The sequence below is a fragment of the Rhizobium binae genome, assembly GCF_017357225.1.
In the GTDB taxonomy this organism is placed as follows: domain Bacteria; phylum Pseudomonadota; class Alphaproteobacteria; order Rhizobiales; family Rhizobiaceae; genus Rhizobium; species Rhizobium binae.
Map to the genome: position 1 here is coordinate 1976208 of NZ_CP071604.1, position 54819 is coordinate 2031026.

At 60.6% G+C, this 54819-nt stretch carries 59 protein-coding genes, 5 tRNA genes and 3 pseudogenes (2 of these 67 running past the window's edge); 31 read left to right on the plus strand and 36 right to left on the minus strand.

The window, feature by feature from the left end:
• From J2J99_RS09575 to map, 6 genes and pseudogenes are all read right to left on the minus strand, one after another.
• Window positions 1–627: the 5' portion of an endonuclease/exonuclease/phosphatase family protein gene (locus J2J99_RS09575; RefSeq protein WP_168294852.1), read on the minus strand. 177 nt of this gene lie to the left of the window's left edge; only the first 627 of its 804 coding nucleotides appear in the window; the start codon lies at window positions 625–627; its stop codon lies off the left edge, out of view.
• Between the two features lie 56 nt (window positions 628–683).
• Complete coding sequence (gene sthA, locus J2J99_RS09580; protein WP_168294958.1) at window positions 684–2090, minus strand: Si-specific NAD(P)(+) transhydrogenase; 1407 nt, start codon at window positions 2088–2090, stop codon at window positions 684–686.
• A gap of 112 nt (window positions 2091–2202) precedes the next feature.
• Window positions 2203–2322, minus strand: a pseudogene (locus tag J2J99_RS34685) (RadC family protein); the annotation flags it as partial.
• A 4-nt stretch (window positions 2323–2326) separates the two neighbouring features.
• Window positions 2327–3514, minus strand: a complete 1188-nt coding sequence (locus J2J99_RS09585; RefSeq protein WP_168294851.1) for an alpha-hydroxy acid oxidase — start codon at window positions 3512–3514, stop codon at window positions 2327–2329.
• Window positions 3515–3619: 105 nt separating this feature from the next.
• Window positions 3620–4444, minus strand: a complete 825-nt coding sequence (radC, locus tag J2J99_RS09590; RefSeq protein WP_168294850.1) for a RadC family protein — start codon at window positions 4442–4444, stop codon at window positions 3620–3622.
• 7 nt (window positions 4445–4451) lie between these two features.
• Window positions 4452–5288: a type I methionyl aminopeptidase gene (gene map / locus J2J99_RS09595; RefSeq protein WP_004673840.1), complete on the minus strand. Its 837-nt coding sequence runs from the start codon at window positions 5286–5288 to the stop codon at window positions 4452–4454.
• Between the two features lie 236 nt (window positions 5289–5524).
• Here map and J2J99_RS09600 point away from each other — a divergent pair, with 236 nt between their 5' ends.
• The 3 genes from J2J99_RS09600 (at window position 5525) to J2J99_RS09610 (ending at window position 6815) form a co-directional block, all read left to right on the plus strand.
• Window positions 5525–6184: a TetR/AcrR family transcriptional regulator gene (locus J2J99_RS09600; RefSeq protein WP_168294849.1), complete on the plus strand. Its 660-nt coding sequence runs from the start codon at window positions 5525–5527 to the stop codon at window positions 6182–6184.
• A 128-nt stretch (window positions 6185–6312) separates the two neighbouring features.
• Window positions 6313–6486 (plus strand): hypothetical protein, encoded by a 174-nt coding sequence (locus tag J2J99_RS09605; protein ID WP_168294848.1) that lies wholly within the window; start codon window positions 6313–6315, stop codon window positions 6484–6486.
• The gene (locus J2J99_RS09610; RefSeq protein ID WP_168294847.1) at window positions 6483–6815 is read left to right on the plus strand and encodes a DUF6105 family protein; all 333 of its coding nucleotides are present in this window, start codon (window positions 6483–6485) and stop codon (window positions 6813–6815) included. Before J2J99_RS09605 ends, J2J99_RS09610 begins: the two co-directional genes overlap by 4 nt.
• Here J2J99_RS09610 and ruvX read toward each other — a convergent pair.
• On the minus strand, window positions 6752–7246 hold the full coding sequence (gene ruvX, locus J2J99_RS09615; protein WP_168294846.1) for a Holliday junction resolvase RuvX: 495 nt from the start codon (window positions 7244–7246) through the stop codon (window positions 6752–6754). The genes J2J99_RS09610 and ruvX overlap by 64 nt on opposite strands.
• A gap of 113 nt (window positions 7247–7359) precedes the next feature.
• Between ruvX and J2J99_RS09620 the strand changes: the two genes are divergently transcribed.
• From J2J99_RS09620 to J2J99_RS09640, 5 genes are all read left to right on the plus strand, one after another.
• Window positions 7360–8064, plus strand: a complete 705-nt coding sequence (locus J2J99_RS09620; protein ID WP_168294845.1) for a metal-dependent hydrolase — start codon at window positions 7360–7362, stop codon at window positions 8062–8064.
• Window positions 8065–8133: 69 nt separating this feature from the next.
• A complete protein-coding gene (gatC, locus tag J2J99_RS09625; protein ID WP_168294844.1) occupies window positions 8134–8421 on the plus strand; it encodes an Asp-tRNA(Asn)/Glu-tRNA(Gln) amidotransferase subunit GatC in 288 nt (95 codons plus the stop codon).
• Between the two features lie 59 nt (window positions 8422–8480).
• Entirely contained in the window at window positions 8481–9962 is a 1482-nt protein-coding gene (gatA, locus tag J2J99_RS09630; RefSeq protein WP_168294843.1) for an Asp-tRNA(Asn)/Glu-tRNA(Gln) amidotransferase subunit GatA, read from the plus strand.
• Window positions 9953–10456 (plus strand): GNAT family N-acetyltransferase, encoded by a 504-nt coding sequence (locus J2J99_RS09635; protein WP_207600964.1) that lies wholly within the window; start codon window positions 9953–9955, stop codon window positions 10454–10456. The genes gatA and J2J99_RS09635 overlap by 10 nt, the downstream gene beginning before the upstream one ends.
• A 22-nt stretch (window positions 10457–10478) precedes the next feature.
• Window positions 10479–10754: a hypothetical protein gene (locus J2J99_RS09640; RefSeq protein WP_168294842.1), complete on the plus strand. Its 276-nt coding sequence runs from the start codon at window positions 10479–10481 to the stop codon at window positions 10752–10754.
• Window positions 10755–10805: 51 nt separating this feature from the next.
• Here the strand turns inward: J2J99_RS09640 and J2J99_RS09645 are convergent, their stop codons facing one another.
• Window positions 10806–11063, minus strand: a complete 258-nt coding sequence (locus tag J2J99_RS09645) for a YjhX family toxin (RefSeq protein ID WP_168294841.1) — start codon at window positions 11061–11063, stop codon at window positions 10806–10808.
• Window positions 11064–11370: 307 nt separating this feature from the next.
• Here J2J99_RS09645 and J2J99_RS09650 point away from each other — a divergent pair, with 307 nt between their 5' ends.
• Complete coding sequence (locus tag J2J99_RS09650; RefSeq protein WP_168294840.1) at window positions 11371–11877, plus strand: GNAT family N-acetyltransferase; 507 nt, start codon at window positions 11371–11373, stop codon at window positions 11875–11877.
• A 4-nt stretch (window positions 11878–11881) separates the two neighbouring features.
• Here the strand turns inward: J2J99_RS09650 and J2J99_RS09655 are convergent, their stop codons facing one another.
• Window positions 11882–12193 carry a DUF1294 domain-containing protein gene (locus J2J99_RS09655; RefSeq protein ID WP_168294839.1) on the minus strand — a complete coding sequence of 104 codons (312 nt, stop codon included), beginning with the start codon at window positions 12191–12193 and terminating at the stop codon, window positions 11882–11884.
• A gap of 146 nt (window positions 12194–12339) precedes the next feature.
• Here J2J99_RS09655 and gatB point away from each other — a divergent pair, with 146 nt between their 5' ends.
• From gatB to J2J99_RS09680, 5 genes are all read left to right on the plus strand, one after another.
• The gene (gene gatB, locus J2J99_RS09660; protein WP_064825192.1) at window positions 12340–13842 is read left to right on the plus strand and encodes an Asp-tRNA(Asn)/Glu-tRNA(Gln) amidotransferase subunit GatB; all 1503 of its coding nucleotides are present in this window, start codon (window positions 12340–12342) and stop codon (window positions 13840–13842) included.
• A 3-nt stretch (window positions 13843–13845) separates the two neighbouring features.
• Entirely contained in the window at window positions 13846–14349 is a 504-nt protein-coding gene (locus tag J2J99_RS09665; RefSeq protein ID WP_168294838.1) for a GNAT family N-acetyltransferase, read from the plus strand.
• A 3-nt stretch (window positions 14350–14352) separates the two neighbouring features.
• Window positions 14353–14826: a GNAT family N-acetyltransferase gene (locus J2J99_RS09670; protein ID WP_168294837.1), complete on the plus strand. Its 474-nt coding sequence runs from the start codon at window positions 14353–14355 to the stop codon at window positions 14824–14826.
• 102 nt (window positions 14827–14928) lie between these two features.
• Entirely contained in the window at window positions 14929–15327 is a 399-nt protein-coding gene (locus J2J99_RS09675) for an NADH:ubiquinone oxidoreductase subunit NDUFA12 (RefSeq protein WP_004671258.1), read from the plus strand.
• 115 nt (window positions 15328–15442) lie between these two features.
• The gene (locus J2J99_RS09680; RefSeq protein WP_168294836.1) at window positions 15443–15883 is read left to right on the plus strand and encodes a DUF2155 domain-containing protein; all 441 of its coding nucleotides are present in this window, start codon (window positions 15443–15445) and stop codon (window positions 15881–15883) included.
• Between the two features lie 160 nt (window positions 15884–16043).
• Here the strand turns inward: J2J99_RS09680 and aat are convergent, their stop codons facing one another.
• The 5 genes from aat to J2J99_RS09705 all read right to left on the minus strand — a co-directional run bounded on the left by aat (window position 16044) and on the right by J2J99_RS09705 (window position 19869).
• Complete coding sequence (gene aat, locus J2J99_RS09685) at window positions 16044–16658, minus strand: leucyl/phenylalanyl-tRNA--protein transferase (protein WP_168294835.1); 615 nt, start codon at window positions 16656–16658, stop codon at window positions 16044–16046.
• Between the two features lie 7 nt (window positions 16659–16665).
• A complete protein-coding gene (gene accC / locus J2J99_RS09690; protein WP_205918627.1) occupies window positions 16666–18021 on the minus strand; it encodes an acetyl-CoA carboxylase biotin carboxylase subunit in 1356 nt (451 codons plus the stop codon).
• Between the two features lie 4 nt (window positions 18022–18025).
• Window positions 18026–18502 (minus strand): acetyl-CoA carboxylase biotin carboxyl carrier protein, encoded by a 477-nt coding sequence (gene accB / locus J2J99_RS09695; protein WP_168294834.1) that lies wholly within the window; start codon window positions 18500–18502, stop codon window positions 18026–18028.
• Between the two features lie 20 nt (window positions 18503–18522).
• Window positions 18523–18960, minus strand: coding sequence for a type II 3-dehydroquinate dehydratase (gene aroQ, locus J2J99_RS09700; RefSeq protein WP_168294833.1), 438 nt, complete (start codon window positions 18958–18960; stop codon window positions 18523–18525).
• 150 nt (window positions 18961–19110) lie between these two features.
• Window positions 19111–19869 carry a DsbA family protein gene (locus J2J99_RS09705; RefSeq protein WP_168294832.1) on the minus strand — a complete coding sequence of 253 codons (759 nt, stop codon included), beginning with the start codon at window positions 19867–19869 and terminating at the stop codon, window positions 19111–19113.
• A 211-nt stretch (window positions 19870–20080) separates the two neighbouring features.
• Between J2J99_RS09705 and J2J99_RS09710 the strand changes: the two genes are divergently transcribed.
• Complete coding sequence (locus J2J99_RS09710) at window positions 20081–21238, plus strand: pyridoxal phosphate-dependent aminotransferase (protein ID WP_168294831.1); 1158 nt, start codon at window positions 20081–20083, stop codon at window positions 21236–21238.
• Between the two features lie 25 nt (window positions 21239–21263).
• Here J2J99_RS09710 and J2J99_RS09715 read toward each other — a convergent pair whose 3' ends face one another.
• Window positions 21264–22601, minus strand: coding sequence for a DUF2778 domain-containing protein (locus tag J2J99_RS09715; RefSeq protein WP_168294830.1), 1338 nt, complete (start codon window positions 22599–22601; stop codon window positions 21264–21266).
• Between the two features lie 208 nt (window positions 22602–22809).
• Entirely contained in the window at window positions 22810–24675 is a 1866-nt protein-coding gene (locus J2J99_RS09720; RefSeq protein ID WP_221102377.1) for a PHA/PHB synthase family protein, read from the minus strand.
• Window positions 24676–24821: 146 nt separating this feature from the next.
• Between J2J99_RS09720 and J2J99_RS09725 the strand changes: the two genes are divergently transcribed.
• From J2J99_RS09725 to recJ, 5 genes are all read left to right on the plus strand, one after another.
• Window positions 24822–25235 carry an SHOCT domain-containing protein gene (locus J2J99_RS09725; protein ID WP_168294829.1) on the plus strand — a complete coding sequence of 138 codons (414 nt, stop codon included), beginning with the start codon at window positions 24822–24824 and terminating at the stop codon, window positions 25233–25235.
• A gap of 223 nt (window positions 25236–25458) precedes the next feature.
• Window positions 25459–26676, plus strand: a complete 1218-nt coding sequence (locus J2J99_RS09730; protein WP_168294828.1) for an LL-diaminopimelate aminotransferase — start codon at window positions 25459–25461, stop codon at window positions 26674–26676.
• 62 nt (window positions 26677–26738) lie between these two features.
• Window positions 26739–28064 (plus strand): homoserine dehydrogenase, encoded by a 1326-nt coding sequence (locus J2J99_RS09735; RefSeq protein ID WP_168294827.1) that lies wholly within the window; start codon window positions 26739–26741, stop codon window positions 28062–28064.
• 205 nt (window positions 28065–28269) lie between these two features.
• The gene (locus tag J2J99_RS09740) at window positions 28270–28515 is read left to right on the plus strand and encodes a hypothetical protein (RefSeq protein WP_168294826.1); all 246 of its coding nucleotides are present in this window, start codon (window positions 28270–28272) and stop codon (window positions 28513–28515) included.
• Window positions 28516–28595: 80 nt separating this feature from the next.
• A complete protein-coding gene (recJ, locus tag J2J99_RS09745) occupies window positions 28596–30398 on the plus strand; it encodes a single-stranded-DNA-specific exonuclease RecJ (RefSeq protein WP_168294825.1) in 1803 nt (600 codons plus the stop codon).
• 39 nt (window positions 30399–30437) lie between these two features.
• Here the strand turns inward: recJ and J2J99_RS09750 are convergent.
• From J2J99_RS09750 to gloA, 5 genes are all read right to left on the minus strand, one after another.
• A tRNA-Glu gene (locus J2J99_RS09750) sits at window positions 30438–30512 on the minus strand.
• Between the two features lie 513 nt (window positions 30513–31025).
• Window positions 31026–31100: transfer RNA gene (locus tag J2J99_RS09755), tRNA-Glu, on the minus strand.
• A 73-nt stretch (window positions 31101–31173) separates the two neighbouring features.
• Window positions 31174–31248: transfer RNA gene (locus J2J99_RS09760), tRNA-Glu, on the minus strand.
• A gap of 197 nt (window positions 31249–31445) precedes the next feature.
• A complete protein-coding gene (locus J2J99_RS09765; RefSeq protein WP_375337282.1) occupies window positions 31446–32501 on the minus strand; it encodes a YcbK family protein in 1056 nt (351 codons plus the stop codon).
• A 186-nt stretch (window positions 32502–32687) separates the two neighbouring features.
• A complete protein-coding gene (gene gloA / locus J2J99_RS09770; RefSeq protein WP_168294823.1) occupies window positions 32688–33128 on the minus strand; it encodes a lactoylglutathione lyase in 441 nt (146 codons plus the stop codon).
• Between the two features lie 195 nt (window positions 33129–33323).
• Here gloA and J2J99_RS09775 point away from each other — a divergent pair, with 195 nt between their 5' ends.
• On the plus strand, window positions 33324–33902 hold the full coding sequence (locus tag J2J99_RS09775; RefSeq protein ID WP_004675946.1) for a cold-shock protein: 579 nt from the start codon (window positions 33324–33326) through the stop codon (window positions 33900–33902).
• A 1-nt stretch (window position 33903) separates the two neighbouring features.
• On the plus strand, window positions 33904–34389 hold the full coding sequence (locus tag J2J99_RS09780) for a DUF192 domain-containing protein (protein WP_168294822.1): 486 nt from the start codon (window positions 33904–33906) through the stop codon (window positions 34387–34389).
• 57 nt (window positions 34390–34446) lie between these two features.
• Here J2J99_RS09780 and J2J99_RS09785 read toward each other — a convergent pair.
• Window positions 34447–34523 (minus strand) — tRNA-Pro (locus J2J99_RS09785).
• Between the two features lie 661 nt (window positions 34524–35184).
• On the opposite strand from J2J99_RS09785, the gene J2J99_RS09790 reads away from it, so the two are divergent.
• Both J2J99_RS09790 and J2J99_RS09795 read left to right on the plus strand, forming a co-directional pair.
• A complete protein-coding gene (locus J2J99_RS09790) occupies window positions 35185–35490 on the plus strand; it encodes an ETC complex I subunit (protein WP_010004800.1) in 306 nt (101 codons plus the stop codon).
• 57 nt (window positions 35491–35547) lie between these two features.
• A tRNA-Arg gene (locus J2J99_RS09795) sits at window positions 35548–35624 on the plus strand.
• 175 nt (window positions 35625–35799) lie between these two features.
• Here the strand turns inward: J2J99_RS09795 and J2J99_RS09800 are convergent.
• Entirely contained in the window at window positions 35800–36099 is a 300-nt protein-coding gene (locus J2J99_RS09800) for a hypothetical protein (RefSeq protein ID WP_246735330.1), read from the minus strand.
• 2 nt (window positions 36100–36101) lie between these two features.
• The gene (locus J2J99_RS09805) at window positions 36102–36374 is read right to left on the minus strand and encodes a hypothetical protein (protein WP_205918626.1); all 273 of its coding nucleotides are present in this window, start codon (window positions 36372–36374) and stop codon (window positions 36102–36104) included.
• A 578-nt stretch (window positions 36375–36952) separates the two neighbouring features.
• On the opposite strand from J2J99_RS09805, the pseudogene ligD reads away from it, so the two are divergent.
• Window positions 36953–38001 (plus strand): annotated as a pseudogene (gene ligD, locus J2J99_RS09810) (non-homologous end-joining DNA ligase).
• Between the two features lie 456 nt (window positions 38002–38457).
• Here the strand turns inward: ligD and J2J99_RS09815 are convergent.
• The 6 genes and pseudogenes from J2J99_RS09815 to J2J99_RS09840 all read right to left on the minus strand — a co-directional run bounded on the left by J2J99_RS09815 (window position 38458) and on the right by J2J99_RS09840 (window position 44491).
• Window positions 38458–38783 (minus strand): annotated as a pseudogene (locus J2J99_RS09815) (CopG family transcriptional regulator).
• Entirely contained in the window at window positions 38773–38991 is a 219-nt protein-coding gene (locus tag J2J99_RS09820) for a hypothetical protein (RefSeq protein WP_168294821.1), read from the minus strand. Before J2J99_RS09820 ends, J2J99_RS09815 begins: the two are co-directional and overlap by 11 nt.
• Before the next feature lie 244 nt (window positions 38992–39235).
• Complete coding sequence (locus J2J99_RS09825; protein WP_168294820.1) at window positions 39236–39577, minus strand: NIPSNAP family protein; 342 nt, start codon at window positions 39575–39577, stop codon at window positions 39236–39238.
• A 791-nt stretch (window positions 39578–40368) separates the two neighbouring features.
• On the minus strand, window positions 40369–42210 hold the full coding sequence (locus J2J99_RS09830; protein ID WP_168294819.1) for a M10 family metallopeptidase C-terminal domain-containing protein: 1842 nt from the start codon (window positions 42208–42210) through the stop codon (window positions 40369–40371).
• Between the two features lie 1381 nt (window positions 42211–43591).
• Window positions 43592–43903 (minus strand): hypothetical protein, encoded by a 312-nt coding sequence (locus J2J99_RS09835; RefSeq protein ID WP_168294818.1) that lies wholly within the window; start codon window positions 43901–43903, stop codon window positions 43592–43594.
• Between the two features lie 147 nt (window positions 43904–44050).
• On the minus strand, window positions 44051–44491 hold the full coding sequence (locus J2J99_RS09840; protein WP_168294817.1) for a DUF3597 domain-containing protein: 441 nt from the start codon (window positions 44489–44491) through the stop codon (window positions 44051–44053).
• 185 nt (window positions 44492–44676) lie between these two features.
• Between J2J99_RS09840 and J2J99_RS09845 the strand changes: the two genes are divergently transcribed.
• Window positions 44677–44895, plus strand: coding sequence for a hypothetical protein (locus J2J99_RS09845; protein WP_168294717.1), 219 nt, complete (start codon window positions 44677–44679; stop codon window positions 44893–44895).
• Between the two features lie 18 nt (window positions 44896–44913).
• Here J2J99_RS09845 and J2J99_RS09850 read toward each other — a convergent pair whose 3' ends face one another.
• From J2J99_RS09850 to J2J99_RS09865, 4 genes are all read right to left on the minus strand, one after another.
• Window positions 44914–45687 carry an amino acid ABC transporter ATP-binding protein gene (locus tag J2J99_RS09850; RefSeq protein ID WP_125844860.1) on the minus strand — a complete coding sequence of 258 codons (774 nt, stop codon included), beginning with the start codon at window positions 45685–45687 and terminating at the stop codon, window positions 44914–44916.
• Between the two features lie 24 nt (window positions 45688–45711).
• Complete coding sequence (locus tag J2J99_RS09855; protein ID WP_168294816.1) at window positions 45712–46857, minus strand: amino acid ABC transporter permease; 1146 nt, start codon at window positions 46855–46857, stop codon at window positions 45712–45714.
• 1 nt (window position 46858) lies between these two features.
• Window positions 46859–48061: an amino acid ABC transporter permease gene (locus J2J99_RS09860; RefSeq protein WP_168294815.1), complete on the minus strand. Its 1203-nt coding sequence runs from the start codon at window positions 48059–48061 to the stop codon at window positions 46859–46861.
• Between the two features lie 100 nt (window positions 48062–48161).
• Window positions 48162–49187, minus strand: coding sequence for an amino acid ABC transporter substrate-binding protein (locus J2J99_RS09865; protein WP_168294814.1), 1026 nt, complete (start codon window positions 49185–49187; stop codon window positions 48162–48164).
• 353 nt (window positions 49188–49540) lie between these two features.
• Between J2J99_RS09865 and J2J99_RS09870 the strand changes: the two genes are divergently transcribed.
• Window positions 49541–50731 (plus strand): cystathionine beta-lyase, encoded by a 1191-nt coding sequence (locus J2J99_RS09870; protein WP_168294813.1) that lies wholly within the window; start codon window positions 49541–49543, stop codon window positions 50729–50731.
• A gap of 36 nt (window positions 50732–50767) precedes the next feature.
• Here the strand turns inward: J2J99_RS09870 and J2J99_RS09875 are convergent, their stop codons facing one another.
• Both J2J99_RS09875 and J2J99_RS09880 read right to left on the minus strand, forming a co-directional pair.
• On the minus strand, window positions 50768–51913 hold the full coding sequence (locus J2J99_RS09875) for an FAD-dependent monooxygenase (protein WP_168294812.1): 1146 nt from the start codon (window positions 51911–51913) through the stop codon (window positions 50768–50770).
• Between the two features lie 24 nt (window positions 51914–51937).
• Entirely contained in the window at window positions 51938–52183 is a 246-nt protein-coding gene (locus J2J99_RS09880; protein ID WP_168294811.1) for a zinc-finger domain-containing protein, read from the minus strand.
• 158 nt (window positions 52184–52341) lie between these two features.
• Here J2J99_RS09880 and J2J99_RS09885 point away from each other — a divergent pair, with 158 nt between their 5' ends.
• The 4 genes from J2J99_RS09885 to J2J99_RS09900 all read left to right on the plus strand — a co-directional run.
• Complete coding sequence (locus tag J2J99_RS09885; RefSeq protein WP_168294810.1) at window positions 52342–53127, plus strand: alpha/beta fold hydrolase; 786 nt, start codon at window positions 52342–52344, stop codon at window positions 53125–53127.
• 128 nt (window positions 53128–53255) lie between these two features.
• Complete coding sequence (cysE, locus tag J2J99_RS09890; RefSeq protein WP_039619506.1) at window positions 53256–54089, plus strand: serine O-acetyltransferase; 834 nt, start codon at window positions 53256–53258, stop codon at window positions 54087–54089.
• 140 nt (window positions 54090–54229) lie between these two features.
• A complete protein-coding gene (locus tag J2J99_RS09895; protein WP_010021897.1) occupies window positions 54230–54433 on the plus strand; it encodes a DUF3126 family protein in 204 nt (67 codons plus the stop codon).
• A 272-nt stretch (window positions 54434–54705) separates the two neighbouring features.
• Window positions 54706–54819, plus strand: partial view of a phasin family protein gene (locus J2J99_RS09900; protein ID WP_168294809.1) — the 5' portion only. Its footprint extends 258 nt past the window's final position; the window shows 114 of its 372 coding nt (coding positions 1–114); the start codon lies at window positions 54706–54708; the stop codon falls past the right edge of the window.

Sequence of the window (54819 nt, forward strand, 5' to 3'; positions counted from 1 at the left end):
GCCCAATCGGGCGAGGATCTTGAAGGTCGCACTGTCGGGAAGCACGTTGAAATCTCCGCAGACCACGAGCCCTTCGTCCCCGGGCCAGACCCGTTCGATGAGTCCGACGAGCGCCAATGCCTGCTCTGTGCGCGCCGGCGTATCGCCCTTGCCGGCAGGATCCCGCAGGCCATGCATATGGGCGATGGTGATCGCGGAAGCGTTCCCATGGCTGAAGAGACGGATGCAATGCGCGTTTCGCGGACGGGGATGTTCGCCCCAGCCGCCGGCGGAAAAACTGCCGTGCACGAAATTCATCGCCTGGGCGATGACGGAATGCGATTTCCGCACGAAGGTCGCCAGCCCGAATTCAGCGACAATGGCGGTATCGCCGTCGAAGAGCGTGCCTCTCGATGTCGGGCAGAAGAAGCCGTCATGGCCGGGCAGGGCGGCGCTGATCTCAGCAAACAGATTGGTGCGCTGCGGCAGTTCCAGCCCCGCATCACGATAGATCGACCATCCGGACCTAGGATCCGGCCCCCGCAGCACCTCCTGCAGGCAGAGCACATCAGCATCGGCCTCCCTGACATAATCGATCAGGGCTTCATGCAGGCTGCCACCCCATGCGTTCAGCGAAATGATGCGCAATGTCTGCGGCTCCCTTCGGATGACGGGATTGAGATGGCTGCTCTGTTGCCGTGCGCCTACAATTCCGACTTGATGTCGCCCATCCGGTTCCAGGCGTCGAGGCCGGCGATCTTGTAGGCTTCGGCGAGCGTCGGATAGTTGAAGGTGTTTTCGACGAAATATTCGACCGTGCCTTTGAGATTGAGCACCGCCTGGCCGATATGCACCAGCTCGGTGGCGCCTTCGCCGACGATATGCACGCCGAGCAGGCGGCGCGTCTTCAGTGAGAAGATCAGTTTCAGCAGCCCGGTATCGAGGCCCATGATGTGGCCGCGCGAGGTCTCGCGAAAGCGGGCAATACCGCATTCATAGGCAATACCACGTTCCTTCATTTCCTCTTCGGTCAGGCCGCAGGTCGAAATCTCCGGCACGGCATAAATGCCGTAGGGAAAATATTTCTGCGGCTCCTTCGCGACGGCCCCGATCGCCACGCGCGCGGCGATGCGGCCCTGCTCCATCGAGGTCGAGGCAAGGCTCGGAAAGCCGACGACGTCGCCGGCGGCATAGACGTTCGCAACCGATGTCTGGAACGTCTCGGGATTGACTTTCAGGCGGCCCCGGCTGTCCGCCTCCAGTCCGATCGCCGGAAGGTTCAGCGTGTCGGTCGCCCCCATGCGGCCGGCGGCGAAGAGCACCATGTCGGTGGTCAGACGCCGGCCGCTGTCGAGCGTCAGCTCGACCTTGCCGTTGTCGAGCGTCTCGACTTTGTCGGCCTTCTGACCGAGCAGCAGCTTCATGTTGCGGTCGCGCAGCTGATAGGTGAAGTCCTCGACGATTTCCTTGTCGATGAAGTCGAGCATCGTCGCCTTCGGGTCGATGACGGTGACGGCGGTGTCGAGCGCGCTGAAGATCGTCGCGTATTCTATGCCGATGACGCCGGCGCCAATGACGATCATCGAGCGCGGCAGCTCTTCGATGTCGAGCAGTTCGTCGCTGTCGAGGACCGTCTTGCCGTCGAAGGGCATGTAATCGGGGCGAAACGGCTTGGTGCCGACAGCGAGCAGCACGCTGGCGGCGCTGACCTGGGTAATCTCGCCATCATCCTTGATCACCTGCAGCGTCGACGCATCGACGAAGCTCGCCCTGCCGCGCATGTGGTGCACACGATTGCGGGCGAACTGATGCTCGAGCACTTCCACTTCATGGTTGAGCGTAATCAGCAGGCGACGGCGCAGGTCTTCGGCGCTGATTTCCTGCTTGACACGATAGGATCGCCCATAAAAACCGCGTTCGCGCCAGCCGGAAAGATTGAGCGCCGTCTCGCGCAACGTCTTCGAGGGAATGGTGCCGGTATGGACGGATACGCCGCCGACGCGTTTACCCTGCTCGATGACAAGCACTTTCTTGCCGAGTTTGGCGGCCTGGATCGCGCCGCGGCGCCCCGCAGGACCGCTACCCACCACAACGAGATCGTACTGAAACATCATCAAGCCTCGGATTGGAATGGAATCATTTGCGACAAAAATGTCGCCTCTCATCGGTAGCCGGTCAATGTTACAGATTGTTTTACGACCGCCGATTCAGCGGGACCTGTGTTTAATCAGCGTCAGCCTTCCGGCCGACATGGCCGCTCTTGACGTCGTCGTGGGCGATGATAGCAAGTGCTTTCGCCGCGTCGATGATCACCTTCGTCAAATCGATGTCAGCGCGCGACGGCTTTTCATGCGCGGGTGATGTAGTCCGCCGAAATGTCACCCACCTCGGTCACGCCGAGCAACGCCATATTGCTATGCAGTTCCGTCTTCAGGATATCCGCCGCCTTGAGCACGCCCGGTAGGCCCGCGACGGCCGCAGCATAAAGGAACGGCCTGCCCACGAAGACGAAACAGGCGCCGAGGGCGAGGGCTTTCATAATGTCGGTTCCACGCCTGACGCCGCCATCGACCATGACGGCAATGCTGTCTCCGACACGTGCCGCAATCTCCGGAAGAACCTGAAGGGGAGATGCGGTGCCGTCGAGCTGGCGGCCGCCATGATTGGAGACGATCACTCCATCCGCGCCGGTATCGGCAGCCCGTGCCGCGTCTTCAGGATGCATGATTCCCTTGACGACGAGCTTGCCGGACCACCGCTCACGTATCCGCTCCAAATGGCTCCAGTTGAGATGGTCACGCTTGCCGAAGTCGCGCGTGACGTTCGAGGAAATGATCGGCGCGCCTCGTGTGGCATAGGAATTTTCAAAATGCGGAATGCCGTGCCGGGCGAGCGTGCGCAGAAATGTACCGGTGGTCCAGCGGGGGTGCGAGATGCCCTGCCATGCCAAGCGCAGACCGGGGCGCAAAGGCGTCGAAAACCCAGCCCTGACATTGTTTTCGCGGTTGGGCAGCGTGGCCGTGTCCACGGTCAGCAGAAGCGTGTCGATGCCGGCCGCCGCGACGCGATCGATGAGAGCATCGATACGGTCGGGTTCGCCGGGCAAATAGGCCTGAAACCATGCTTGTGGCGAGGCCGCAGCGATCTCTTCCAGGGCGATGAGTGACGAGCCGCTGATGATCATCGGGATTCGCGATTGATCCGCGCCTTGCGCGAGCACGATGTCCCCCCGATAGGCCATCAGCGCACTGATTCCCATCGGCGCGATGCCGAACGGGACGGAATACGTTTTGCCGAAGAGGCTCGTCTCGGTGCTACGCGTCGAAACGTCCCGAAGCACACGCGGCCGGAAGGCGTAGGCCTGGAAGGCCTCCGCGTTATGCCGCAGCGACGCATTGGTCTCGGTCGCGCCGGCGATGTAACCGAACAGTGGCTTCGGCAGATGTCGCCGCGCCTTGACTTCGAAGTCGTCGAGGCAGAGCACGTTGCGGCAGAGCCGGGTCGATCGATCAGTGATTCCGCTGCGGATCGTCATGAGCTTCGTCTTCTCGGTATTCCCAGCGGGCATTATTCGATGAGTGGCGGCGCAGATTTCATACAATCGCGCGCCACCGACTGCTGTCAACTCCAGCCTTGCTTTTCAGATCAGCCTCAGCCCCTTGAGGCTGACATGGCCGTCCTTGCCGATGATGATGTGGTCGTGGACGGTGATGTCGAGCGCCTTGGCCGCCTCTATGATCACCTTTGTCATGTCGATGTCGGCGCGTGAGGGCGTCGGGTCGCCCGACGGGTGGTTGTGGACGAGGATGATCGCCGTTGCCGAAAGCTCGAGCGCGCGCTTGACCACTTCGCGCGGATAGACCGGCGTATGGTCGACCGTGCCGCGGCCCTGCACCTCGTCGGCGATCAGAACATTGCGCTTGTCGAGGAAGAGAATGCGAAATTGTTCGCGGGTCTCGTGCGCCATGGCCGCGTGGCAGTATTGAATGACCGAGGACCAGGAGGAGAGCACCTGCTTGCTTCTGATCTCGCTTTTCAGCGTCCGGTGGGCCACGGTCGAGATCAGCTTCAGGTCGAGGGCTACATTCTCGCCGACCCCCTTTACCTCGGTTAGCAGCGCCGCCGGCGCGCCAAAAACGCCTGAAAGCGAGCCGAAGCGTTCGATCAGCGCCTTGGCGATCGGTTTGGTGTCGCGCCGCGGGATCAGGCGGAAAAGCAGAAGTTCGAGGATTTCGTAGTCGGCAAGCGCCGTGTCGCCCTGTTCGCGAAAGCGCTCACGCAGCCGCTCGCGATGACCGTGGTAATGCTCCGGTCCGGAGAGCGAGGCGGGCAGGGCGGTCCGGCCATTCGGCACGGTCGGGTTTTGCGGCCGGCCGCCGAAGAACGAACGCTCGTCGGCAACAGGCTCTTCAGTCGCGAAAGGCAGCTCGTCGTCGGGAGATGTCGCAGCAGGCCTCTTCGCCATCGGATCATCACCTGGCAAGCGACGGCAGTCCGGGCCGGTCGAGCCCGGCAGGTGACAGCGTGAAGATTTCGCAGCCGTCGGCGGTGACGCCGACCGTATGTTCGTATTGCGCCGAAAGCGAGCGGTCGCGGGTCACCGCGGTCCAGCCGTCGGCCAGCACCTTCACATGCGGCCGGCCGAGATTGATCATCGGCTCGATGGTGAAGATCATGCCCTCGCGCAGTTCCGGCCCCTCGTTGGCGCGGCCGTAATGCAGGATATTCGGCGAATCGTGGAACAGCCGGCCGACGCCGTGGCCGCAGAAATCGCGCACCACCGAGCAGCGCTCGGCCTCCGCATAGGTCTGGATCGCCTCGCCGATCGCGCCGGTGCGGGCGCCGGGCCTGACCGCGGCAATGCCGCGCATCAGTGATTCATAGGTCACTTCGAGCAGTCGCTCGGCGGCGCGCTTGACCGTGCCGACAGGATACATTCGGCTGGAATCGCCATGCCAGCCATCGAGCACGAAGGTGACGTCGATATTGACGATATCGCCTTCGCGCAACGGCTTGTCGTTGGGAATGCCGTGGCAGACCACATGATTGATCGAGGTGCAGGTCGACTTGGTGTAGCCGCGATAGTTCAGCGTCGCCGGATAGGCGCCGTGATCCATGCCGAAATCGAAGACGAACCGATCGATCTCGTCGGTCAGCAGGCCCGGCTTGACGATATCGGCCAGCGCATCGAGGCAGCGGGCGGTCAGCTGGCATGCCTTGCGCATGCCGTCGAATGCTTGCGTGTCGTAAAGCCGGATGGCGCCGGTGTTTTTCGGCGGCGCGGAAGAGGCTTCGATATAGTTCACCATTGCAGGGCCTTAGCGGAGAATATTAGCTTTGTTCATAATGCAGCTATGACGGGTTCGTCCATCGCGATCAACTGCCGGGGCGATATTTCTGAAGGCATTTGGCCGCCTCCCGCACCCATTCGAAGCGGAATTATTCGTGCCGAACGAAATATCCACAATCTTCCCAAGGGGATAGGATTGATTGGAAGAAACCTCCCCGCTACTCACCGATTGGTGACAGCGGGGAAGGGTCGGTCATGCTGAATGAAGCGATAAATCTTGATAGTTCGCCCGGAGCCGGTGGCGAGCCTGAACGACGCGTGCGCGACCGCGGCGCCACCGAGCGCGCCATCCTTGCCGCTGCCAAGAGCCTGCTGGCGGAGGAAGGCTTCCAGAATTTCGGCATCAATGCGGTCGCCCGCCGCGCCGGTTGCGACAAGCAGTTGATCTATCGCTATTATGGCGGCCTTGACGGTCTGGTCGAGGCGATCGGCGCCGATCTCGGCACATGGGTGAGGGATCGTATTCCGGAAGATGCCGGCGGGATGTTCCTGCTCACCTACGGTGATTTGATGGAGCGGCTGGCGCTGCTTCTGCTCGACGCCTTGAAAAATGACCCGCTCATGCGCCGCATCCTCGCCTGGGAGGTCTCGGAAAATACCGAGCAGGTGAGGCGGCTTTCTGAAGCACGCTCAAAGGCTCTCGCCCTCTGGTTGGATCGCATGCGCGGTTCGCTGGCACCGCCGAAGGGCGTGGATGCCACCGCCGTCAACGCGGTCGTCATCGCAAGTATCCAACACCTGGTGCTTGCCGGGGCGGCCGGCGGCCAGTGCGCCGGCCTTTCGCTGAAGACGTCAAAGGATTGGGAGAAGGCGGCGCTAGCGCTGAAGCGTCTCGTACGCGGCGTCTATGGCTGAGGTTCGCGTTATCCACAGGAGGCGGGTCCGGCGTTAACCTTAACGAATGGTTTACATTGCGTGGGGCGTGTTAAGCCGACACTGTGTCATCAGCAGAGATGGTACGAGTGAGAGTCCCGAGTTTGTCCATGGGAAGCAAGATCGCCAAGGCCGTGTTCCTGATGACGGCAATAATGTTCTTCGCAGTCCTGGCGCTGGATATCGCAGTTCCGACGCTGGTGCTCTGCACCATGGCATTGTCGAGCTGGGTGGTCTCGCTCGATCTGCCCGTCGTGCGCAAGCAGAGAGGAGAGACCGCATGAAGTGGTTTCTGATCTTCTGGGCCGGCCCCATCGTCTTTCTGGGCGGATGGTACTGGCTCTCCTATTACGACATCAATTTTGGCTTCCTGATGCTGACGCGCCAGGTCCATGACTTGACGTTCCAGATCTACGGCGAGGCGCTCGGCATGCCGCCGGAGGCTATCCCGCCGCTCGTTGCTCGGGCGATCGCCGTCGACAGTCTCGTCGTCTTCGCCATCCTTGGCTTCAGAAGGCGTAAGCCGATCATGGCTTGGTGGCAGGCGCGTCAGGCGCTGAATTCATCTCCATCAGACCTTGCCAGCAAGGAAAGCCTGTCGAGCGCGCCCTGAAGGATGAAGCTGGCCGCTGCCGAATCGATACGTTCGGCGCGTTTGGCCCGCGAGACGTCCATTTCGAGCAGCGTCCGTTCGGCTGCGACGGTCGAAAGCCGCTCATCCCAATAGACGAAGGGCAGCGCCGTCTTCTGCTCCATGTTGCGCACGAAGGCGCGCGTCGCCTGCACGCGTGGGCCTGCCGACCCGTCCATGTTCATCGGCAGGCCGATCACGAAACCCGCGACCTTTTCCGTTGCCGCGAAATCCAGCAGCGCCTGCGCATCGATGGTGAATTTGACACGGCGGATTACCGGCCGCGGCGTAGCGAAACGCCGTCCGAGATCGGACATCGAAAGCCCGATCGTCTTGGTGCCGAGATCAAGGCCGGCGATCGCCTGCCCGGGGGCAAGAATCCGGGCCATATCCTCGATCGTCAGCACCGTCATTACCGTTTCATCCTGTCAAAAGAAATTGAAGCCGCCGCCGCTTCCCTTCGCCGGCGCATGAGATATGTCCTTACCATCGAAATCAGATTTTGCATCACGTTAGGAGAGATTTCATGAAGATCACCTGGCTTGGCCATTCCGCCTTTCGCATCGAAACCGGCAAAGCGAAGATCCTGCTCGACCCGTTCCTCAATCATAATGCTTCCTTTGCCGGCCAGGACATCAAGGATGTTTCTTCAGGCATCACCCATATCCTGCTGACGCACGGTCATGGCGACCATGTCGGAGATACGATCGCCCTCGCCAAGGAAACCGGCGCCGTCGTTCTCGCCAATGCCGATCTCGCCGCCTGGCTGGGTTCCAAGGGCGTTGACAGGATCGAAATGGGAAATACCGGCGGCACGGTCACCTTCGGCGGCTTCTCGGCGACCTTCACCAATGCGCTGCATTCCTCTGCCCAGATCACCGAAGACGGCGTCTCGCACGCGCTCGGCAACGCCAACGGCCTGATGCTGCATTTCGACGACGAAGCCTCAATCTTCGCCATGGGCGACACCGACATCTTCTCCGACATGGGGCTGATCAACGAACTGCACCAGCCCGATATCGGTTTCGTGCCGGTTGGCGACCGCTTCACCATGGGCGGCGCGGTGGCGGCACTCGCCTGCCAGCGTTACTTCAGCTTCAAGACCGCCATCCCCTGCCATTTCGGCACCTTCCCGATCATCGATCAGACTGCCGATAAGTTCATTGACGGCATGGAGGGATCGAAGACGCGGGTGAAGGCGCTGAAGCCTGCCGAGAGCCTGTCGATCTGACGAAACCCCGTTGCACCGGGCGGACATGGCCTTTATAGCGAGTAGGAAAAATCCTATCCGGAGAATGCCATGTCCGTCGATCTTGCCACCGTGAAGCGCGTCGCCAAACTTGCCCGTATTGCCGTCTCCGAGGACGAGGCAAATCGTATGGTCGGCGAGCTGAACGGCATCCTGGGCTTCGTCGAGCAGCTCTCCGAAGTCAATGTCGACGGCGTCGAGGCGATGACGTCGGTCACCCCGATGGCGATGAAGAAGCGGGCCGATGTGGTGAGCGATGGCAACAAGGCCGCCGATATCGTCGCCAACGCGCCGGTCACCGACCATAATTTCTTCCTGGTGCCGAAAGTCGTCGAATAGGGCGTCGAAAGCCTCTTTCCGACCCTGTTGCCAATTTAAAGATCTGAAGCGAAAACACGATGAGCGAACTCACCAGCCTGACCATTGCCGAAGCCCGCCGGAAACTGCGCGCCAAGGAGATCACCGCAATCGAACTCACCGACGCTTATATCGCGGCGATCGATGCGGCCAATGAGCGGCTGAACGCCTATGTGAAGGTCACGCCGGACCTTGCCCGCGTCATGGCCAGGAAATCGGACGAGCGGATCGCCGCCGGCGCGGCGGGCGAGCTGGAAGGCATTCCGCTCGGCATCAAGGATCTCTTCGCCACCGTCGGTGTCCACACCCAGGCCTGCAGCCATATCCTCGACGGGTTCGAGCCGCGATATGAATCGACGGTCACGCAGAACCTTTGGGACGACGGCGCCGTCATGCTCGGCAAGCTGAACATGGACGAATTCGCCATGGGCTCGTCCAACGAGACCTCCTATTACGGCCCGGTGATCAATCCCTGGCGAGCTGAGGGCTCCAACCAGCAGCTCGTTCCGGGCGGCTCCTCCGGCGGCTCGGCCGCGGCCGTCGCCGCGCATCTTTGCGCCGGCGCCACCGCGACCGATACCGGCGGCTCGATCCGCCAGCCCGCCGCCTTCACCGGTACCGTCGGCATCAAGCCGACCTATGGCCGCTGCTCGCGCTGGGGCACCGTCGCTTTCGCCTCCTCGCTCGATCAGGCCGGTCCGATCGCCCGCGACGTGCGCGATGCCGCGATCCTCTTGAAGTCGATGGCAAGCGTCGACGCCAAGGACACGACCTCGGTGGATCTGCCCGTGCCGGATTACGAGGCCGTGCTCGGCCAGTCGCTGAAGGGCATGAAGATCGGCATCCCGAACGAATATCGCGTCGACGGCATGCCTGAGGAGATCGAGACCCTGTGGCGCCAGGGCATTGCCTGGCTGAAGGATGCCGGCGCCGAGATCGTCGATATTTCGCTGCCGCACACCAAATATGCGCTTCCGGCCTATTACATCGTCGCTCCTGCCGAGGCATCCTCGAATCTGGCGCGGTACGACGGCGTGCGCTACGGCCTGCGCGTCGACGGCAAGGATATCGTCGACATGTACGAGAAGACGCGCGCCGCCGGCTTCGGCCAGGAAGTCAAGCGCCGCATCATGATCGGCACCTATGTGCTGTCGGCCGGCTATTACGATGCCTATTACATCCGCGCCCAAAAGGTCCGCACGCTGATCAAGCGCGATTTCGAGCTTGCCTTCGACGCCGGCGTCGACGCCATCCTGACCCCGGCCACCCCATCCTCGGCCTTCGGCGTCGCCGACGAGAACCTCGCCGCCGATCCGGTGAAAATGTACCTGAACGACATCTTCACGGTGACGGTCAACATGGCCGGCCTGCCGGGCATCGCCGTGCCTGCCGGCCTCGACCAGAAGGGCCTGCCGCTCGGCCTGCAGCTGATCGGCAAGGCGTTCGACGAGGAAACCCTCTTCAAGACCGCTTACGTCATCGAACAGGCCGCCGGCAAGTTCACGCCGGCGAAGTGGTGGTAACGGACCTAACAATTCGAAAGATAACGGCTGCCGATCACGAAGCGGTCGGCGCCGTAGGCTTTGCCGCATGGGCTGCAAGCGACGCCTTCGAGGACAGCTATCTCGATCCCGATGTGATTGCCAAAGTAAAGCACGAGTTCACCATCTTTCCGGGAGAGACGAGCGGCGATATTTTCGTTGCCGAACTCGGCCAGGCGATCATCGGTTGGGGCGCGCGCGAAAACGAACCGGATTATGTGTCCGACCTATGGGGGGTGCATCCCGATCATCAGGGCAGGGGCATCGGCCGGGCGCTTCTGTTTCATCTGTGCGCGCTGATGGCGGCGGAAGGGTTGATGATCGCCCGGCTCGATACGCACGCCAAAAACAAGGGCGCGATCCGGCTTTACGAACGCTGCGGTTTCACCATCGTCTGGCGCGGCCGTGAATTTTCCAGAAGCATGGGCGTCGAGCTCGAAAAGGTACATCTGGAGAAGCGGCTGGCTCATCGATAGCTGGAACCAAGGAGGTGGTTTTATGGCGAACAATGATGTTGCGCAACTGATCGAGGCAATCGATCGTCTTGCGACTGGTAGTTTCGTCATGGGCGCGGATTGGCAGGCAGTTCATGATATCTGTCAGCGCCACGAAGGGGAACAGCCGTTCGACTGGGGCCATGCTCTTTGCCATCGCATCGAGGGCGACGACTGGAATGCCGATTACTGGTATCGCCGCGCCGGCAAGACGCGCGGCACGGGCACGATGGCCGACGAATGGGCGGCGATGCGAGCGGTATTGTCTCAGAAGCCCTGAGGCTGAACCCCTGACCTCGCCGATTTGAGGCGCGATCAGGTTGATTGCCGATTATCTATTGTTCAGCTGTGATCTGACCAACTTTAACCCTCTTTCGGTTATCCGGTAGGGCTGGCCGCCTGACGATTTAATCGCCTTCAGCCGCTTCAGCCTGCGGAAGAGATCGAGGTCGACGCCGGGATAGAGCCAGCCGTCGCGGGTGAAGCAACTGACTGCCTCGATCTTCCTGTCGTCGTCGCGGGTGATTTCGATGCGGCCGCCTTGGGCCATAAGATGCAGGATGCGCTGCTCCGTGCGAGAAATGTCCATGTATTTAGATCCGGTATCGCGCCCGGCAGGGCGCACAAAAACGGTCTGACGCTCGATCGAACATCAGGGCTTCGTTTTTTCAGGCCCATGCGCACAAGAAACTTGCGGGCAGGGCCTTTACCGGGTCTCAGACAGGTTCAACATAAACACCTCGATAGGGTTTTGTATTGAGGTCGCAAAAGGCGGTCAAGAGCGCCTTTGTCGTTCAAAACCCGTCGAAAATCATGGTTTCCACCCGTCATCCTTTGGGGGCACTGGTAAAATCCGCGACTCAATGGTCTAGTTGAGGGGTAACGCGGAGGTGTCTTTGATCCACATTCGCAATGCCCGCGACGGGGAAGCGGAACTGTTGAGTGAAATCGGGCTGAGGGCCTGGCAGAGGGCGATGGCGTCGATCGGCGAATCGGACGCGATGATCGACGCAGCGCGTAGCGCCTTTCGCAACTTTGTGGAAAACGACTGGCTGACCATCACCGTCGTCGAACAGAACGGCCAGGTCGCCGGCTGGGCGGCGCGCGAGGGCCTGGATGAAACCATCTCGGATTTCTGGATCGACCCCGTCTTCACCGGCCAGGGGCTGGGTTCGGCGCTTCTCGAGCGCATCGAAAAGGAGATCGCCGAACAGGGCTTCGACAAGGCAGCGATGCAGACCCATTCCGGCAACGGCGAGGCGATCGGCTTTTTCCGGAAACACGGCTACAGCATCCACTGGCTCTCGGTCGCCTATAATCCGAAGCTCGACCGCGACGTGCCCTCCGTCGGGCTGACGAAGCAGCTCGTCTCCGACGGCGGCGGATACGGAGAGGAATTCTGACGTTTCAAAGGCTCTGGAGAAGGTACAGGCTCCATTGCGGCGCGAAGATTAGCACCGCAGTCAAAGCGCCGTGCATAACCAGGATTCCCATGAGGACCGAACGGAACGGTTCCTTTCGCGTCTTGTGCCGCAGCAACTGCTGTGCCGCCACGGCGCCAATGCTGCCACCGACCAGCGCAAGCATCAGAAGTGTGCGTTCGCTTATGCGCCACCGGCCGTGGCGCGCCGCCTGCTTGTCCAGGAAATAGACCCAAAAGGCCAAGAGGTTCAGCGCCAGAAACAATGCGGCCAATTTGGTGATATCGGTCATCGTCATGCCGCAACTCTATCGTGACCCGGTTAACTCATGCCAAATGTCGCCAAGGCCGCCGAACCGCACTGCGCTCATGGCGAAAGCCTTGCACCGGCACGCCATTTCCTTTACCTCACCAGTGGAAAAGAACAGCCTGCAAAGAGTATCAGATGACCCTTGTCGACGTCCGCACGCCTGATCCGAAACGCTTCATCCCCGGCGCCACCGGCGACTGGGAAGTCATCGTCGGCATGGAAGTCCATGCCCAGGTGCTGTCGAATTCGAAGCTCTTCTCCGGCGCCTCGACGGAATTCGGCAAGCCGCAGAATTCGAACGTGTCGCTCGTCGATGCCGCCATGCCCGGCATGCTGCCTGTCATCAACGAGGAATGCGTGAAACAGGCGGTGCGCACCGGGCTTGGCCTCAAGGCTCAGATCAACAAGCGTTCGCTCTTCGACCGCAAGAACTATTTCTATCCCGACCTGCCGCAGGGCTATCAGATCTCGCAGTTCAAGGACCCGATCGTCGGCGAGGGCAAGATCGTCATTTCTCTCGGGCCGGACCGTCAGGGCCAGTTCGAGGACATCGAGATCGGCATCGAGCGCCTGCATCTGGAACAGGATGCCGGCAAGTCGATGCACGACCAGCATGCGACCATGTCCTATGTCGATCTGAACCGGTCCGGCGTGGCGTTGATGGAAATCGTCTCCAAGCCCGACATGCGTTCATCCGACGAAGCCAAGGCCTATATGACCAAGCTGCGTTCGATCGTGCGTTATCTCGGCACTTGCGACGGCAACATGGACGAGGGCTCGATGCGCGCCGACGTCAATGTCTCCGTCCGCCGCCCGGGCGAGGCTTTCGGCACCCGCTGCGAGATCAAGAACGTCAACTCCATCCGCTTCATCGGCCAGGCGATCGAATATGAAGCCCGCCGCCAGATTGGAATCCTGGAGGATGGCGGCACGATCGAGCAGGAGACGCGCCTCTTCGATCCGAATAAGGGCGAGACGCGCTCCATGCGCTCCAAGGAGGATGCGCACGACTATCGTTACTTCCCCGATCCGGACCTGCTGCCGCTCGAGTTCGACGATGCCTTTGTCACGGCGCTGGCAGCCGATCTGCCGGAACTGCCGGATGACAAGAAGGAGCGCTTCGTGCGCGAACTCGGCCTGTCGGTCTACGACGCCTCCGTACTCGTCTCCGAAAAGGCGATCGCCGACTATTTCGAGGCCGTGGCTGCGGGCCGCGACGGCAAGACGGCGGCAAACTGGGTGATCAACGACCTGCTCGGCGCGCTGAACCGCACCGGCAAGGATATCGAGCAGACGCCGGTCTCGCCGGCCCAGCTCGGCGCCATCATTGACCTCATCAAGGCCGGGACCATATCAGGCAAAATCGCCAAGGACCTCTTCGAGATCGTGCTGACCGAAGGCGGCGATCCCGCCGAGATCGTCGAAGCGCGCGGCATGAAGCAAGTTACGGATACCGGAGCGATCGAGAAGGCCGTCGACGAGATCATCGCTGCCAATCCCGATCAGGTGGAAAAGGTCAAGGCGAAGCCGACCATGGCCGCATGGTTCGTCGGCCAGGTGATGAAGGCGACCGGCGGCAAAGCCAATCCGCAAGCCGTCCAGGCGCTCGTCAAGGCAAAGCTCGGCATCGAGGAGTAAGCGGTGTACTTCGTCCGCACCGCCGGCGAGCGCGACCTGGAGAAGGTTCGCGCCTTGCTGCTGGAGAGCTTTCACGCCACCTATGACGATCTGCACGGCAAGACCAAGGTCGATGAACTGATCGCCCATCTATTCACGCCGGCGGCGCTGAAGGCGCGCCTGGTGCGCAAGGACGCCGAATTCCTTGTTGCCGACGACGGCCGCAAGATCGGCGGCATGGGTTATGCGGCAATGTCGCAGGCATTGACGAAAACCGTCATACTGCATCTCCTTTACGTCAGCCCGGCGCTGCAGCGCCAAGGCATCGGCCGCGACATCTTCTCTGAGCTCGAAACCTGCTTTCCCGATGCCGAAATCATGCGTCTCGAAGTCGAGCCGCAAAATGCGGCGGCCATCGCCTTCTACCAGGCGCATGGCTTCACCGAAGTCGGCCGCAACGAGTATAGCGCGCCCGGGCAATCCGGCATCCCGGCGCTGATTTTCGAAAAAACGCTCGAGGGGCATTGAGCTATGCTGGTGGAGATGCCCGATATTCTCGTTCGTCAGGCGCGGGCGGACGATCTGCCGGCTCTCGTGGCAATCTTTGCCGCCGATGCCCTCGGCGGTCACGGCGATACGACGGATCCTGAGGCCTTTGCCGATTATGTCAGGGCTTTCACAGCCATCGAGGCTTCGCCCAACCAGATGCTTTACGTTGCGGAGCGTGACGGCGAAGTGGTCGGCACGTTCCAGACGATGGTGACGACCTCGCTGACCGGCCGCGGCTCCTCGGCGATGATCATCGAGGCGGTGCAGACGCGCTCCGATGCGCGCGGGCAGGGGATCGGTGCTCGGATGATCGAATTTGCCATCGCCGAGGCAAAGGGCCGCGGCGTGCGCCTTGTGCAATTGACCTCGAACGCGATACGCAGGGACGCCCATCGTTTCTATGAAAGGCTTGGCTTCAAGCCTTCGCATCTGGGCTTCAAGATGGCCTTGAAATGAACCTTGGCTGTCGTGGAATCGCTGGACAATTCGGCTTGGCGACGGCATAAGCGAGAAAAGAAATTCTGGTTTGGTCCGCACTGGCGGGCACAAGGAAAAGACATGTGGAATCTTCTGGTTCAGACCTTCACCTGGTGGAACAGTCAGACGATGGGCACGCGTTTTGCGACCTGGCGTTTCGGCAAGCGCGTCGGCGAGGATGAATTCGGCAACGTCTATTATGAAGGCGGCATGTCCTCCTACGGTCTGCCGAAGCGTTGGGTGATCTACAAGGGTTATGCCGAAGCCTCTGCCATTCCGCCGGGCTGGCACGGCTGGATGCACCATCGCACCGATGTTCCTCCGTCCAAGGAAAACTACGTCGCCAAGGAATGGCAGAAGACGCACCGCCCCAACCTCACCGGATCGCCACAGGCTTACCGCCCGCCGGGCTCTCTCGCGGTTCCCGGCGAGCGTCCGCGCGTCACCGGCGATTACGACGCCTGGACGCCGGGCAACTGAGACGGCTGACCCCGGGCGATCCCCAAGCCCGGCTTTTGGCCACATTTGACCTTTACCCGCAGGTTGGCCGCGCTTCACCGCGGATGAAACTGAAAAATTATCTGGAGACGGGCACATGAAGCTCTTCACGCGGAACATGGTCCTGCGTGCCGCCGGATCGCTGCTGGCGCTCTCGGCTCTGCTTCCGCCAGTTGCGGCAAATGCCGCACGGATCGAAAATCCCGTTGCCGTCTTCTCCGGCCTCGACAAGATCACCGGCCGCATCACCACCTTCGATGTTTATGTCAACGAGACGGTCCAGTTCGGCGCACTCCAAGTGACCCCGAAGGCCTGCTACTCGCGCGACCAGGCGGAAGCGCAGAAGATCGACGGTTTTGTCGAGGTCGACGAGATCACTCTCGACCGCAAGATCCGCCGCATCTTCACCGGCTGGATGTTTGCCGCCAGCCCCGGCCTCAATGCCGTCGAGCACCCGATCTATGACGTCTGGCTGAAGGACTGCAAGATGAGCTCCGACGTCCCGGCGCCTGACGGCACCAAGGCGACGGCCCGCTGATAGTGTCGCGCGAAGCACCGCAGCGTCAGCGCGTGTGCTCGAGACGCGCAAGAAACGCCGCAACACGTTGATGCCCTCGCGCCCCTAGGCGGTCGGTGTTTTGTTCCTCTTGAAAAGGGCCTTGGCAAAGCGAAGCGCACCGCCGTCTAAACGATCGCGTTTAAAACTTCAGGTGTGGCGATTCCATCGCGGCGGCAAGCAGCAGGGCATAATCGGCCTTCGGAACGTCGATTGCGCCAAACGTCTTCAGATGCTCGGTGGTGAACTGGGTGTCGAGCAGGGTAAAGCCCTTGTTCCTGAGCCGGTCGACGAGGTGCACGAGGCAGATCTTCGAAGCGTCCGTGCGGCGTGAAAACATGCTTTCGCCGAAGAATGCCGAGCCGAGCGAAACGCCGTAGAGGCCACCGACCAGTTCATCGCCGTCCCAGGCTTCAACGGTATGGGCGTGGCCCATGTCGAAGAGCGTCGAATAGAGCGATCGGATTGTCTGGTTGATCCAGGTGCTCGGGCGACCCGACGTCTCCTCCGCGCAGGCCGCGATGACCGATTCGAAGGCGTGGTCGAAACGGATCTCGAAAGGATGGCGGCGCACCTTCTTGGCGAGACTCTTCGATACGTGGAAATGATCGAGCGGTAAGACGCCGCGCAATTCCGGTTCGACCCAGAAGATCTCCGGGTCGTCCGCGGATTCGGCCATCGGGAAGAGGCCGATGGAATAGGCGCGCAGGAGAATGTCAGGGGTGATGCCTGGTGACTTCCTGCGCGATCCTGCCATTCCTGTCCTATGCCGCCGGTGTGTTGGCGAGGTGGTGTTCTAGCCAGTGTATGTCGTAATCGCCGTTGGCGATATCCTGATTCGAGACGAGTTCCTGGAACAGCGGCAGCGTCGTCTTGATGCCGTCCACGACGAATTCATCGAGCGCGCGGCGCAACCGCATCATGCACTCGACGCGGGTGCGGCCGTGCACGATCAGCTTGCCGATCAGGCTGTCGTAATAGGGCGGGATCTTGTAGCCCTGATAGGCGCCGGAATCGATGCGCACGCCAAGGCCGCCCGGCGCATGGAAATGCGTGATCGTGCCGGGCGAGGGTACGAAGGTGCGCGGATCCTCGGCATTGATGCGGCACTCGATGGCGTGGCCGGAAAAATGCACGTCGTCCTGCGTCACCGACAGGCCGCCGCCGGAGGCGACGCGGATCTGCTCGTGCACCAGATCGATGCCGGTGATTGCTTCGGTGATCGGATGTTCCACCTGCAGGCGGGTGTTCATTTCGATGAAATAGAACTCGCCGTTCTCATAGAGGAATTCGATCGTGCCGGCGCCGCGATATTTCAGCTTCTTCATGGCGTCGGCGCAGATCTGGCCGATCTTCATGCGCTGCTCGACATTGAGCGCCGGCGAATTCGCCTCTTCCCAGACCTTCTGGTGGCGGCGCTGCAACGAGCAGTCGCGTTCGCCGAGATGGATGGCATTGCCTTCGCCGTCGCCGAATACCTGGATTTCGATGTGGCGCGGCTTGCCGAGATACTTTTCCATGTAAACGGCATCGTTGCCGAAAGCGGCTGCCGCTTCGGTGCGCGCCGTCGACCAGGCCTCGATCAGGTCGGCCTCGCTCCTGGCGACCTTCATGCCGCGCCCGCCGCCGCCGGCTGTCGCCTTGATCAGCACGGGATAGCCGATTTCGGCGGCCGTCCGCAGCGCATCCTCTTCGGTCTTCACTTCGCCGTCCGAGCCCGGCACGACGGGAATGCCGAGTTCCAGCGCCGTCGTCTTGGCGGTGATCTTGTCGCCCATGATGCGGATGTGATCCGCCGTCGGCCCGATGAAGGTGATGCCATGGGCTTCGAGAATATCGGCGAACTTGGCGTTCTCGGAGAGAAAGCCGTAGCCCGGATGCACGGCGTCGGCGCCGGTGATCTCGCAGGCGGCGACGATCTGATGGATATTGAGATAGCTCTCGCGCGAGGAGGGCGGGCCGATGCAGACACTTTCGTCGGCAAGGCGCACATGCATGGCATCGGCGTCGGCGGTTGAATGCACCACGACGCAGGCGATGCCGAGCTCCTTGCAGGCCCGGAGCACGCGAAGGGCAATTTCCCCGCGATTGGCGATGAGGATTTTCGAAATCATGGGCATGGGCCTATTCGATGACGACGAGGGCTTGGCCGTATTCGACGGGATGTCCGTCATCGACGAGAATCTCGGTCACCTTGCCCGACTTCGGCGAGGGGATCTGGTTCATCGTCTTCATCGCTTCGATGATGATCAGCGTCTGGCCTTCCTTGACCGTGGCGCCGATTTCGATGAAGGGGCGCGCGCCCGGAGCCGGCGCCATATAGACGGTGCCGACCATCGGAGCATTGACGACATTGGCTGGGTTGCGGGTCGGTGCTGCGGCCGGCGCTGCGCCCGCTGCTGCCGGAGCGGCGGCGCCCGCCGGGGCTGCGAAGGCCGGTGCTGCGATCGGCGCCTGCACGTATTGCGTCGTGCCGTTGCGCGACACGCGGATGCGCAGATCGTCCTGCTCGACCTCGATCTCCGTCAGATCCGTCTCGTTGAGAATGTTGGCGAGATCGCGGATCAGTGCCTGATCGATACCCGATTTCTTTTCAGCCATGGTGTTGCCCTGTCTTCTTCTTATACCGTGATGTTCTTCAGCGCATGCAGCGCCAGGATGTAGCTATGTGGCCCGAAGCCGCAGATCACGCCCTTGCATGCCGGCGCGATCATCGACTTGTGGCGGAATTCTTCCCGTGCATGAACGTTGGATATGTGGAGTTCGACGACGGGAATGGAAATGGCGCGGATCGCGTCGTGCAGCGCGACCGAGGTATGCGTATAGGCGCCTGCATTGATGGCGACCCCGACGGCCTTTTCGTCGGCCTCGTGAAACCAGTCCACAAGCGTACCTTCGTGGTTGCTCTGACGGAAATCGATATCGAAGCCGAGTTCGCGGCCGGCAGCTTTGCAGTCCGCTTCGATGTCCTTCAGCGTCTTGCCGCCATAAATGCCGGGTTCTCTTTTACCCAGCATGTTCAGGTTGGGGCCGTTCAGGACAAAAATCGTTTGCGTCATCGAATGTTCCGTAAATGCACGACGGCAACCTATAGACTCCGCGAAGGCTGAATGAAAGCCCTTACGGATTGGCCGGCAGCGATCGCGCCACATTTGTCCACATGGCTGAAACGCTTCGATTTTGGCGATTTGATGAGATGGCCGCGTTGATCAGCAGGCGGTCTTGCCGCAGCTGCGCATATTCTTGACCTTGGCTTCGAGATCGTCGAGCCCGACGGCGCCCGGCACCAGTTCGTTGCCGATCACGTAGGACGGCGTGCCGCTGATGCCGAGGCTGGAGGCGAGCTGGTAGGTCGCCTGAACGATGCCGTCATTCGGGCTCTTCGCCATCTCGGCGCGGATCTTGTCCTCGCTGACGCCGAGCGAGGCGGCGACGGCGATCGCGCTTTCGTCCGAGGCGCGGCCCTCGCTGCCGAGCAGGGCGACATGGAAATCGGCGTATTTTTCAGGCGCCAGCTTGCGGAAGGCGTCCGCCACCTTGTGGGCGGCGACGGAGTCCGGCCCGAGGATCGGAAATTCCTTGAGCACGAATCGAACGTTCTTGTCCTTTTTCAGCATTGCCTGCATGTCGGGAAGCGCATGGCGGCAGTAGCTGCAATTATAGTCGAAGAACTCGACGACGGTGACGTCACCCTTCGGATTGCCGAGCGCGACGTCGTTCTTCGAATCGAAGATGTCGGTCGTGTTCTCTTCGATCGCCATATTGGCCTTCGCCAGCCGCTGGGCTTCCTGCTTCTTCTGGAGCGCCTCCTGGACGTCGAGCATGATCTCGGGATTCTCGATCAGGTACTGCTTGATGAACTCGCCGAACTCCTTCTTCTGCTGGTCGTCGAGTGCTGCTGCCGGAAACGGAAGGGCAATCGATGCTGCAAGAGCCACCGCGGTGAAGCTTTTCGGGAGAAATGCCATAATATCCTCGTCATCGGCGATGTGGCCGTCTCTCTGCCGAGAAGACCGTCGCCGGGTTAATGGACTTGACTGCGTCGCGTCAAGGTACGGCGCGTTCGGTTCTGCTCAAACAGGAATTTTTCATCCCCGCGTCACGCTCGCGGGATTGTGATGAGCCGATTAATGCGGCAATTGTCGGGCCGTCATTGAAGAAGCCGAGCGAGAAACGATCTTGTTTTCCATATCCAAACGCAGCGAAGTCGAGCCTTTTCACGCCATGGATGTCCTGGCGGAAGCGACGAAGCGGCGCGCCAACGGCCATCCCGTCATCTCGATGGCAGTCGGCCAGCCTTCGCATCCGGCACCCCGGGCGGCGATCGAAGCAGCGCGCGAAGCCCTTGCCGAGGGCCGGATCGGTTACACCGATGCGCTGGGAACGGCGCGGCTGAAATCGGCGCTTGCCTGGCACTACAAGGATCGCCACGGCCTGGAGATCGATCCGGCGCGCATCGCCGTCACCATCGGTTCCTCGGCCGGCTTCAATCTCGCCTTCCTGTCGCTCTTCGATGCCGGTGACGCGGTGGCGATCGCCAGACCGGGTTATCCCGCCTATCGAAATATTCTTGGCGCGCTCGGTCTGAAGGTCGTCGAGGTGCCGGTAACGGCCGAGACCCATTTCACGCTCACCCCCGAGAGCCTCGAGGCGGCGCAAAAAGAAGCCGGTGTCCGACTGAAGGGTGTGCTGCTCGCAAGCCCCGCCAACCCGACCGGCACGGTAACGGGCCGCGAGGGGCTGAAGGCGCTTTCGGATTACTGCGCAGCCCATTCCATCGCCTTCATTTCCGATGAAATCTACCACGGGCTGACCTTCGCCGGCGAGGAGGTGAGCGCACTGGAACTGACCAACGAGGCGATCGTCATCAACTCCTTCTCAAAATATTATTGCATGACCGGCTGGCGGATAGGTTGGATGGTATTGCCGGAACGCCTGGTGCGGCCGATCGAGCGGGTGGCGCAGAGCCTTTATATCTCGCCGCCCGAGCTCTCCCAGATTGCCGCCACGGCCGCGCTAGGCGCCGGCGCCGAGCTCGATCGTTATAGGGCGAGCTATGCTGCCAACCGCGAGTTGCTGATGCAGCGCCTGCCGCAGATCGACCTTTCGATCGCCTCGCCGATGGACGGTGCTTTCTACGCCTATCTCGACGTCACCCGCTTCACCAATGACAGCATGGGCTTTGCCAAACGCATGCTCGCCGAAATCGACGTCGCCGCAACGCCTGGTCTCGATTTCGATCCGCTGGACGGAAATCGAACTTTGCGTCTGTCTTACGCGGGTTCGGAAGCGGAGATCGCCGAGGCGGTGGAGCGAATCGCTGCTTGGCTGAAATAGCCAGCGTCCGCTGTTGCCCTGTCGGTCAGCCTCGAGAGGAAAACAGCGATGCCAGCGTCGAACCCGGCTTGTTGTTCAGCCGCGGCACGACGACGAGCTGCTTGATGTCGCCGCGTTTGTAGGCGGCCAGAAAGCGCTTGTAATCCTTGAAGACGAGGCAGCCGTTGGAATCGCCGTTCTTGCCGAGCATGTAAGTGTGGGCGAGCAGCCCCACGCGGTCGTAGATGGCGTCCGAGCCCTCGACCGGCGTCATCCGCAGCGCTTCGACACCATGAAAGAGGGCCTCGCGCATGGTCAGGACATAGGTGTGCGGCGGCGTCGGTCCGCGCATCTTCTGGCTCACGTAACGAGGGTTGTCGCGCATCTTTCCGAGACCGGAATGAGCCTCCAGCCGTTCGCCATTCGGCAGGTAGACGGTGCTGTTTTCGATATCATAGATCGCGACACCCGCCCGCAGCTTCGGCGAGAAGACCGGCTTGTCGTAGCGCGGCACGGCATCGTCCTCATCGTCCTCGATCGGCGAGTTCGGCTGGGCATAGGCCAGGACAGGCCCAGCAGAGCGCTGCTCACCCTTGGCGGCCGGCGCCGGTTTGCCGACGAGTCCGTCCGGACGCGCCATCGGCAGCGGCACGGCACCTGCATCGGGTGAAAGGACGAGATCGAAGGGTTGATCCTCTGCCGCTGCGACCTCCACCGGTGCGGATTCTGTTTCAGGAACCGAGGCGGTCCTGACAGGAGACGCGATCGGCTCGATCGGGGCGGGCGCAATCTGCCGGGGGCCTGCATCGGCAAGCGCGAGCATCGCCCGGAGTTGGGCCGCGGCGACGGCCTCCTTGGACGGAACGATGATCCGGTCGCCGTCGTTCTCTTCAATCTCTGCCGAGGCGAGTTCGACTGGCGGCGGCGCGATCGCATCATCCTTGCGGAACTTGGCGCTGTCGGAAATCGCGGCGACGACCGGTTGCTCGCCAGCCATGACGAGCCGACTGTTCTTCGTAAGAGCCGCCAATGCCGTTGCGGCGGCGGCAGTCTTTTCGGCGTGAGACTGGATGAGGCTTGCGGTCAGCGGCATCTTCGGCTTCGCGTCGAAGGCGATCAGCCGATCGCCCTTGCCGACATGGATCAATCTCTCAAGGCGAGTTGACGGCGCCACCTTCGGGGTGGCCCCGATCTGTGCCAGGCTACCGGCTGGAGAGAAGGGCGCGGCGACCGAATGCATCGTTGCCAAGGTCGCGATCAGCCATGTTGAGGCTAAAAGCCCGGCGCCGACAACACCGTAAAGAAAATCGCGAGATCTGTGCGAACGCAAAGCAGATCCGCCAAGAGGGGCGACGTTATCCAACGTCCCTACCGCAAACGCCATACTACACTCGTCTTTCAAACTCGCTACGCAGGCCGGCGGCACTGACTGACTAAAACTTCGCCGGGGCCGGTAAGGGCGCAAAGGGGCCAAATTTAGGCCGCCTGCGACTTCCGACTGTTTTGAGAGGATGACGAATTATGGTTTCTAATTTGTTTACGCGATATCGCTGTTTTTTGGGATGTCTCAAAAAGAGATGCCTGCCGGCGTCTCAGGTGCGTTCCATCACATAACTTCCCGGTGCTTCTTCGATCGCGTTCAGCGCATCGCCGCCGGGTTTGCGCGCCGCAACGCGTCTGCCGTCCTGCGTCTCGATCCAGGCCTGCCAATGCGGCCACCACGATCCCGGCGTCTCGGTGGCTCGCTCGAGCCAGGTCTCGTAGTCGCCCTTGGCCGGGCCACCCGTCCAGAACTGGTATTTCTTCTTGTCGGGCGGGTTGACGACGCCGGCGATATGTCCCGAACCGGTGACGACGAATTCTACCTTGCCGCCGAAGAACTGGCTGCCGAGGAAGACCGATTTTGCAGGTGCGATGTGGTCCTCGCGCGTGGCGAGATTATAGATCGGGATCTTCACATCCTTCAGCGATACGCGCTTGCCGTCGAGGATCATTTCGTTCTGCGTCAGCGCATTGCGCAGATAGCAGTTGCGCAGATAGAAGGCATGATTTGCCGCCGCCATGCGGGTCGAATCGGCGTTCCAGAACAACAGGTCGAAGGGCAGGGGCTCCTGGCCCTTGAGGTAGCTGTTGACGAAATAGGGCCAGATCAGCTCGGAAGCGCGCAGCATATTGAAGGCCATCGACATCTTCGAGCCGTCGAGATAACCGGCCGACTTCATATGCTCTTCGAGCGCGGCAAGCTGCTCTTCGTCGACAAAGACCTTCAGGTCGCCGGCATGGGTGAAGTCGACCTGGGTGGTGAAGAGCGTCGCCGTCTTGATGCGCTTGTTCTTCTCCTTGGCGTGCAGCGCCAGCGTCGCCGCCAGCAGCGTGCCACCGACGCAGTAGCCGACGGCATTGACCTCCTTCTCGCCGGTTGCCTTGTCGATTGTCTCGAGCGCGAAATCGATGCCCTCGCGGGCATAGGCCGTCCAGTCCTTCTTGGCGTGGCGCGCATCCGGGTTGACCCAGGAAATGACGAAGACGGTCTGCCCCTGGTCGACGCACCATTTGATAAAGGATTTCTGCGGATTGAGGTCGAGAATATAGAATTTGTTGATCCAGGGCGGGCAGATCAGCAGCGGCCGCTTCAGCACCGTGTCGGTCGACGCCTCGTACTGGATGATCTGGCAGATGTCGTTCTGGGCGATCACCTTGCCCGGCGTCAGCGCCATGTCGCGGCCGACGGCAAATTTCGTCATGTCGGTCTGGCGAAGGCGCAGATCGCCATGTCCGGCGGCGATATCCTCGGCGAGCATCTTCATCCCCCGCACCAGGTTTTCGCCGTTGCTGGCGATCGTCTCGCGATAGAGCTGCGGATTGGTGGGGATGAAGTTGCTCGGCGAAAGCGCTGCGGTGATCTGCTTCACGTAGAAGCCCGCCTTGTGCTTGGTGTGCTCGTCGAGGCCGTCGGTCTCCGACACCAGCTTCTCCACCCAGTCACTGGTGACGAAATAGACCTGGCGGAGAAAATCGAAGAACGGATTCTTCTGCCAGTCCTCGTCGGAGAAGCGCTTGTCCTTGCGGGTATCGGGCTCGGGCGGCAAGGGCTCGCCCTGTCCGCTCATGCTTTGCATGCGCTGCATCGAACGCATCCAGATGCCGAAGAACGAAGACATCAGCTGCGTCTGCGCCTCGAAGGTGCGGCGGGGATCGGAAATCCAATATTCGCTGACCTTGGAAAGCGTCTTGACCATGTCGGCCATCGGATCGATGGCGGTTTCGGTGATCTCGCCGCGTTCGCGCGGCGCAAGCCAGGCCGAAGCGGCTTGCCCGAGATTTTCGAGAGCCCGGGCGAAATTCATCGCCATGGTCTCGGGATCCTTCAACACATAGGGATCGAGATCGGTTGCGTCGAAACCGGCCTTGCCGCCATTTTTCTGGCCGCCACTCTCCTGCTTGCTGTCGGTCACCATTTCCTCCGGCGGCAGCACCCTTTTTATCCGTTCGTTGTACATCGTGACCGAACGAGAAAACAAGTTCCACCCGCATCGGCTCGTGCTATTGCTTTGTGGCTACGACAAATTTAACAGTCGAAGCGGTCAGAACTGGATTTTGAGGCATGACGAAGAACGGCATTCGGCGCATCGCAACCTTCAACCGCACCGCATTGATTTGCGCCGCGGCGGCGATGGCCCTTGCCGGATGCAATCTGACGGCGGAGGAGAAGGCCGCGGCCGCGGCCAAGCGAGCGGCGCCGACCGCCGTCGTCATGCCGGCCACCAAGGGCGAAGCGGTCGAAGGTGGCCTCACCAAGTCGCCGGACGGCTATCCGAATTTCGGCGCGCCGCTAACGGCCGCTAACGTCCAGATGAGCGACGAGCAGGCGGCCGAGCTGCAGCATCAGCTGACCGCCCTTGCCGCCCGGCGCAAGGCCGGCGCGATTTCGGAAGCCGAATATCAGGCCAAGGTCGCCGAAATGCGCCGCCTGGCCGCCGAGCACGGCGAGCAGACGCTCTCCGAAATCTCCAAATAAACCTTGCCTTTCAGGCGATTTGGACGCAAAGCCTTCGGCAAGGATCGGAAGATGCAATTTTCCCGATAATGCGTGCCGACGCGGCCTTTCCGTCAAAGAATTGCCGCGTCACTTGGGTCTGATGAAATACGGCGCTGCGATTCTGAAGTTCGTGTTGCAGCCGCCGGGAGACGGAACGAACTTCGACTGCGGCCCGAAATGCCGCCTTTCCATGGGGAATGAAATGGAAGAGTTTCACAAAGTCCGGCGTTTGCCGCCTTATGTTTTCGAACAGGTCAACCGTTTGAAAGCAAGCGCGCGAGCGGGCGGCGCCGATATCATCGATCTCGGCATGGGAAACCCTGACCTTCCAACCCCCCAGGCGATCGTCGATAAGCTCTGCGAGGTCGTACAGGATCCGCGCACTCACCGTTATTCCTCCTCCAAGGGCATTCCGGGCCTGCGCCGCGCCCAGGCCGCCTATTATGCCCGCCGTTTCGGCGTCAAGCTCAACCCGGATACGCAGGTGGTCGCCACCTTGGGCTCGAAGGAAGGCTTCGCCAACATGGCGCAGGCGATTACCGCCCCCGGTGACGTCATCCTCTGCCCGAACCCGACCTACCCGATCCACGCCTTCGGCTTCCTGATGGCGGGCGGCGTGATCCGCTCGATGTCGGTTGAGCCGGACGAGAGCTTTTTCCCGCCGCTCGAGCGCGCCGTCCGGCATTCGATCCCGAAGCCGCTGGCGCTGATCCTCAACTATCCGTCGAACCCGACCGCTCTCGTGGCGACGCTCGATTTCTACAAGGACGTCATCGCCTTCGCCAAGAAGCACGATATCATCGTGCTCTCCGACCTTGCCTATTCGGAGATCTATTTCGACGGCGCGCCGCCGCCGTCGGTTCTCGAAGTGCCGGGCGCGATGGATGTGACGGTCGAGTTCACCTCGATGTCGAAGACCTTCTCCATGCCCGGCTGGCGCATGGGTTTTGCCGTCGGCAACGAGCGGCTGATCGCCGCTTTGACCCGCGTCAAGTCCTACCTCGACTATGGCGCCTTCACGCCGATCCAGGTGGCGGCGACCCACGCGCTGAACGGCGATGGTTCCGACATTGCGGAAGTCCGCAACGTCTATAAGCGCCGCCGTGACGTCATGGTCGAAAGTTTCGGTAAGGCCGGTTTTGAAGTGCCGCCGCCGGCGGCGACCATGTTCGCCTGGGCGAAGATTCCGGAAAAGTTCCGTCATCTCGGTTCGCTGGAATTCTCCAAGCTCCTGGTCGAGAAGGCCGACGTCGCCGTTGCCCCGGGTATCGGCTTCGGCGAACAGGGCGACGACTACGTCCGTCTGGCGCTTGTCGAGAACGAACACCGCATCCGCCAGGCTGCGCGCAACATCAAGAAGTTCATGTCGACCGCGGACGAGACGATGCATAACGTCATTTCGCTGAACGCACACCGCTAATCTTAACTCTCGGCAGCCGCCTTCCGACGGCTGCCGCCAAACAGACATTTCAGGATCGATCCATGGCAGATGCCCTCAAAATCGGCATTGCGGGCTTGGGCACCGTTGGCGCCTCGCTTGTCCGCATCATTCAGCAGAAGAGCAACGAGCTTGCCGTCACCTGCGGGCGTCCGATCACCATCACGGCGGTCTCCGCGCGCGACAAGACGAGGGACCGTGGCATCGATCTCTCAGGCGTCGCCTGGTTCGACCGGCCGGAAGACCTCGCCGAAAAGGGCGACATCGATGTTTTCGTCGAGCTGATGGGCGGCGCCGAAGGGGCTGCCAACGTCTCGGTTCGCACGGCCCTGCAGCGCGGTCTCCACGTGGTGACAGCCAATAAGGCGCTGCTTGCCTATCACGGCGTCGAGCTCGCGACGATCGCCGAAGATAAGGGCTCGCTGTTGAATTTCGAGGCGGCTGTTGCCGGCGGCATTCCCGTCATCAAGGCGCTGCGCGAATCGCTGACCGGTAACGCGGTCTCGCGCATCTACGGCATCATGAACGGCACCTGCAATTACATCCTTACCAAGATGGAGAAGGAAGGGCTGTCCTTCGCCGAATGCCTCAAGGAAGCGCAGCGGCTGGGTTATGCCGAGGCCGATCCCGCCTTCGATATCGAAGGCAACGACACCGCCCATAAGCTCGCGATCCTGACGACGCTCGCCTTCGGCAATCGCATCGCCGCCGACGACATCTATCTTGAAGGCATCACCAATATCTCGATCGAGGATATCCACGCCGCCGCCGAGCTCGGCTACCGCATCAAGCTCTTGGGCGTTGCCCAGCGCACCGATACCGGCATTGAGCAGCGCGTCCATCCGACGATGGTGCCGGTCGATTCGGTCATTGCCCAGGTCGACGGCGTCACCAATGCGGTAGCGATCGAATCCGATGTGCTCGGCGAACTGCTGATGGTCGGTCCCGGCGCTGGCGGCAATGCCACAGCCTCATCGGTGCTCGGTGACATCGCCGATATCGCCAAGAGCCAGCCGGGCGCCCAGCGCGTGCCGGTGCTCGGGCATCCTGCAAAGGCGCTCGAGCCCTACCGCAAGGCCCAGATGCAGAGCCACGAGGGCGGTTATTTCATCCGCCTGACCGTGCTCGACCGCACCGGGGTCTTTGCAAGCGTCGCAACCCGCATGGCCGAAAACCACATCTCGCTCGAATCGATCGTCCAGCGTTCGAAGCAGCATCTGTCGCCGTCGCACCACCAGACGATCATTCTCGTGACCCATGCGACAATGGAGGAATCGGTGCGCAAGGCCGTCGCCTCGATCAAGTCGGAAGGATATCTCTTCGGCGAGCCGCAGGTCATCCGCATCGAACGGCCGAAAGAAGAAGCTTGATCCTTTCCCGTTCGGGAATACGAGCCGTCCTGCCTTGTTGAACTACCCGCGAAAGTTGGACATCAGACTTCGCGGCAGTTCACGATAGCAGGGCGGCTTTTTCTGTTGATCGTGCAACCCGCCATACGGAAGTCTATATTAACAATTGCGCAAATAGGGATATAAATAAAACCATAGATGGTGAGTCGTCGGCGTGGAGCATTTCATGAGCAAGGACAGCCAAGCCGGGAAGGGGTATGGCTGCCCGAGCGAGATGCCGCCAAACCATCCTGACCTGCCCGCGGAAATTCTCAAGCCGGTCCATCGCGACATTCGGGAGGAGATTCCCGAGGACGTTGACGGCGAAGAAAACACCGAAGGCCGCAACTGGGCGATCCTGCTGACGCTCTTTTCGTTTCTGCTGGTGCAAATCGGCGGAATCGCCATGATCATTTGGGCGATCTTCTGGTAAAAATCCGTGTCTGCACGTCCATCGCTATGTTATCTCCGCTGCTCCTGTAGAAAGAACAGATGACATCAGCGGAGTTTGGCATGTCAGATCTCGTCGATCCGGTACAGCGCGCATTTCTCGGCGTGGAGAAATCCGCACTCGACAATCGCTGGGTCGCAAGACTCGACCAGGCCGGCCAGAATCGGGCGCTCGCCATGTCGCAGCTTCACGGGCTGCCGGATCTGATTGCGCGCGTTCTCGCCGGACGCGGCGTTGCGGTGGACGAGGCGATCGAATTTCTCGATCCGACGATTCGCAGCCTGATGCCCGATCCCCACACGCTGACCGACTGCGAGAAGGCGGCGACCCGCCTCATGAGCGCGATCGAGCGCGGCGAGAACGTGGCGATCTTCGGCGACTACGACGTCGACGGCGCGGCCTCATCGGCGCTGATGTTTCGCTTTCTCAGCCATTTCGGCGTCAAGGCGAACATCTACATTCCCGACCGGATCTTTGAAGGTTACGGCCCCAATCCGGCGGCGATCAACCAGCTGATCGACAACGGTGCCCGGCTGATCGTCACCGTCGATTGCGGCTCCACCAGTCACGAGGCGCTTGCGGCGGCTGTCGCGCGCAATATCGATGTTGTCGTTATCGATCACCACCAGGTGACACACGAGCTGCCGCCCTGTCACGCGCTGGTCAACCCGAACCGCGAAGACGATCTCTCGGGGCAGGGGCATCTCTGCGCGGCTGGCGTCGTCTTCATGGTGCTGGTGGCGACGCTGAGGCTGCTGCGCGCGGCCGGCAACAAGCGCATCCTGGCCCTGGACCTGCTGCAATGGCTGGATATCGTCGCGCTGGCGACCGTCTGCGATGTCGTGCCGCTGAAGGGGCTCAATCGCGCCTATGTGGTCAAGGGGCTGGTCGCTGCCCGCCACCAGAGCAATGCCGGGCTTGCCGCACTCTTCCGCAAGGCCGGGCTCGCCGGCCCGGTGACACCCTATCATTTCGGCTTCCTGATCGGCCCGCGCATCAATGCCGGCGGACGAATCGGCGATGCCGCACTCGGAAGCCGCCTGTTGACCCTCGACGATGCCGGCGAGGCTGAAATCATCGCTCAGCGTCTCGACGAACTCAATCGCGAGCGCCAGGCGATGGAGGCCATGATGCTGCAGGAGGCGGAAGCCGAGGCGCTGGCCGAATATGGCGACGGCGAGGGCGCCTCCGTCATCGTCACCGCCCACGAGAAATGGCATCCCGGCATCGTCGGGCTGATCGCGGCGCGGCTGAAGGAAAAGTTCAAACGGCCGGCCTTCGCGATCGCCTTCGATCCCTCCGGCCGCGGCACCGGCTCGGGCCGCTCCATCAACGGCTTCGACATGGGCAGAATGGTGCGGGCGGCGGTCGACGAGGGGCTGCTCGTCAAGGGCGGCGGCCACGCCATGGCCGCCGGGCTGACCGTCGAGCGCGCCGATCTCGGCAGGCTCAGAACCTTCTTCACCGAAAAGGCGGCAAGGACGGTGGCGAACCTCGTCGCCAACGAGACGCTGAAGATCGACGGGGCGATCGGCGCCAGCGGCGCCACGCTCGAACTCATCGACCGTCTGGAAGCGGCCGGCCCCTACGGTTCCGGCCACGCCCAGCCGCTCTTTGCCGTGCCGGCGCACCGCGTGCGCGACGCCCGCCTGGTCGGCGAGAAACATGTGAAGGTGACGCTGGAGGCAATGGACGGGTCGCGGCTCGATGGAATCGCATTCCGCGCCGCCGATACGACGCTCGGCAACCTTCTCGTCAATTCACGCGGCGCCAGCCTGCATGTGGCGGGTACGCTCGGCGCCGATCATTACCAGGGCGCCCGCCGCATTCAGATGCGCGTCTGCGATGCCGCGCCGGCAAAATAGAAGGCCACGGCTTATGATGAGGATTTGTAGGAAAGAAAGTGGCACGCCCTAGGGGAGTCGAACCCCTCTTCCCAGAATGAAAATCTGGTGTCCTAACCGATAGACGAAGGGCGCTTCCTTCGTGGTGGCGCCCTTATAGTCAGCAGCTTCAAAAGCCGCAAGCGCCAAGGCGCGAAAAAATCATCGTTTTCGCCGATTTTTTTGCTGCCGTGGAAAAAGGGTGGCGAACGTTATGGCGGACGCAAGAATTCAAGTTCGGCGGATCGTTTGGGCGGCGTGACACGCCCCTACAGGTGCTCTGCACGACGCCTTGCGAGACCTGCCACATCTACTCACCGAACCTCGGGACGCTCCAGGAGGCGGTCGGTCCCACCGCGCGGAGATTGTCGCGGACGTCGCCAACCATGCGGACATCGCGCCCATCGTGCATTTCAGCGAAATCGTTGGAGGGTAAGAGCTTCGGCTCGTCAGGCGTATCCGTCGAACTTTCCGGGATCGGCCCAGTGCTGGCGCACCTGATCCAGGGTGACGCAGCCGGTGTCGAACCGGTCGACGATCGGGAACAGGTGATTGCCGTTGAAGCGAAACTACCTGGCTCTCGTCAAAATCGGTGACCTAGCCCGAATGTGGTACGCCCTAGGGGAGTCGAACCCCTCTTTACAGAATGAGAATCTGTCGTCCTAACCGATAGACGAAGGGCGCAGGCTGGCTTCGTTATGATAAGAGCGCAGGCCGGCTTCTGCAAGCGGATGCGATGGTCTCAATGTCGAGAGAGTGGCACGCCCTAGGGGAGTCGAACCCCTCTTCCCAGAATGAAAATCTGGTGTCCTAACCGATAGACGAAGGGCGCTTCCTTCGTGGTGGCGCCCTTATAGTCAGCACCTGCAGAAGCCGCAAGCGGCAAATTCGATTTTTTTCAAAAAAATGACAGATATTTTCGCGACGCCGGCATTGGAGATTACCGATGCCGAATCAACGGCTTGTACGTCTTGTCGGAAGCGCGGAAAACCAGACTGACGTAACGTGATCCAGTCCATGAGGGCGATATCAGATCGCTCTGGCGGTCGTCATCGGCGCGCGTTTGCCGCTGCACCCCCAGTTCCAGTCGCGGCTCCTGCCGGTGTCGAGATGGACGGAATCCGTGTGGCAATAGGTGCCGACGCCGCCGCGATCCGGCAGGGAGCGGATATACGCGGCGATATCCCATTTCGACACGCCGTCGATCTGGATGTCAGCGGCCTCGCAGCTCTTGTGCATCGATTCGTCGGCGCCGCCGGCCAGGCGGTTATGTTCTTCGTCCCGATAGCCTGAGGTGACGATGACGGGCCGGCCAAAATGATTTTCGACCGTCTTGATCACTTTCAGGAGGTCGGGTTTGAAGCAGCCGACCTCGACATGATCGTTCTGGACATGGAGCCCGTTCGGCGCGACACGCGTCATGCCGGGCAGGGCGGCCTTGTGCAGGAGGCCCGAAAGGCTGCCGAGCAGGTTCTGCTTCGGCGCGCTGTAAAGCGCGTTGGTCGTCGAGGCCGGAATGCCGCCTGTCGCCAGCGAGGCGGTTTGAACGGGCACAGGCTGCGTGCCGGAGTTCTCCGAGGATTGCTGAGGCAGCACCGGGGTCACCGGCTCTGCGGGCACGGCAGGCTGACTGTAGACGCTGCTTCTCGTCGGTGCCACGCCTTCCGTCGGCGCATAGGCTTGCGGCTGGACGATGGTGGACGTGCTGCGGTCTTGCGGCAGCGGCCGTTGATCCGAAAAGATGCTCATCGCCTGCGCATTGATCCGTGTCGACTGCATCACCAGCCCGCCGATATTGGCAGGCGCTGCCACTGCCGGATCGGCCGGCGGAACGGCGGCATTCGGATCCGCTGCGACGCCCTGCGGCGCGGCCTGCGCGCCGGAGACGTTGACGAGCCGCGGGTCGGTGTAGACGGAGCGCGGCGCAGATTTCGTCGGCGCCGTCGCGGCAAGCTGGGGCGCTGCGGCCGCCGTTGGCGGAATCACCGGAGCCGCGGCGGCTGAATCGAGTGCCTTCTTGTCCGACGCACAGCCGGACAGCGCCAGCATCGAGGTGGCAATCAGCAAAGCGCCCACTACAGGCATCCGCATCTCATTCATAGGCAAGCAACCAGTCTCCAGTTGATGCGGATAACGGCGAAAATCGCCATTTTCCGCGTCGAGTCAGCTGGAGATTGCCTGCGGGGCCGGATCGCGGCAAGCGCCAAGGCGCCGCCCGGAGCCGAAATCGCAAAAGCCGCAAGCTTCGCAAAAGCCTTGCGGCGAAAACCCTTACCAGGCGCCGGTATTTCCCATGGACGCCCAGGGTTCGGCGGCTGGAAGCGGACTTCCCTTCTGCAGGATTTCGATCGAAATGCCGTCCGGCGAACGCACGAAGGCCATGTTGCCGTCGCGCGGCGGCCGGTTGATGGTGATGCCGTTGTCCATCAGCTTCTGGCAGATCGCATAGATGTCGTCGACCTCATAGGCGAGATGGCCGAAATTGCGTCCTCCGCTGTAATCCTCTGTATCCCAGTTGTAGGTAAGCTCGAGGCAGGGCGCTTTTTCGTTGCGTGCACGCTCGAGATCGTCGCGGGCAGCCAGGAAAACCAGGGTGAAACGGCCCTTCTCGTTTTCGTGGCGGCGAATCTCCTCCAGCCCGAACAGGCTGGTATAAAAGGCGAGCGAAGCGTCCAGGTCTTTGACGCGAACCATTGTATGAAGATAACGCATTCTATCTACTCCTTTATTGGGGCTGGCCCTTAACGGCAAGCCGTGGTCAGCTTCGGGCAAGTCATCATCATAAAATGTGCAGCTGGGAATAACCGAAAACTAGGACTTGCGCTTATCCGTTACCAAGATGTTAATCTTGATTTCAAGAATCAGTTAACCGTAACAGTGTGACGCGTATTCGAGGGGCTGGCGACTATGGCTGATAGGATTTCATCGAACGAATACACCGATCTCGACGAGCTGTCGTCAGAGACGGTCGATCTTGTTGAAATCACCGGTGTCGTCAAGTGGTTCGACGTCGCCAAGGGCTTCGGCTTCATCGTTCCGGACAATGGCATGCAGGATGTTCTCCTGCACGTAACCTGCCTGCGCCGCGACGGTTACCAGACGATCCTCGAGGGAACGCGCATCGTTGCCCTCATCCAGCGCCGCGAGCGCGGCTACCAGGCTTTCAAGATTCTTTCGATGGATCAGTCGACTGCGGTTCATCCCTCGCAGTTGCCGCCGGTACGCACGCATGTGCAGGTCACCGCCACAAGCGGGCTCGAGCGTGCGCTGGTCAAGTGGTTCAACCGCACCAAGGGCTTCGGCTTCCTGACGCGCGGCGAGGGCACGGAAGACATCTTCGTGCATATGGAAACGCTGCGCCGTTTCGGCCTGACCGAGCTGCGCCCCGGTCAGGTGGTTCTCGTCCGCTTCGGCGATGGCGAAAAGGGCCTGATGGCCGCAGAAATTCATCCCGATATTCCGAGCCCGGCAAGCCGGTCGCATTGAGATGCGCGGTCTCGTCCTGTTTCATGCGATCAGAAGCGCCGTTTTGGCGCTTTTTTTCTTGGTCGCCCTGCCGGCCCTGGGTGAGGAGCCGCTGCGGTTCGACAAGGAGCCGCTGCTCATCCAGACGGCCGCCGGCAAGACGCTGCATTTCACCGTCGAGGTCGCGGTGACGGACGACCAGCGCGCCCAGGGACTGATGTTCCGCAAGACGATGGCCGACGACGCCGGCATGATTTTCGATTTTGGCGAGTCGCGGCGCGTCGCCATGTGGATGGAAAACACCATCCTGCCGCTCGACATGCTCTTTGCCGACAATACCGGCACGATCCGCCACATCAAGGAAAACGCGACGCCCTATTCGCGCGACATCATCGATTCGATGAGCCCGGTGAAATACGTCGTCGAACTCAATGCCGGCGTCGTCGGCAAATTGGGAATCAAGGTGGGCGACAGGATCATGAGCGCCACGACGACAAAGGCGAAGTAGCGGCGCCAGCAGGCTGCGGCGCGACTGTCAGGAAACTAAAAAAATCGGGTTATTGAATGGTCGGAGTGGAGAGATTCGAACTCCCGACCCTCTGGTCCCAAACCAGATGCGCTACCAGACTGCGCTACACTCCGTGCCGTGATTGGCAGGGGGAATACACGGTTCACTTCGCCCTCGCAACCCATAAATCCAGCTCTGCGCGGAGATTTCTCACCGGGCCTGTGGACGCAATATGGAAAATCTCGAAAGGCCGTCGATTTGACCATATGGCGCAAATGGACGTCAGCACGGGTCCGCCTCAGCCGCGGCCGAGCAGGCCGATATATTGGGCGTAGCTGATGGCGACATAGAAGAACACGGTAATGCCGGCTCCTATCACGATGGCATTGAATTCTGCCGAACGTCTCATCATGCGCGCAAATCCATAAAATTATTTGAGCTGTAAATAATCCCGGGGGCCGGCCGCGGCAATCGGGTTGTGATCACAACATGAGACGACCGGTAATATTGCGCAATTCGGCCGGAATTCTTGGGCTTCGGGCGGCGGCTGAACACCTGGCGGGATATCCGTGGTTGCGCCGTCCGCCGATATCGCTGTTTCCGTATGATCACCTCATCACTGCGGCGGGAGGGCTGGGCGCGCCGCGCACCGCTTTTTTCTTGAAAAAACGGGGATTCGCGGATAAGCAAAACTCATCTCTTCGCGCCATCCCTGGCGACGAAGCGAGGCCCGGCGACGGGACTGAGATGATGAAAGGCGGGCGCAGTCCCCGCATATTCGGAGATGCCGCAGACATGCCTGCCAAGATCTATCGTCCTGCTAAGACCGCCATGCAGTCCGGCAAGGCCAAGACCCATCTCTGGGTGCTTGAGTTCGATCAGGAGTCCCCCCGCAAGATCGATCCGATCATGGGCTACACCTCCTCGGGTGATATGCGCCAGCAGGTAAAACTCACCTTCGAAACGCAGGCGCTAGCCGAAGCCTATGCCCAGCGCAACGGCATCGAATACCGCGTCATCGCGCCGAAGGACCCGGCTCGCCAGGTCGTGGCCTATCCGGATAATTTCCGCTATACCCGCACGCAGCCCTGGACGCATTGAAGTTTCTCGTCCACATATGCCGCATCCGGTCGCGCTTCTTAAACGCGGCCGCCGGACGGCCCCTTAGCTCAGCTGGATAGAGCACCTGCCTTCTAAGCAGGTTGTCGCAGGTTCGATTCCTGCAGGGGTCGCCATAAAATTTTTACACGTTTGTTTTTATTCCGCTTCTCGGCTTGAAGCCCGCACGACCCTCCGATGCCGGCCGCTGTATATGAGCTATCAAACCCACCTATCTCAAGCGGCCGGCGACACAGCAATAGTGCTCGGCGATGACGTTGGCTCCCGGAGTCGTCGAATGTCCTTCAATGCTCATTGCGGATGGTCCATTTCGTTCCATACGGCTGCCGCTCGGCAAGTGGTATCGTCGATCATCAGTCTTCCTCCAGATAGTAGCCACCGCAGCTTTCCCGCCTTTGCGCCGCATGCAACGCATTTCAGTCGCTTCTCGACATCGCTCACCTCGGCGTGCCGCCGAGCCTGCGGCAGCGATTCCTTCGAGAACGGACGGGTTTGGCCGCATGCGACACACTCGGCCATGATGTCGAGGTGACTTGGCGTGGCGTTCATGTATCCCGGCGACCAATCTTCTATTGGTTGGAAACGAGGCATGGTCAGCTCCTCGCCATCGTCATCAGGCGCGGCGGCTCGGCTTCGGGCAGGTAGGCAATCGCCACCCTTCGGCTACCGCAAACCGGGCAGCGCATCCGCTGCGACAACATCGACAGCGGAAAAACCCGGCCTCTCGTCGCCACCAGCGTGACGATATCGAGCGGATGTTTCCAACGGCATTCACGCACGCTCTTCAGGCCCTCGCGCCTTCCCCAGGCGCACCTGGCCCTGACATCCCATCCTGCATCCATTGCCTCGCCGATCGTTTCGGCCATGCGTCCTCCTTTCCCCGTGAGAGGTTGCTCGCCGCATGATTTCGTGAATGCTCCCGCCCGAGCGATGTTGCTAATATGTTCTCATCGGATGGCGAGTCACTAACGAATATATCGCAACAAAAAATGGCCCCGCCGAAACGGGGCGGTTGGGAAACAGAGAGATGGAAAGGCGAAACCGCGCAAAGGGGCGAACCAGTTGAGAGTCTTGCAGAGCGAAGCTTCTCGCGCGCGGTCCACGTGCTAAAACGCTGGGCGCTGCGTCTGGTTTCCGTACGCGTTCGGACCGATACGCGACCGCAGTCGGTGGACCGCACGGTCGCTGCGAACAGGGGGTGCAGCAGTACAAGATACTGAAGCCGTGCGGCCCGTCGTCAAAACCGATAACTACCTGAAGAGGTTCCCGGATCCTGTGTTGATCCCAACAAAAAGCTCCGCTGGGGGCTAGTGGCTGCGCCGTGGTTGGCGGGGAGCGGTTGAAGGGCATCCTCGCGCCAAACCCGCAGCTGCCACAAAAGTCCCGCCGCACCTAATGAATATGGGCAAATTGCTTTTTAAACTTTTGCTGATGAACTTGCGGCATGACCAGGCCGCCCCGTAAACCTTCCCTGCCGCTGCTCGGTGAAGCCGACACGCCGCTCCGGAGCCGCCCGCGCCGCCGGCGCGATCCTACCAGCATCAGCTTACGCTCGACCCGATGCCGGCGCGCATCGATCCGTGCCTCGCGCTGCTGAAGCCACGGCCGCCGAAAGGCCGGCAATGGGCGTTCGAGGTGAAATGGGATGGGTACCGCCTGGCCGTTCATATCGAGCCGAACGGGGTCAGGATCCTAACCAGCGGCGGTCATGACTGGACCGATCGTTTTCCTGCCATCGTGGCCGAGGCGAAACGACTTCCTGTCTCAACGGCGATATTGGATGGCGAGGCTGTCGTATTCGACGAGCTGGGCCGGTCGGATTTCGGCAAGCTCCAGCAGTCGCTCGGAGGCCGCGGCGGAAAGCGGACATCGTGGGAATCGGTCTTGATGGTCTTCGACCTTCTCTATCTCGATGGTCGTGACCTCACGGAAACCGAGCTCACTGCGCGGCGCCATCTCCTCGAGGGTGTGGTGCCTGCCGGCGGGGAGGAGGCGATCCGGTTATCGGAGGAGATCGAGGCGGATGGTGAAACCCTTCTCCGCATCGCCTGCGAGCATGGGCTTGAAGGCATCATCGCAAAAGATCGGAACAGCACCTATCGCAGCGGTCGGTACGGCGACTGGCTGAAGATCAAATGCATTCAGAGCGACGGCTTTGTGATCGTGGGATATCAGAAGTCCAGCTCGGCGTTCGCGAATATCGGCGCGCTGCTGCTTGCGGCCCGGAAAGCCGGCGAGCTTGTCTACGTCGGATCGGTCGGAACTGGCTTTAAGGCAAGCCAGGCATTGGAGCTTCGCGGTGCCATGGATAAGTTCAAGGTGTCAGCGCCCGCCGTGAGGTATACCGGCCGGCGCAAGAACCTGGTCTGGATCAAGCCGAAACTCATCGCCGATATCGAATACCGGGCCTGGACGCATGACGGGAAGCTGCGGCATCCGTCTTACAAAGGATTGCGGGACGCTGCTGATAGTGCGGCGATTTTTGAGTTATAGGAGATGGCAATTGATGGTGATAGGCTGCCAGCAAGTCAGCGAGATGGCGCACTTTCTTTGACATTCATGCTGAGCACTTGATTCTTTGGGAGGCTAGGGTGACAAAGCGCCTGTGTATCAATTGTCTAGCAGGCTTCATTCTCTGTTTACTTGGTGCGTACGCCCTAAGTATTTACAGCGGTGGCGTGGAACACATAAACGGATTCGCGAGATACATATACAATATTTTGGGGGCGCTTCTTGCGATACTGTTCCTGCCGGGGCCGGGGAGTTATTTATTCTCGCGGTCGTGGCCGGAGGTATGCAAGGATGAAGCCAATAGGGAATTTGTGCGCAAGAGCCCCTTGTTGATGTTTCTCGTCTGGCGCGAAATCAGGGATGAGGGATTGGACGTGCGGCATTAGTGGCAGTCTGCCGTCAACGTGCAGGAAATCGCGTTTGGGAGGAAACCGCAGATCACGCGGTTCCATCGACCTGGCCATCCTCATCAAGCTCGTGCACCGGCAGATAGGTGTTCTGCTCCATCCACTCACGGACGATATACCTGATAGCATCCTCGCGCGTCAGCACGAGCTCGCTCGGGACGTTCCGTAGAGCCTCTTCAGTGTCGTCGTCGAGAGCGATCGAGCCGGCGTTGCGCACCAGCAGTGCGGCACGGGAACTATGATTTGCAGGTCCGGCCGAGAAATGTCCGCGATTCGGTTCGCGGCATCTTCTGGTAAGGTGGCGAGCCAATGCAGGTTATTTGCACTCCTGCAGTCCCTCAGATAGCTAAATGTCATCCTCATTATCGCCAGTCGGATTCGACTGCCTTATCGCAGCAACAAATAACTCGACCGACTCCAGGCCGGATGGTGGCGGTCGGATCACATAAAGGTGCCCCAATGTCCACACGTCAATTCCCATAAGCAGGGCGATCGCCACAACCTCCTCGGGGGTTCGCTTAACCTCCTTCCTTTCAATGAAGAACATGCCTGCAATCGAAAACATCCGAGCCCTCTACGTGATGGTGAGCGGACTTCAAACTGCGGCGCGCCGGCTGCCGGCCGACTGCAACCGCAGACATAGCCATTACGTCACGGCGGTATTCGAATGTCGAGTGGGGGCTATCCTCTACAAAGGAGGGTGGTCATGCACCTTTCTGTTGACTTGTAGCGTCAGAATTCAAAATTCTCTGGTTCAGCGAGGCCCACGTTGAAACACTTCTCAATCATTGCGGGCGGAGTTGCGGCCTCTATTCCGACGGTTTGGAAAAGCCGCGGTAGAAGCGCGTCGGCTTCAGCAGCGAACTGGTGATGTTGGCGACGATCGGCCCATCCGCCTCGCTTCTCGCCTTCGCCTCCTGCCACTCCCGATCGGCGATGAACTCGGCCCATTTTTGCTCGCGCTCCGCCAGCGACCGCCATTCAAGCAGATAGGTCAGATCGTTGCTGGAAGAACCGATCATCGTCGTCCAGAAGCCGAGCGAGCGGATGCCGAGACGTTCCCAGATCGCCAGCGTCGCGGTCTCGAAACGCTGTTGCAGTGCCGGCAGCTTCTCCGGCAGACATGTATAGATGCGCAATTCGTGGATCATCGGATGCTCCCAGGTGAATGTCCTTCGGAGCGTCCTCAATCCGCCATCCGAAATGACGGGCATGGTACCGCGTCGCCCCTCAGGTCAAAGCATCTTCATTGAAATTACAGCATAATGTCAGACTTTGGCATTCCTGCAGGGGTCGCCATCATTTCAAAGAGTTTAGCTGTGCTTGTTCTCTTCGGCCACCTACTGCGGCATCTGATGGTTTTTCGCGCAGAAGGGCTTCTAGTATTGATGTATTGCCGGATTTTTTGGCCAAGGGGCTTCCGGGGTAAGATATCATTGTGGTTGCAAATTGCGAGTGAGATTACAGACCGCACGCGACGATCAAGAGCGATTTGCGTAACGCGCCTTTGGCTATGCCTCTCGCCAGTCCCTCACCGCGACGAAAACCCACTCCGGCAGAATTCTTCAATCTCGGGGAAAGGCACGAGACGGCGCGGAATTGAGCTGATGTCGCAACACCACGAACGCATTGCCACGTTGTCACCAGCGGCCTTCCGTTCCACGATGCAGGGCCCTGTATCCGAGCGCCTGACCAGCGTTCTGCTGGACCGCATCAGCACGACGTCAACTTCTTCGAGATGAACCATGGAAGCTTTCGCCTCGCGAAAGGCCGCGCCTGAGAGCCCGACTGAGGCCTGTGAAAAAATTGCGGCGCGCAGATGCGACCTACTCGGGCTATGCGCAGCCGGCGGACTCATCCACGCGCCGAAACAGCCGGCTTTGCGTGCCTGACATATTTCCGATTGTTGTGGCGATCGGATGACCGCCACAACGGGTATTAGTTACAGGAGAAAATCGCCTGCCCCCAGCGCGACGTGGCCCTTCAGCTGGATCTCGAAGTCATGAACGCCGTCGCCGTTCAAATCGGCCTGGATAACGGTATGGTCGTCCTCGTAGTGCCACGCGAGCGCACCAGCCTTCTTGTCGAACAAGGCGTTCTCCTGCGCCTGGAAATGGAAGGCTGCATCGCCCTGCGCAGAGCCATTCGCATCGATCGCCGAGAGGTCGATCTTATCGACGCCATGCTGGAAGTCGGTGATGACGTCGCGGTTCCAGCCGGAGCCGGTCTCCGTCGGGGCCTTGAAGGTAAACGTATCCGAGCTGGTGCCACCGCTCATGATGTCCCTTCCGGCGCCACCAATGAGGACGTCCGAGCCGGCGCCGCCCTTCAGCACGTCGTTGCCGCCGAGACCCTTGTAGGTTTCGTTGCCGCCGTTGGACTGACCGGTGTGTGGCAGGTAGTCGTTACCATCGGTGCCGGTGTATACCTTCGTCGTCGTAGTCGGCGTGGTCGGTTGCGTCGGCGTAGTCGGCTCCGTCGGTGTGGTCGGCGTCCCCGAGCCGGAGCTCGGTTGCGTCGGCGTAGTCGTCGGCTCTGTCGGCGTGGTTGGCGCTACCGGCTGCGTCGGCGTGGTTGGCGTTCCCGATGCCGGGGAGGAGCCCGATTCATAGGCGCCCATATCGACAGTTCCAACGACGCGAGCGTCGCCGTCCAGATCAACCGAGTCGACGCCGTACTTGGCGGTTCCGCTGTCGATTGCCGCCGAGCCGGAGGCGAGGTGGAAGTCGCCGCTCGATGCCCCCGCGAAATGCGGGTCGACGCCAAGCTTGTTGCCGTCCGCCGAGCTAGGCATTGCGTTGCCGCCATCGGTTTTGACCGAGGCCTGGCCGGCCGTGCCGTTGTAGGTGATGTTGTTGGCCCACACGATGTTTTTGTTGGTGTAGCCGCCGTACGACGTGTTATCAACCGCGGTGTTGTTCTTGTTCACCGACGGGTCTGCTACGGCGATGTTGTTGACCCAGGTGTTGTTGCTCGACTGCGCGTTGCTGAGTTCGCCGCGCCAGGTGCCGTCGTTCAACAGGTCCTGATTGTTGTGGTATGCGGTGTTGTTCTTCACCGTGACGGAGTCGCTCCAGGTAACCTGGATGCCTTTGCTGCCGTTCTCATAGACGAGGTTGTTGTCGACCAGGGTCTTAAACGTGTAGTTCGGATGACCGCTCGTCTGCGTGCTCTGGAAATCGTCGATGATGATGCCGTTGCCATCGGTGTGCGCACCCGACTTCGTGACGTTGTCGTGCGAGATGTTGTTCCGGATGATGTTGCGGAAGCTGCCATCATCAGGCGCCCCGGTGATATTCCGGTTCTGGTAGAGGGAAATGCCTGAAAACCAGCCGGCACTCGCATTTTTGTAAGTCTCGTTCCCTTCGATCGTGATGAAGTCGGATCCGGCGAAGGCGATGCCGGACGCACCGTTGTCGTGGGAAACGTTGTTGGCGATCTTCACATGGTGGACGCCATCACCAACAATACCGTGCGAATCGCTTCCGTAGACCTCGAAGCCCTGGACCGCCACGTAGTTAGCAGTGATGTTGATACCATTTGCGCCGCCCGATGCCGAGTGTATCACCGCACCACCCGGTACCTCCGACCGCAAGGTAATGTAGCCGGCCGCGGAACCATCCTTGTACATGTTCACCGACTCGTTATAGACGCCCGCGCGCACCACGACCTCGTCGCCAGGCTTGAGGTCCGCGGCCATCGCCTCATTGATCGTGTGAAAAGGAGAGGTGGCACTGCCGTTACCGCCGCTGCTGCTGCTCGCCGATACGTAGTATGTTGTCATGTCTTGTTCCTCAACCGTTGCCAGTTAATATTTTTAGTTAATCCTTGGTTACGGCGAGGGGTTATAAGGCGACGTTTTGGAGGGCGCAACAGTAGCGAGACAGTAAGTGCTTGAGAAGAATAGCCATATTGCTGCCACAATATCAGAATCGATCCATTGTTACATTTTGAAATATTTGCTGAATTTTGAGTCGCCCAAAATGGGGCAATATATAATCTCGCTCGCCGCGAAATATTCTTTCTGCAACTACAGGGATATCTGCCCGTTGAAAACATTATGAAAAATTGCGGGGTGCGACCACGAAAGGCAGAATCGAATTTTTTTTCGAAATTTAGCTATTTTGGACGTCGTAGGCCTAGAAAGTGATACTAATTGAGATGATCGGGGGAGCGAGGATCGCCGAATCACCGCGACTCGAACGTCAAAATAAGCCCCGATCAACGGCACGGGCGACAAGGCAATGCTCGGTTTTCGTGAGTCCGATACCGCGATCGAGGTACTCGGAACACTGCTGCAGGCATGCTGCAAAGAGCAGCGCCGACCACTCACGCAAGCGTGCTGAACCAGGCCCCGTCATCCGCAAAGCAGCCGATCTCATCGGATCGACCGTCAACATTGCAGACCCGGTTGTTGGCTAGCCGCTCAACCCATTGCCGAAGCGACTGGCAGCAGAGGATCCCGATGCCAAGCCTCGAAACGGCGGCGCTTGGATCGGTAGCTCGGGGGAGTCTCACTAAGAAAATGAGCTTGCTCCGTCGGACGAGCGGGACTGGGATAGCCGGTATGCCAGCCGCCGCGCCGAGAGCAACGGCGGCGTCGTCCATACGACCTACAACGGCAATGAAACCTGCCTGAGGCATGAATCATAAAGTGCTTGCCGAACGGACCGTCGACGGCTTGCAAGCACGAGACAGCAAGCCGACCAGCGATCCTGTTTTAACGGCCTTGGAAAAGCTTGATGATCTTCGGAGTAATGCCGTGTTGTTTGACGTCGACGACACCGTCATAGGTATGCGGCCGGAAACAACGGCTGCAACAAATCGCTCGCATGCAAGCCGTGGAGCTTCGGCGTCCGAAACATCTGTCACAAGCCCGGCGCCGAGACGGACATTTGCATCAAATCGGTCGCGCAATCTTTCACCGCTCGCTTCTCGCCCTTGAGCTGCATTGCAGCAATGTGAAGTAAGCATCGTAGTCCTGACGGGTAGGACGCAGGCGGTTAGAAGTTCCACGGCAATCATCATTGTTAGGGTACGACCGCATTTGTCACGGATCGGCGTTCCTTACCTATTTCGATCCGTGCGACGCGAAAGACGACGCGTGAATCCAATGGATTTCGCCGAAAGGATGGAAGGAATTGCTGGGGGCGTAACCACTTTTCTCAGCGATCCAGGAAATGATCGAAATAAACCTTCGGAATGGGGTAGGCGTAGACGCCCCGGTCGACGAAGCCGTGTCTGTAGAGGCAGTTTCTGAGCGCCGCGTTGTAATGCAGGCTTTGCGGATCCGGGGAGCCGCGTTGCCATGAGCCGGCCTCCGGTTCGCACCACCGGAGGGCTTTGTCGTATCGAGCCAGGAGGACAGGATCGGTATCGACCAAAACACCGCCGTAGGATCGGTAGTTTGAAGGTGATTCTGCGGCCGAAATACAGCCCAAGCTAAGTGCAACGCCAACGACTGCCATCAATCTCATTGGATTTAGTTCCCCTGATCGATCATCGAAGTATTCCAGCCGAAGGTTATTGGTTTCAACGCCTGCGGGCAAGAGGCATGCACTGCAAGGGCATGGCAAGATGACGGGCCGCCGCAGTGGGCGGCTGTCATCCATCCTCTCGGTGGATCAATCCAGGAGATCGGCCGGCACCTTGCCGCCATTTTCCGACAGCCGCTTCATCAGTGCCTTGTGCAACCACATATTCATTTTTGCGGAATCGCCGCTGTCGCCGACATAGCCGAGTTCGGCGGCAAGCTCCTTGCGCTCGGCGAGGCTCGCATCCATCCCGACGGCTTTCATAAGGTCGACGATCGAGTGCCGCCAATCGAGTTTCTGGCCGCTCTTCTTCACAGCCGCGTCGAGGATGGGGACGATGTCGACTGTTGCTGCCGCCGGGGCTGGAGCCGTCTTGCTCTGCGCTGGAGAAGCCGTCGGCGCCTGGCTGGGCGCCGGCGAAGGTGAGACGGGAGTTTGGACCGGTGCCGCCTTTGGTGCATTGGCGGCAGCGGGTTCGGCAGCTTTGGCTTCTCCAAAGATTGCATGTTTGATCTTGTCAAAAATTCCCATTCCTGAACCTCCGGCTTCGTAAAATAGAACATGCTGAACATGGAGTTCCTGCAAGGCATATCCAGAAGAGCGGAAGTTTATTTTTGCCACTTAAATGGAGGGAGCAAAGATCTTGATAACCGCGGCCAACGTGATCGACCCGGCTTTCGCCCTGTTGGAAGCAATCCTTGTGCTAATCCTTCAGTGTGAACCATAGGGAGGAGGCGGCGGCCGCTACGTCTGATGATGCCGCCGACGCTGTCGAGGCCCGCACGCTGGATGCCTTCCGCGCCATGGCTGCCGACCAGCGGCGCAAGATGATCATCCGTTGCGTCGATATATCCTCTGGTAGCAGCCTCTTGCAGGGCGGCCTCCCGTTGAACGTCAAAGACCCGCCGAACCGGGAGGCGCGGCGGGTCTTTTAGAAAGCTTCAGCTCGAGACTTAATGCAGGATCTGGCTGAGGAACAGCTTGGTGCGCTCGTGCTGCGGATTGTCGAAGAACTCGGCCGGCGAATTCTGTTCGACGATCTGGCCCTGGTCCATGAAGATGACGCGGTTGGCGACCTGGCGGGCAAAGCCCATTTCATGGGTGACGCAGAGCATGGTCATGCCTTCCTCGGCAAGACCGACCATGGTGTCGAGCACCTCCTTGATCATCTCAGGATCGAGCGCCGAAGTCGGCTCGTCGAACAGCATGATCTTCGGGTTCATGCACAGCGACCGGGCGATCGCCACGCGCTGCTGCTGGCCGCCGGAAAGCTGGCCGGGATATTTGTTGGCCTGTTCGGGGATCTTGACGCGCTTCAGGAAATGCATGGCGATCTCTTCCGCCTGCTTCTTCGGCATCTTGCGCACCCAGATCGGCGCCAGCGTGCAGTTTTCGAGGATCGTCAGGTGCGGGAAGAGATTGAAGTGCTGGAACACCATGCCGACTTCGCGCCTGACTTCATCGATCTTCTTCAGGTCGTTGGTGAGCTCGGTGCCATCGACGATGATCTGGCCCTTCTGGTGTTCTTCCAGCCGGTTGATGCAGCGGATCATTGTCGATTTGCCGGAGCCCGACGGGCCGGCGATGACGATGCGCTCGCCGCGCATGACCTTCAGGTTGATGTCGCGCAGCACGTGGAAATCGCCGTACCACTTGTTCATGTTGATGATCTCGACCGCGACTTCGGTCGTCGAGACGGTGAGCTTTTTCGCTGGAGCTTCAGCCATGATTGTTTCCCTTATTCTTATCGTTTAGCGTTTGTGGCCGGTGTCGAGGTGGCGTTCTACGAATGCTGAATAGCGCGACATGCCGAAGCAGAAAAGCCAGAAGGCGAAGCCGGCGAAAATCAGCCCGGTTAACGGCGTTACCGCGGTTGCCCAGTTCGGATCGGTGAAAAGGAAACGGACGATGCCGAGGAGATCGTACATGCTGATGATCGACACCAGCGATGTGTCCTTGAACATGCCGATGAAGGTGTTGACGATGCCGGGGATCACCAGTTTGATCGCCTGCGGCAAGATGATCAGCCGCATCTTCTGCCAGTAGCCGAGGCCAAGCGAATCCGCACCCTCGAACTGGCCCTTCGGGATGGCCTGCAAGCCGCCGCGAACGACTTCCGCCATATAAGCGGAAGCGAAGATCGCCACGCCGATCAGCGCGCGCAGGAGCTTGTCCACCGTCCAGCCCGCCGGCAGGAAGAGCGGCAGCACGACGCTCGCCATGAAGAGCACCGTGATCAGCGGCACGCCGCGCACGACCTCGATGAAAATAACGCTGACCATGCGAATAACCGGCATGTGCGAGCGCCTTCCGAGCGCCAGCAGAATGCCGAGCGGGAAGGAGACCGCAATGCCGACGAAGGATAGCACCAGCGTCACCATCAGCCCGCCCCAGCGCGGCGTCTCGACGATTTCGAGGCCAAATCCGCCGTAAAGCAGATAGAAGGAAACGATCGGCAGTACGATGAAGAGCAGGGTGGCGTTCAGGCGCTTTTGTGGCACCGAAGGGATGAGCATCGGCACCAGCAGCAGTACGAAGAGGATGCCGACCAGCGTCGGCCGCCAGCGCTCACCGGGCGGATAGCCGCCGAAGATGATCTGGTCGAACTTGGCGCCGACGAAGGCCCAGCAGGCACCGCTCCAGCCCTCCGGCTGAACGCCGCCCTGCACCGTCGTCGCGCAGAACGTTCGGTCCGGGCCGCTCCAGACCGCCTGAACGAAAAGCCAGTCGATCGCATGGAGCAGTCCCCATGCAAGGAATGCGCTCGCCAGGACGGTTAGGACGATATCTTTCGGCGTCGCAAGCAGGTTGCGGCGGATCCAGGCCAGTGCGCCTTTTTCTCCCGCGGGCGCCGGCTCCGGCGCCAGTATTGCGGTTCTGACGAAACTGTTGCTCATCTTATCTCTCCACCAGCGCCATCTTGGCATTGAACCAGTTCATGAACAGTGAGGTCACGATACTGAGGCTGAGGTAGATGACCATCCAGATAAAGATCACCTCGACGGACTGACCGGTCTGGTTCAGCGTCGTGCTGCCGACGGCAACGAGGTCGGCAAAGCCGATGGCGATGGCGAGCGACGAATTCTTGGTGAGGTTGAGATACTGGCTGCTCAGCGGCGGAATGATGATGCGGAAAGCCTGCGGAATGACCACCAGCCGGGTGATCGCCGAAGGGTGCAGACCAAGCGCGGCTGCCGCTTCCGTCTGCCCTTTCGGCACGCCGCGGATGCCCGAGCGCACGATCTCGGCGATGAAGGCCGCGGTGTAGAACGAGAGCGCCAGATAGAGCGACATGAATTCGGGGCCGACCACGGAGCCACCGCTCAGATTGAACTTGCCTGCGATCGGATAATCGAAGGAGAGGGGCGCTCCGGCGACCAGGAAGGCAAGCAGCGGCAGGCCGATAAGCAGGCCGAGCGAAGCCCAGATCGTGTGGAACGGCTGACCCGTCGCAGCCTGCCGGCGATGCGCCCAGCGGGCGGTCACGACAGCGGCGACGATCGCGATCACGAAGGCGACGCCGACGAGCCAGAAACCTTCTCCGAAGATCGGTTTCGGGAACGAGAGGCCGCGATTGTTGAGAAAGGAGCCGAGGGGCAGGTGCAGCGATTCGCGGGCATTGGGCAAAATCGCCAGAACGCCCGAATACCAGAAGAAAATCACCAGCAGCGGCGGGATATTGCGGAAGATCTCGACATAGACCGTGCAGAGCTTGGCGATCAGCCAGTTCCGCGAAAGGCGGCCGATGCCGATGACGAAGCCGATGATGGTTGCCGTAATGATGCCGGTCACCGCGATCAGGATCGTGTTCAGAAGACCGACCACCAGCGCTCGTCCATAGGTCGAATCGCTGGAATAGGCGATCAGCGATTGACCGACCTCGAAGCCGGCGCGGCTGTTGAGAAAGCCGAAACCTGAAGCGATGTTGGCACGCGCCAGATTGACTGCCGTGTTGTGTGCAATCCACCAGATGATGGTGACCAGCAACACGATGGTAAGAACCTGGAAGAAAATGCCCCGAATTTTCGGGTCGTAGAGGGCGGACTGGAAGCTCCAGCCGCTTCTCGGCAATGGTGCCGAATCCGCAACATGATGCGTCATGCCTGGCCAATTCCCCATGTTATGCGCCCCTTTTCGGAGCTTTTTTATAGGAGGAGGAAAGGCGGTCGCCCGCCTTTCCGGCTTTCAAGCGTCGTGCCGATCAGCGAACCGGCGGCGCGTACTGGATGCCGCCCTTGTTCCACAGCGCGTTCAGGCCGCGTGCAATCTTCAGCGGGCTGCCCTGGCCGATATTGCGCTCGAAGACTTCGCCGTAATTGCCGACGTTCTTGATGACATTATAGGCCCATTCGTTGGTCAGGCCCAGATCGGTGCCGATCTTGGTGTCCGCCTCGACGCCGAGGAAGCGCTTGATGTCGGGGTTAGGCGAGTTCTTCATGTCATCGACATTGGCCTGGGTGATGCCGAACTCTTCAGCATTGATCATGGCATAGCCAACCCAGCTGACGATATCGAACCACTGGTCGTCACCCTGGCGCACGGCCGGGCCGAGCGGCTCCTTGGAAATGATTTCCGGCAGGATCGCATGCTCGTCGGGATTCTTCAGCGTCAGGCGCAATGAATAGAGACCGGATTGGTCGGTCGTGTAGACGTCGCAGCGGCCGGCGTCATAGGCGGCGTTGACCTCATCCAGCTTTTCGAAAACAACCGGATTGTACTGGAGGTTGTTTGCCTTGAAATAGTCGGCGAGGTTGAGCTCGGTCGTCGTGCCCGACTGGACGCAGACGGATGCGCCCGACAGCTCGAGCGCCGACTTCACGTTCAGGCTTTTGCGAACCATGAAGCCCTGGCCGTCATAATAGTTGACGAAACGGAAGTTCAGGCCGAGCGCGGTGTCGCGGTTGATCGACCAGGTCGTGTTGCGGGCCAGAACGTCGACTTCACCGGACTGAAGCGCGGGGAAGCGGTTGGCGGCGCTGAGCGGGGTGAACTTCACCTTCGTGGGATCGCCGAAGACTGCCGAAGCGACGGCCTTGCAGAAATCGACGTCGAAGCCGGTCCAATTGCCGGAAGCGTCGGGCGCGGCAAAGCCGGCCAGGCCGGTATTGACGCCGCACTGTACGAAACCCTTGGCCTTGACGTCACCAAGAGTGGTGGCCGAGGCTGCCGATGCGCCAAGTGCCAAAACCGCTGCGCCGATGGCGGCGGACAGGAGCTTATTCTTCATTTTCCCAACCTTTTCCGTTGTCTTATCTTTATTTGTGGGGAGTGCGTGTCCGAACGTTGCGTCCGCCTCCCCAATCGTCTCGACACCCTCCCGGCGCGAGTGGGTCTATCACAGTCGCAAATGCCACTATGGTCAAGTGTCGCCATCGATAATTGCGGCAAAATTCAGAATTTTGCTCAATTGCGCCGCATTCATGGGCGGCTGGTCAGGAAATAGGCGTTCGATTGCGGAAAAATAACGCGAAAATCATACTTTTCGATGGGAGCCGACCCCCGGCCCAAGGGGTTGACCGGAGGCGGCGGGGCGTCCAAAAGTCTCGTTTTCGCGTCCCCTCGCCAAAGGCTATTCCCGACATGAAAGACAAAAACAGCTTGCTGCAGAATGCCGGTATCAACACCCGCCTGAGCCATATCGGCAACGATCCCTTCGACTATCACGGTTTCGTCAATCCGCCGGTCGTGCATGCCTCGACGGTGCTGTTTCCTAACGCCCGGACGATGGAGACGCGTGCGCAGAAATACACCTACGGGACGCGCGGCACGCCGACGACGGATGCGCTCTGCGAGGCGATCGACGCTCTCGAAGGTTCGGCCGGGACCATCCTCGTTCCCTCGGGGCTTGCGGCGGTCACCATTCCGTTTCTGGGTTTCGTCGCTGCCGGCGACCATGCTCTCGTCGTCGATTCGGTTTACGGCCCGACTCGCCACTTCTGCGACACGATGCTCAAGCGCCTCGGCGTCGAGGTAGAATATTACGATCCGTCGATCGGCGCCGGCATCGAGGCGCTGTTCCGACCGAACACGAAGATCGTACATACCGAGGCTCCCGGCTCCAACACCTTCGAGATGCAGGATATTCCGGCGATATCGGGGGTTGCCCACCGCCATGGCGCCGTCGTGATGATGGACAATACCTGGGCGACGCCGCTTTATTTCCGGCCGCTCGATCATGGCGTCGACATCTCCATCCATGCGGCGACGAAATATCCGTCCGGCCATTCCGACATTCTTCTCGGAACGGTGTCGGCCAATGCCGAGCATTGGGAGCGCCTGAAGGAGGCGAACGGGGTGCTCGGCATCTGCGGCGCACCCGATGATGCCTACCAGATCCTGCGCGGGTTGCGCACCATGAGTCTGCGCCTCGAGCGGCATTATGAAAGCGCGCTTGCTATCGCCGAATGGCTGGAGGGCAGGGCGGACGTCGCGCGCGTGTTGCATCCGGCGCTGCCGAGCTTCCCCTCCCATCATCTCTGGAAGCGCGACTTCAAGGGGGCGAGCGGCATCTTTTCCTTCGTGCTTGCCGCCGATGGTCCCGCGCAATCCAGGGCAAAGGCGCACGCCTTCCTCGATGCGCTGCGGATCTTCGGCCTCGGCTATTCCTGGGGCGGCTTCGAAAGCCTCGCTTTGCACGCCTATCTGAACGACCGCAAGGTCGCCAAGGCCCCGACCGACGGTGCGGTCATCCGCCTGCAGATCGGCATTGAAGACGTGGCCGACCTCAAGGCCGATATCGAACGCGGATTTGCGGCGGCAAGCGCCGTCTGAGGCCAGGCGTGGAGCGCCGCCGCCGCTTGCGGTGCTCTATGGCATGGCGCGATAGCCGTAGATCCAGTCGAGATCCGCCGCCAGGCTTTGCGGCGGCTTCAGCCCGAGCACGAGATCGCGGCCGATCCGGATCGGCCCTCTCGCATGATAGGCAAAGCGGTTGAAGGCGCCGCGCTGGCGAAGCTTGGCAATGCGCGGCACGCGATGGTTTTCGAAGAGCGCCAGCGCTTCAGCGACGGGACGAACCGAAAGGAACGCTGCAAGTTCACAGGCGTCTTCGATCGCCATCGCCGCTCCCTGGGCGGCAAAGGGCATCATTGCGTGAGCGGCGTCGCCGATCAGAACCGCCCTGCCGTCCTGCCACGCGCCTGTTGTGGTTTCGAACAGCGGCCAGAAGGTCAGCTTCTGCTGCCTCTCGATCAGCGAGACGATCGCTGCGTTCCAGCCGGCAAGACGTGATCGCAGCTGGGCGCGCTGCTCCGCCGCCGGCTCGCTTTGCCAAGCCTCCGGCGCAATGTTGCCGGCGGTGATTGCCACCATGTTGAAACTGCCGGTTTCCTTCAGCGGATAGCTGACCAGATGCGCCGACCCGCCGAGGAAAGCGGAAACGCTTGTCCGATCGAGGAAGCCGGGGGCTTCATCCTCGGCAATGGTGAAGCGAAAGGCGATATTGCCGGAAAAACGCGGCGAGGGGCTGCCCGCAATAGATTGCCGCAGCTGCGACCAGACGCCGTCGGCGCCGATCACGACATCGGCCGGCCGGTCGGAAGGCGGTCGACCCGCTTCCATGCGCATTCCGAGACGAAGCCGGCAGAGCGGATCGGCTTCGACCGCGGCGATCAGCGCTTTCTGCAAAGTGGTGCGGTGCAGGACGCCATAGGGCGCGCCCCAGCGCTGCCGGGCGAATTTGCCTGCCGGCACCGCCGCAAGCTGGCGCAGCGAACTGCCCGAAATCAGTCGGATGCTCTCAGGTTCGAGCCAGATCCTCGAAAGCCCGTCCAGGATGCCGAGGTGGGCAAGAATGCGGGAGGCATTCGGCGAAAGCTGCAATCCGGCGCCGACTTCGGTGAGTTCGTCTGCCTGCTCGAAAATCTCGGAGCTGATGCCCCGGCGCGAAAGCGACAGCGCAGCGGTCAGCCCCGCAATTCCGGCGCCGATGATGACGGCATGTTCGACCGGCATTGCCTGTCCGATCCGACTGGTCGGTTACGCCGCCTTCACGTGGAAAACGCAGCCGGCCGGATTGGTCTGGCTGGGCTTGAGGGAGGAATTGAAGCGGTAGAGCGTCGAACAGTAGGAGCAGACCTTCTCGTTGTCGTCGCCCATGTCGATGAAGATGTGCGGGTGATCGAAGGGTGCCGAAGCGCCCGTGCACATGAATTCCTTGACGCCGACTTCGATGACGCGATGACCGCTGTCGTTCTGAAAGTGAGGGATGTTGTGGCCGGCCATGTCGCTCTCCGAATGCTTTGAAAGGTGGGCGGACCTTATAAGCCTTCGCCGCAAATGTGTAGAGCCAAAGCGCCGCGGCAAGCACAGTTTTCAGCCACGGTTTTTGGCTTCACGCTGGCAGGCGGCTCGACTATGGTCGCGCCAAAAAGGAAGACCCTATGAACCTGAACACCCCAGTTTTTTCAAGCTTCACCCATGACGGATTGCGGCTCGCATTTTTTGACGAAGGCGATCCCTCCGGTGTGCCTGTCCTGTTGATTCACGGCTTTGCCTCGACCGCCAACGTCAACTGGGTGCATCCGGCCTGGCTGAAGACGCTCGGCGATGCCGGCTACCGGGTGATCGCCATCGACAATCGCGGCCATGGCGCGAGCGACAAGCCGCATGATGCCGAAGCCTATCGTCCATGGGTGATGGCCGGCGATGCGATCGCCTTGCTCGACCATCTCGGCATCGCCGAAGCCAATCTCATGGGGTATTCGATGGGCGCGCGCATTTCCGTCTTTGCCGCACTCGCCAGTCCGCATCGCGTCCGCTCGCTGGTGCTCGGCGGCCTCGGCATCGGCATGACCGACGGAGTCGGCGACTGGGACCCGATCGCCGACGCGCTGCTGGCGCCGTCGCTGGATGCGGTGACGCACGAGCGTGGCCGGATGTTCCGCGCCTTTGCCGAACAGACGAAGAGCGATCGCACTGCGCTCGCGGCCTGCATTCGCGGCTCGCGCGATCTCGTCGCCCGCTCGGATATGGCCAAACTCGATATGCCGGCGCTGATCGGCGTCGGCACCAAGGACGATATCGCCGGTTCGCCGCAGCAACTGGCGGCACTGATGCCCGAGGCCGAGGCGCTCGATATTCCCGGCCGCGATCACATGCTCGCCGTCGGCGATAAGGTGTTCAAGCAGGCGGTGCTGGCCTTCTACGAAAGGGTCGCCGAGGGCTGATATCATCGTGATGTCGAAAAACCATCCTAAAAAACCATGGTGACGGCACCCATTTATGTTATGGGCGTTTTCCACTATATACTGGCATTGCGAAAACGGCATTCCTGTTGGTAACGAGGAGAGCGGCGATGGTCGCCAAGACAGACATCCGTGCTTTTGAGACAGGCCATCCGCTGAAAGTGATGGACCCCATCTGGGACAGCCTGCGCGAGGAAGCTCGCGCCGCTGCCGAAACGGATCCGGTTCTCGCCGCGTTTCTCTATTCGACGGTGATCAATCACCGTTCGCTCGAGGAATGCGTCATTCACCGCATCTGCGAACGCCTCGATCATCCCGACATGCAGGCGATCCTCCTACGCCAGACCTTCGAGGAAATGCTCGCCGACTGGCCGGAATGGAGCTCGATCCTACGTGTCGATATCCAGGCGGTCTATGACCGCGATCCCGCTTGCCTGCGCTTCATGGAGGCGGTGCTCTATTTCAAGGGTTTCCATGCGCTGCAGACGCATCGTCTGGCCCACTGGCTGCTGAACCGCGGCAGGCGTGACTTCGCCCTTTATCTGCAAAGCCGCTCCTCCAGCGTCTTCCAGACCGACATCAATCCGGCCGCCCGTATCGGCAAGGGCATCTTCCTCGATCATGCCACCGGCCTCGTGATCGGCGAAACGGCTGTTGTCGGCGACAACGTCTCGATCCTCCATGGCGTCACGCTCGGCGGCACCGGCAAGGAGGGCGCCGACCGCCATCCGAAGATCGGCAGTGGCGTCATGATCGGCGCCGGCGCGAAGATCCTCGGCAACATCGAGATCGGCTTCTGCTCGCGCGTCGCCGCCGGCTCCGTCGTGCTCAAGGCCGTGCCGCCGAAGAAGACGGTTGCCGGCGTTCCGGCCAAGGTCGTCGGCGAGGCCGGTTGTTCCGAACCGTCGCGCAACATGGACCAGGTGATCGGCGCCGATATCTGAGCGCCTGTTGGAAAGAGGATAGGAAAAACCGGCAGGAACCGAGCGGGGACAGCCACTGGCCAAGCGGCAGCCCCGCCTTTACACCGCTGCTTTTCCTGTGCAAGAAGCGGCCAATCAAGACCGCTTACGGAGATGACAGAGTGAAGCCTGAAGAAATCAAGAAGCTCGACGCCTATTTCAAGCGCATGTTCAACCCGCAGATCATTGTCAAGGCGCGTCCGCGCAAGAATGATTCCGCGGAAGTCTATCTCGGCGAAGAGTTTCTGGGCGTCGTCTATATCGATGACGAGGATGGCGACCGCTCCTACAACTTTTCGATGGCGATCCTCGACGTCGATCTTTGATCGCGCTCGAGAGTTTCAAGAGGACCGGGCGGCGCAATCCGCCCGGTTTTTTGGTTTTTTGCGTCTCAAGCAAAATTTTTTTTAAAATCTGCGGTTGCAGCCATATGATATATATTAGCAAAATCAGTTAAAGACGTACGTGCCCCGGCGCGCGCCCTTTGTTTTATTATTGTCATGCAACCTTAGGGTTGTTTTGCATCGCACAAGACTACTTGACTATTTGTGCGTTGCAGCTACCCTGCCGCCATCCCACAGCCCAACGGAGGACGGTCATGTTCAACTTTGACGATGCAAACAAGAAGAGCAAGGAAGCCGTCGATACGGCGCTGAGAACCTATTCCGATACGGCGAGGGGCTTTCAGGCAATCGCCGCCGAAGCTGCTGAA

Excerpts from the sequence above, each read along its gene's own strand:
- gatC (WP_168294844.1), top strand. The coding sequence starts at position 8,134 with ATGTCCGTCGATCTTGCCACCGTGAAGCGCGTCGCCAAACTTGCCCGT.
- radC (WP_168294850.1), bottom strand. The coding sequence starts at position 4,444 with ATGGCGAAGAGGCCTGCTGCGACATCTCCCGACGACGAGCTGCCTTTC.
- J2J99_RS09610 (WP_168294847.1), top strand. The coding sequence starts at position 6,483 with ATGAAGTGGTTTCTGATCTTCTGGGCCGGCCCCATCGTCTTTCTGGGC.
- J2J99_RS09680 (WP_168294836.1), top strand. The coding sequence starts at position 15,443 with ATGAAGCTCTTCACGCGGAACATGGTCCTGCGTGCCGCCGGATCGCTG.
- J2J99_RS09675 (WP_004671258.1), top strand. The coding sequence starts at position 14,929 with ATGTGGAATCTTCTGGTTCAGACCTTCACCTGGTGGAACAGTCAGACG.
- J2J99_RS09705 (WP_168294832.1), bottom strand. The coding sequence starts at position 19,869 with ATGGCATTTCTCCCGAAAAGCTTCACCGCGGTGGCTCTTGCAGCATCG.
- J2J99_RS09765 (WP_375337282.1), bottom strand. The coding sequence starts at position 32,501 with ATGCCTGTAGTGGGCGCTTTGCTGATTGCCACCTCGATGCTGGCGCTG.
- J2J99_RS09640 (WP_168294842.1), top strand. The coding sequence starts at position 10,479 with ATGGCGAACAATGATGTTGCGCAACTGATCGAGGCAATCGATCGTCTT.
- accB (WP_168294834.1), bottom strand. The coding sequence starts at position 18,502 with ATGGCTGAAAAGAAATCGGGTATCGATCAGGCACTGATCCGCGATCTC.
- gatA (WP_168294843.1), top strand. The coding sequence starts at position 8,481 with ATGAGCGAACTCACCAGCCTGACCATTGCCGAAGCCCGCCGGAAACTG.
- recJ (WP_168294825.1), top strand. The coding sequence starts at position 28,596 with ATGTCAGATCTCGTCGATCCGGTACAGCGCGCATTTCTCGGCGTGGAG.
- map (WP_004673840.1), bottom strand. The coding sequence starts at position 5,288 with ATGGTGAACTATATCGAAGCCTCTTCCGCGCCGCCGAAAAACACCGGC.
- J2J99_RS09655 (WP_168294839.1), bottom strand. The coding sequence starts at position 12,193 with ATGACGATGACCGATATCACCAAATTGGCCGCATTGTTTCTGGCGCTG.
- gloA (WP_168294823.1), bottom strand. The coding sequence starts at position 33,128 with ATGCGTTATCTTCATACAATGGTTCGCGTCAAAGACCTGGACGCTTCG.
- J2J99_RS09835 (WP_168294818.1), bottom strand. The coding sequence starts at position 43,903 with ATGAGATTGATGGCAGTCGTTGGCGTTGCACTTAGCTTGGGCTGTATT.
- aat (WP_168294835.1), bottom strand. The coding sequence starts at position 16,658 with ATGGCAGGATCGCGCAGGAAGTCACCAGGCATCACCCCTGACATTCTC.
- J2J99_RS09670 (WP_168294837.1), top strand. The coding sequence starts at position 14,353 with ATGCTGGTGGAGATGCCCGATATTCTCGTTCGTCAGGCGCGGGCGGAC.
- J2J99_RS09730 (WP_168294828.1), top strand. The coding sequence starts at position 25,459 with ATGGAAGAGTTTCACAAAGTCCGGCGTTTGCCGCCTTATGTTTTCGAA.
- J2J99_RS09775 (WP_004675946.1), top strand. The coding sequence starts at position 33,324 with ATGGCTGATAGGATTTCATCGAACGAATACACCGATCTCGACGAGCTG.
- J2J99_RS09820 (WP_168294821.1), bottom strand. The coding sequence starts at position 38,991 with ATGTTTTCGATTGCAGGCATGTTCTTCATTGAAAGGAAGGAGGTTAAG.
- sthA (WP_168294958.1), bottom strand. The coding sequence starts at position 2,090 with ATGTTTCAGTACGATCTCGTTGTGGTGGGTAGCGGTCCTGCGGGGCGC.
- J2J99_RS09885 (WP_168294810.1), top strand. The coding sequence starts at position 52,342 with ATGAACCTGAACACCCCAGTTTTTTCAAGCTTCACCCATGACGGATTG.
- J2J99_RS09800 (WP_246735330.1), bottom strand. The coding sequence starts at position 36,099 with ATGCCTCGTTTCCAACCAATAGAAGATTGGTCGCCGGGATACATGAAC.
- J2J99_RS09720 (WP_221102377.1), bottom strand. The coding sequence starts at position 24,675 with ATGGTGACCGACAGCAAGCAGGAGAGTGGCGGCCAGAAAAATGGCGGC.
- J2J99_RS09825 (WP_168294820.1), bottom strand. The coding sequence starts at position 39,577 with ATGATCCACGAATTGCGCATCTATACATGTCTGCCGGAGAAGCTGCCG.
- ruvX (WP_168294846.1), bottom strand. The coding sequence starts at position 7,246 with ATGACGGTGCTGACGATCGAGGATATGGCCCGGATTCTTGCCCCCGGG.
- J2J99_RS09860 (WP_168294815.1), bottom strand. The coding sequence starts at position 48,061 with ATGACGCATCATGTTGCGGATTCGGCACCATTGCCGAGAAGCGGCTGG.
- J2J99_RS09600 (WP_168294849.1), top strand. The coding sequence starts at position 5,525 with ATGCTGAATGAAGCGATAAATCTTGATAGTTCGCCCGGAGCCGGTGGC.
- J2J99_RS09585 (WP_168294851.1), bottom strand. The coding sequence starts at position 3,514 with ATGACGATCCGCAGCGGAATCACTGATCGATCGACCCGGCTCTGCCGC.
- cysE (WP_039619506.1), top strand. The coding sequence starts at position 53,256 with ATGGTCGCCAAGACAGACATCCGTGCTTTTGAGACAGGCCATCCGCTG.
- J2J99_RS09855 (WP_168294816.1), bottom strand. The coding sequence starts at position 46,857 with ATGAGCAACAGTTTCGTCAGAACCGCAATACTGGCGCCGGAGCCGGCG.
- J2J99_RS09840 (WP_168294817.1), bottom strand. The coding sequence starts at position 44,491 with ATGGGAATTTTTGACAAGATCAAACATGCAATCTTTGGAGAAGCCAAA.
- gatB (WP_064825192.1), top strand. The coding sequence starts at position 12,340 with ATGACCCTTGTCGACGTCCGCACGCCTGATCCGAAACGCTTCATCCCC.
- J2J99_RS09735 (WP_168294827.1), top strand. The coding sequence starts at position 26,739 with ATGGCAGATGCCCTCAAAATCGGCATTGCGGGCTTGGGCACCGTTGGC.
- J2J99_RS09620 (WP_168294845.1), top strand. The coding sequence starts at position 7,360 with ATGAAGATCACCTGGCTTGGCCATTCCGCCTTTCGCATCGAAACCGGC.
- J2J99_RS09870 (WP_168294813.1), top strand. The coding sequence starts at position 49,541 with ATGAAAGACAAAAACAGCTTGCTGCAGAATGCCGGTATCAACACCCGC.
- J2J99_RS09850 (WP_125844860.1), bottom strand. The coding sequence starts at position 45,687 with ATGGCTGAAGCTCCAGCGAAAAAGCTCACCGTCTCGACGACCGAAGTC.
- J2J99_RS09715 (WP_168294830.1), bottom strand. The coding sequence starts at position 22,601 with ATGGCGTTTGCGGTAGGGACGTTGGATAACGTCGCCCCTCTTGGCGGA.
- J2J99_RS09875 (WP_168294812.1), bottom strand. The coding sequence starts at position 51,913 with ATGCCGGTCGAACATGCCGTCATCATCGGCGCCGGAATTGCGGGGCTG.
- J2J99_RS09725 (WP_168294829.1), top strand. The coding sequence starts at position 24,822 with ATGACGAAGAACGGCATTCGGCGCATCGCAACCTTCAACCGCACCGCA.
- J2J99_RS09605 (WP_168294848.1), top strand. The coding sequence starts at position 6,313 with ATGGGAAGCAAGATCGCCAAGGCCGTGTTCCTGATGACGGCAATAATG.
- J2J99_RS09790 (WP_010004800.1), top strand. The coding sequence starts at position 35,185 with ATGCCTGCCAAGATCTATCGTCCTGCTAAGACCGCCATGCAGTCCGGC.
- J2J99_RS09780 (WP_168294822.1), top strand. The coding sequence starts at position 33,904 with ATGCGCGGTCTCGTCCTGTTTCATGCGATCAGAAGCGCCGTTTTGGCG.
- J2J99_RS09740 (WP_168294826.1), top strand. The coding sequence starts at position 28,270 with ATGAGCAAGGACAGCCAAGCCGGGAAGGGGTATGGCTGCCCGAGCGAG.
- J2J99_RS09865 (WP_168294814.1), bottom strand. The coding sequence starts at position 49,187 with ATGAAGAATAAGCTCCTGTCCGCCGCCATCGGCGCAGCGGTTTTGGCA.
- aroQ (WP_168294833.1), bottom strand. The coding sequence starts at position 18,960 with ATGACGCAAACGATTTTTGTCCTGAACGGCCCCAACCTGAACATGCTG.
- J2J99_RS09805 (WP_205918626.1), bottom strand. The coding sequence starts at position 36,374 with ATGGCCGAAACGATCGGCGAGGCAATGGATGCAGGATGGGATGTCAGG.
- J2J99_RS09645 (WP_168294841.1), bottom strand. The coding sequence starts at position 11,063 with ATGGACATTTCTCGCACGGAGCAGCGCATCCTGCATCTTATGGCCCAA.
- J2J99_RS09880 (WP_168294811.1), bottom strand. The coding sequence starts at position 52,183 with ATGGCCGGCCACAACATCCCTCACTTTCAGAACGACAGCGGTCATCGC.
- accC (WP_205918627.1), bottom strand. The coding sequence starts at position 18,021 with ATGCCCATGATTTCGAAAATCCTCATCGCCAATCGCGGGGAAATTGCC.
- J2J99_RS09830 (WP_168294819.1), bottom strand. The coding sequence starts at position 42,210 with ATGACAACATACTACGTATCGGCGAGCAGCAGCAGCGGCGGTAACGGC.